Origin of the sequence: Streptomyces sp. NPDC020747, assembly GCF_044334695.1 — a bacterium.
Lineage (GTDB): Bacteria > Actinomycetota > Actinomycetes > Streptomycetales > Streptomycetaceae > Streptomyces.
This window is the reverse complement of sequence record NZ_JBIRTJ010000022.1, coordinates 1-56188: the sequence shown is the minus strand read 5'-3', so window position 1 is coordinate 56188 and position 56188 is coordinate 1. Positions and strand designations below refer to the sequence as shown.

Genomic DNA, 56188 nt, shown 5'->3' with positions numbered 1-56188 from the left:
TCACGCGGGTTCACAAACGCTCATAAGGGCTGCCTGCCCGTCGGCTTCGGGGGCCAGCGACAGACGGTCGGCCTGGTCGTGGACACAGCAGCGGGAGGCTTCCACGACGCCTCCGACGGCGGTGCCGCCGTCCGGACCGAGTCGGTCGAGGCGCAGTCCGGAGGGTGCGGGCCAGCTCCCTTCCACCCACGCGGCCCCCGCCCGCCACGCCCGATCCAGCAGCGGCGCCGCCTCGGGGAAGAGGCGAGTACTCGCTCCGTCGCGGATGTGCAGCGTCGCCCGGTCGGAGAGGTCGAGCAGGGCGTGGGCGGCCCACAGGAACCGGAAGCCCGCGTCTGTCCGTGTCCGACAGAGCCCGCCCCTCCGTCGGCCTCGCCCTGCACACACCCGCCACGCGTCGGCCTGGTCAGAGGGGCTTGAGCCGGGTGTGCAGGAGGCAGAACTCGTTGCCTTCCGGGTCGGCCAGAGTGTGCCAGTTCTCGGCGCCGGTCTGGCCGACGTCGGCCGGCCTGGCGCCGAGGGCGAGCAGCCGCTCCAACTCGGCGTCCTGGTCGCGGTCGGTGGCGTTGACGTCGATGTGCAGCGGAAGCTTCCCTCTTCGCGGATCGCTGCTCGGGCTCAGGACGATGGTGGGCTGCGGGCCGCCGAAGCCGACGTCGGGCGGCCCGATCTCGATGCTTCCGTCGTCCTCCCGGTCGAGTTCGACGTAGCCGAGGACCTCGCACCAGAACGCGGCGAGCCGCTCGGGGTCGGCACAGTCGAGAACCAGTTCACTGATACGGCATGCCATGCCGGGGAGTGTACAGAGACAGCCCGCGAGTCGACCGTCGGTCGCGGCACGAGCAATCACGAGATCGCGGCAGGGACGTACGCGCTCAGTCGCGCGCCGGGGAAGCGAGCGCCTCCGCGCGCTGGGTGAGCCGTTTAAGAGCCACTTCGCCCCAGGTCACGTTGTCCCGTTCGAGGGACAGGCCCCGCAGACAGGTGAGATAGGGCCCGATGCGCTCGGCGGTGGCGAAGTACTCGTCCTCGGTGCGTCCGGCCAACAGCCATTCCCGTACCCGCTCGTAGCGCGCGATCTTGGTCGCGGCCAGCTCCATTCGCTGGGCGACGGCGGTTCGTACGGCCTCCATGTCGCCGACGTCCACGCACTGCACCTTGACGAGCAACTCGTCCCGGATCGCGGTCGGTTTGGCGGGCGGTTCGGCGGTGTAGGCCCGTACGGCGGCAAGGCCCTCCTCGGTGAGCGAGAACAGCCGCTTGTTCGGACGGCGCTCCTGTTGAACGACGCGGGCAGCGACGAGGCCCTCGCCTTCCATACGCTCCAGCTCGCGGTAGATCTGCTGCGGTGTGGCCATCCAGAAGTTGGCGACCGACGCCTCGAACCCCTTGGCGAGGTCGTACCCCGACGCCTCACCCTCCAGAAGCGCCGCCATCACCGCATTGCGAAGAGCCATGAATCCAACCTAACAGCCTGTTGATTACTCAATGCGACGACTATGAACGGGTCTTCGCGGGCGGCCTGCGACCCTTGCCCTCGTCCTTGCCGGAAGGCGTTGTTCAGGTGAGGTCTTCGATGACCTGGGCCACCGGAAGCAGCGTGGGCCGCTTGGCCTCCCGGCCGTCACCGGACGAGCGGCCGCGCAGGCGACGGGCGAGCCAGGGTCCGAGGAAGGAGCCCGCCCACCGCAGCTCGGCCCCGACGGCTCGCAGTCCCGAACGCATGCGCGCGTCGGCAGGCAGCGGCCGGATCCAGCTGTCGTCGCTTCCCGGCACGGCGAGTGCCTCGGCGACCGCGGCGGCGATCAGTGCGTGTCCGCGCGGGCTCGCGTGCAGCCGGTCGGGGCTCCACAGGCGGAGGTCGGTGACCACCGGATGAGGCTCCGCGTCGGCCACCACTACACCGTGGCGTCGGGCCGCCTCGCGAATGCGGCTGTTCAGTGCGGTGACCCGGTGGCCGATGGGTCTGGCGGCCGGGACGATCCGCGCGAAGTCGGGGAAGGTCAGCGTCGCGACGCGGGCACCGCTCCCGGTGAGCGCGGCGAACATCGCCTCCAGGTGCTCGGCCACCTCGTCCGCGTCGAAGCGTGGACGCAGCACGTCGTTGACACCGGCGACGACCGTCGCCAGATCCGGACGCAGCGCCAGCGCGGGCTCCAACTGCCCAGAGCGCACCTCACCGGCAAGGCGCCCGCGGACGGCAAGGTTGGCGTACAGGAGCCCGGGGTCGGTCCGCGCGAGCTGCTCGGCGAGCCGGTCCGCCCATCCTCTCGGGTTCCCGGCGCCGTCGTCGTCACCGAGGCCCTCGGTCTGGCTGTCACCCAGGGCGACGTACCGCGCGTAGCCACCGTTCGCCATGATGCCCGCCGTCTCTGATCTCAGCCCCCCGCTGTCCACGGAGCGAGAGAGGATGCCAAACTAGTCTTCTATTAAGATAGTTGACTATCCCAGAACTGCACATACCCGTGCGGGAACGAGCCTCCGGATGCGTTCCAGAACTCTTGACGCCGACTACTCGTCCAACTGGCGCCGCGCCCCGCGGCCCTACTCCGCCACGGTCGACTCCCGGATCGTCAGGCTGCAGGGCATGCGATGCACGCCCGAGGCGGCCCGGCCCCCGATGGCGGCGAACAGGTGCTGGGCGGCTGTGCGGCCCAGCACCTCCAGGTTCATGTCGATGGTCGTCAGAGGCGGCCTGGTCTCGGCGGACAGAACCTCCCAGTTGTCGTATCCGACGACCGCGATGTCGTCGGGTACGCGGCGGCCGCGTTCGCGGACCGCCTCGACGAACCCCGCGGCGATCTGATCGCTCCCGCAGAACACGGCGTCGATCTCCGGGTCGGCGGTCAGTACGATCTCGGCCGCCTGCCGCCCCCATCGCCGCGACCACGCGCCGAAGAGAACCTGCCCGCCGGAGAGGCCGAGGCCCGCTTCCTCCAGGGTCTCGGTGGTTCCGGCCGCCCTGTCCTGGGCGGCCTGGTAGTGGGTGGGCCCGGTGATGTGGGCGATGCGCCGCCTGCCGACGGTCAGCAGATGCTGGACGGCGATGCGCGCCCCGCCCACGTCGTCGGGCACGAACGACACGTCCCGCGGATCGTCGGAGGGCGCGTAGGCGTAGACGACGGGCACGGGCAGATCGAGGTTGATCGACGGCCGTGGATCCGTGCTCTCACCGACCACGATGATCCCGTCGACGCGGCGAGCGAGCAGGGTGCGAAGGTAGTGCCGTTCGCGGATGGCGTCTCCGCGGGCGTCACAGAGCAGGACGGCCATCTCCCCCGTGCCGAACGCGTCCTCCGCGCCGAGCAGCACGGGGATGCCGAAACGGCCGACACTGTCGCTGGTGAGCAGCCCGACGGTACGGGTCTGGCCGGAGATCAGGCTCTGGGCGAGCGCGTTCGGCTGGTATCCCAGTTCCTCCGCAGCCCGGAGAACACGCTGGAGGGTCTCGGCGCGGACCTGGCTCCGACCGTTGAGAGCCTTGGACGCGGTCGCGATCGACACCCCCGCGTGTGTGGCCACATCGGTGATCGTGGTCGCACGTCGCCGCGTAGAGCCCATCGTCACGAAAACCTTTTCGCCTAGAGAGAACCGACACTTCAGATGCCATCCGGCCTCGCCCGGCCCGAACCTGCATCCACACGGATCCGAACCTAGACCGGTAAGCCCTTGCGACGTAAGGGATGCGTCCCACTCTCGGCTATTGACAGTGCGTCAGCCCGCCTCTACGTTGCGAAAACCTTTTAGGTCAGCCTCATTTGCGGCGCCCCACTGACCTTGCGAATGTCAGGGGCACGCCATAGCCCACGGCCCCGCCGGTCGCGCGGCTCAACGCACCATCGCGAGCAACCGCCTGCTGTCAACCGGACAGGGAGCCTCCGATGAGAAGACCGCACGCCCTACTGGTACGACGTCGGCGCACGAGATGCCTCCTCGTCGCGCTGATGCTCAGCGTCTGTTCCGTCGTCGCCGGGACCCCGGCGCACGCCGCGCAGACCATCGGTTTCCCCACCTTCAGCGGACCCGCGATACCGGCCGCGCCGGTCGGCTACACGCCGGGCGACATGATGCGGAGCATCTACGACGCGGAGAGCTCGGGAACCGACTTCTGGATGGACCGCCTCCTGGCCCGATCGGGCAACGACCCGGCGGGCTCCTGGCTCATGAGCCGTGGGCGCGCGGTCTTCATGAAGACCCACGACCCCGCGGTGCTCGGCTTCGGCGGCCATGTCGCCTACTGGGAGAGCGTCAACGACCAGAACGCCTACAGCGTCGCGATCAGCCCGGGCACCTTCACGGAGCAGGTCGCCCAGCGCCGGCAGGTGCCGAGCCACTGGAAGAGCGTGCACACCAACGGTTCGGTCACGGTCGACCAGACCAAGTTCATCACCGACAACAACGTCGCTGTGACCAACCTGTCGATCAAGAACAACGGCAGCAGCCCCACCACGCTGCAGTTACGGGCCACTTCCCCGTACGCCACCACCGGTGGCGGCAGCGAGTTGACCGGGCAGGTCAACGCCTACAACAACCTCACCACGATCCGCCCGCGGCTGACCGGCGACGGCTTCGCCGTGTCCGGCGGCGGCCTCAACCGGTCCGTGACGATCGCGGCCGGGGCCACCGTCACCACCAAGGTGGTCATGGGCTTCGTCACCGACGAGATCCCCCAGTCGCTCACCGAGTACAACGCCTACGCCGGTTACTCCAACGCCACCGCGTTCGCCACCCACGTCAGGGCCTACAACCTGTGGTGGGCGCAGAACGTGCCCTACATCGACGTGCCCGAAGGCGCGATCAAGAAGAACATCTACTACCGCTGGTGGCTGATGCGCTTCAACAGCCTCGACGCCGACATCCCCGGGCAGACCTTCCAGTTCCCGACCTCGACCGAAGGCGTCCTCGGCTACAACAACGCGATCGCGCTGACCCAGCCCATGCACATCGACGACCTGAAGTACCTGCGCAACCCGGCCTACGCGTACGGGGACTGGCTGAGCGTCGGTCAGACCTCCAAGGGTGCCCGTTTCCTCGACAACCCGGGTGACCCGGAGAACTGGTCCAACAGCTACACCCAGTACATCGCCGAGGCGGCCTGGAAGAGCTACCAGATCCACGGCGGTCAGCCGGGCATCGCCGCCAACCTGGCCCGCTACGCCGAGGGTGACGTCAAGGGCCAACTCGCCTACTACGACCACGACAACAACAAGCTCATCGAGTACGACTGGGGCGCTCTGACGGGCAACGACGCCGACGCGGTCTCCTTCCACTGGAAGCCCGGCAACATGGACCGCGCCGAGTCCGCCTACCAGTACAGCGGCGCACTGGCCGCCGCCCAGGCCTACGAGGCGACTGGCAACACGGCGAAGGCCACCGAGATGCGCACGCTGGCGACGCAGATCAAGGACGCCATCGTCAACGTGCTCTGGAACCCCAACCGGCAGTTGTTCGAGCACCGGTTGAAGTCGACCAACGAATGGGTGCCCTGGAAGGAGATCAACAACTACTACCCGTTCTCGGTCGGAGCCGTCCCCAACACAGCGGCGTACAAGCAGGCCCTGCGGCTGTACGACGACCCGGCCCAGTACCCGATCTTCCCCTTCTACACGGCCAACCAGGTCGACAAGAAGGCCGCCGCCGACGCGGGCAACCCGGGCTCGAACAACTTCTCCACCATCAACTCGACCGTCCAGTTCCGCCTGTACTCGTCGGTGCTGCGCAACTACTCCAACTCCTGGATGAGCGCGACCGATTACAAGAAGCTCCTGTACTGGAACACCTGGGCGCAGTACGTCGGGGGCAACACCCAGTGGCCGGACGCCAACGAGTTCTGGGCCGACTGGAACGGCAGCTCGGTCAACTATCGGTCCTGGATCCACCACAACATCCTGGGCAGCAGCAACTGGACCGTGATCGAGGACGTCGCCGGTCTGCGGCCCCGCAACGACGCCAAGGTCGAGCTCTCCCCCATCGACATCGGCTGGAGCCACTTCACCGTCAACAACCTCCGCTACCGGGGCGCCGATCTGTCCATCGTCTGGGACGACCCGGCCGACGGCGTGGTGCGCTACCCCGGCGTTCCGGAGGGTTACTCGATCTACGTCAATGGCAGCCGGGCCGCCACCGTCAGCTCGCTCGTACCCTTCACCTGGGACCCGGCCACCGGTGACGTCACCACGAGCGGCACGGTCACCCACCACACATCCGTCGCCGGACTGAAGGCCCCGAACCAGGTCACCCAGGACAGCCCCCAGATGGTCGACATGCTCGCCAAGGCCGGCGTCGACCTGACCGCCGACCTCACCAACCTCGCCTCAGGGGCGACCGTGTCCGCCTCCCACACCGGGTCCGGCAGCGCCGCCTCCGGCGCGGTCGACGGCGATCCCACCAACGAACCGTTCTGGGGCTCGGGCGGCTCCCCCAACAGCCAGGACTGGTACGAGCTCAACCTCGGCGCCGCCCGCACACTCAACGAGGTGCGCCTGTACTTCAAGGACAGCCGCCCGGCCAGTACCACCTACCGGGCCCCGTCCGCGTACACCATCCAGTACTACAACGGCAGTTCATGGGTGAGCGCACCCGGGCAGGCCAAGAGTCCGGCCGCGCCGCGGGCGAACTACAACGTGGTGCAGTTCCCGGCGATCAGCGCCCAGCGCATACGGGTTCTTGCCACCAACGCGTCCGGTGCGAAGACGGGCCTCACCGAGGTCAAGGTGTTCAACAGGGGCGGTGTGCAGCCACCGGCCAACCAGGCGGGGTCCGCGACGGCGTCCGCGTCGTACACCTCCTCCTGGGAGAGCGTCAACGCGATCAACGACGGGATCGATCCGCCGTCTTCCAACGACACCGGGAACCCGCGCTGGGGGACCTGGCCGGAGACCGGTCAGCAGTGGGCGGAGCTGACCTGGCCGTCCGCGAAGACCCTCGACAAGGCCGAGGTGTACTTCTTCGACGACGACCAGGGCATCGACATGCCCGCCTCATGGAAGCTGCAGTACTGGAACGGCAGCGCCTACGTCGACGTACCCGGTGCGGGCGGTTACCCGCTGGCCAAGAACCAGTACAACACCGTCACCTTCACCGCCACGAGCACGACTCGTCTGCGGGTGCAGCTCACCGGGAACGGCACCAACTCCGTGGGGCTGCTGGAGACGAAGGTGTACGGCCCCAGCGCGACCGCCAAGCGATGAAGGGTGCGCCCAAGTGACTCGTTCCAGATGCCTGTCCGTGCTAACCGCCGTGCTCGCCATGGTGGTCGCCTTCCTGGTGGCACCGCCGCACGCGGCCGCCGCCGTCACGTTCACCTCGACGGGGGTGAACCAGAACGGCGCCAACTGCCTTGACGTACCTGGTAGTTCGACGACCAGCGGAACCCAGCTCCGCGCCAACACATGCGCCTTGGGCGCGAGCCAGTCCTTCGGCTTCACCCCGGTCGCGGGGACATCCGACGTCTACACGATCAGTACGCACGCCTCCGGCCAGTGTGTCGACGTGTACGGCGCGTCCACCGCGGACAACGCCACGATCATCCAGTGGACCTGTCACAACGCCACGAACCAGCAGTGGCGGCTCGTGCCCGTGACCGTCAGTGGAACCGACAGGACGTTCAACCTCGTCTCCGTCGGCTCCGGCAAGTGCGTCGTGCCGAGCGGCGGTTCGTCGGCCTCGAACACCGGCCTGGTGCAGCTGCCGTGCGGGACCGGGAACGGCAGGGTGTGGCGCCTGCCCGGCTTCACCGGCGGCGGCACGAGCCCGGGCACGTTCACCAACCCGCTCTCCCAGCGTGGACCCGACCCCTGGCTGACGTACTACGACGGCTACTACTACCTCGCCACGACCACCTGGAACTCGACGGTCACCATGCGCAAGGCCGGCACTCTGGCGGGCCTCGCCACGGCCACCGACCAGGTGATCTTCAACCTCACCAGGCCCAATGGCGCCGGCACGATGTGGGCTCCGGAGTTCCACCTGCTCGACGGCCCCAACGGGAAGCGGTGGTACTTCTACTACACGGCCGGGCGGGAGCCGTACGACCTGGGCACCCAGCGGATCCATGTCCTGGAGAGCGCGGGACTGGACCCGATGGGCCCCTACAGCTTCAAGGCCGACCTGCTCGACCCGACCCAGGACAACACCTGGGAACTGGACCCGGGCATCCTGCAGTTGAACGGTCAGCTCTATCTGCTCGGCACGTTCTACAACGGCTCGCAGCCGATGTTCATCAGGCCGCTGTCGAACCCGTGGACCGCGAGCGGAACGCGCCGGGTGCTGTCCACTCCGACGTACAGCTGGGAGACGGTGGGCGGCGCGGTCAACGAGGGCGCCGAGGTGCTCCAGCGGGGAGGCAAGACCTTCATCGTCTACTCCGCGAGCCACTGCTCCACGCCCGACTACAAGCTGGGAATGCTGACGTACAACGGAGGTGACCCGCTCAGCTCCTCCTCCTGGGTCAAGTCACCGAACCCGGTCTTCCAGCGGTCCAACGCCAACGGTGTGTACGGCCCCGGCCACAACGGCTTCTTCAAGTCGCCGGACGGGACCGAGGACTGGATCGTCTACCACGCGAACAACTCCGCGGGCGGTGGCTGCGACATGAACCGGTCGACGCGGGCGCAGAAGTTCACCTGGAACGCCGACGGCACACCGAACTTCGGCACACCGGTGGCCCTCGGCGTCACACTGACCGCGCCGTCGGGCGAGTAACAACCGCTTCGGAATCGGTAGTTCCGCTCGCTTCGCAGACCGTCGGTTCGGGAACCGCCACTTCCCGGACCGTCGGTTTACGGATCAGGAGCAGTGCCGCGTCGTCGTGGAGCCGGCCTCCGACATGGGCCAGCAGTTCGTCGTGCAGTGCGGTGAGGGTGTGGGCCGGCTCGTCGGAGACGTGGCGTGCCAGTCCTTCGGTGAGCTGGTAGAACTCACGGCCGCGGTCGCGGGCCTCGGTGACCCCGTCGGTATAGAGGAGCAGCTGGTCCCCGTCGGCGAACGGCACGGTCTCCAGGGCGGGGGCGTGCTTCGTGAGGGCGCGCAGTCCGAGGGGCGGGGCCGGATGCGTGGGCTCCACCGGCTCGACGCCTCCGGATGGTCGTATCAGCAGCGGAGGCGCGTGTCCGCAGTTCACCACCTCCAGCTGCCCTGCCTCTGAGTAGCCGGCGACCACGGCGGTGACGAAGTCGTCGCAACCGAGATTGCGCGCCAGGCTTCGCTCGATCCGGTCGATGACGGCGAGGAGGTCGGGCTCGTCGTAGGCGGCCTCGCGGAAGACACCGAGCACCAGAGCGGCGGTCCCCACGGCCGGCAGTCCCTTGCCCCGTACATCTCCGACGATCAGTCGCACTCCGTACGGGGTCGGTATCAGTGCGTAAAGGTCCCCGCCGATACGGGCCTCGGCCGCCGCGGCGCTGTAGCGGACGGCCACCTGGAACGGGCCGACGGTCGCCGGTACGGGCTTGAGCAGAGCGTGCTGAGCGGTCTCCGCGACCGAGCGGACAGCGGCGAGCACCCGGTCACGGCGTCCGCGCAGCGCGCTGGCCAGGCCGCTCGCCACGGTGACGGCGGCCAGGGCGGACAACACGGCAGCGAGTTCGCCGCCCGGAACTCCGTCCCGGGCTCCGAGCGTCGCCCCGAGCACCGCGGCGAGGACACCGACGCACAGGACCCCGCGCGGCCCGTTCGTGGTGGCGGCCAGCGCGGGCCCGGCCGCGAGGAGGGGCAGCCAGACCATCCCGGCCCCGCCGACGAAGTCGGCGAGCACGACGACGGAGACGATCAGCACGGGCAGTACGTGCAGTACGGGCGTCCCGACGGCCAGCCGTACGGTGGCTCGGCGTCGCGGTTGGGCGGTAGCCCTGCCGTGCGCCGAAGCTCCGGGATCGGGCACCCGGTTTCTGGGTGTCCGTATGGACCAGTGGTTGCCGCCATGATCACGGGCCTGACTCATTCTTCGTCCGCTGTCCTTACCTGTGCACGGCGCACATTCCTGAAATGCCGGTTTCATCCAGGAAACGGTGTTGGCCCGGACGTCACAAGAAGCGGATTTTCAGATAGTGAGCGACAGGCCCCTGGTCACGCGGTTCGCGGTCGGAATCAGCCGCGCCCGGATGTCCTGCAGCCGGGAGAGCCGGCCCACCGGCATCGAGACGCCGAGCGAGCCGAGCGTGTCCCCGCTGTAGACGGGAACGGCGACACAGACCGTGCCGAGGGCGTACTCCTCCAGATCCGTGACGGCCGGGGCCACGGGTGAGGTGTCCAGGCGCCGGAGCAGTTCCGGCCGACTGGTGATCGTCCGTGGTGTGAGGTCGACGAGGTGGTGCCTGGAGAGGTAGTCCTTGCGGTCCTCCTCGTCCAGTTCCCTGAGTACGGCCTTGCCCAGCGCGGTGGCGTGTCCCGCGTCCTCGAACCCCACCCAGAGGTCGACGCGGGGCGCCCGGGGGCCGTCGACGATCTCCGCGACCCGGATCTCGCCCTCCTCGTAGAAGGTGAGGTATGCGGCGGTCGTGAGCTCGTCACGCAGCGCGGCGAGCGTGGGCCGGACACGGCTGAGCAGCGCCTGCCCGCGGCCCGTGCTCTGCATCACCTGAAGCTTGTCGCCCAGGACGAAGCCGCCGTCGTCCAGCTTCCGCAGGTATCCGTCGTGGACCAGGGTCCGCAGCAGGTGATAGGCGGTGGCCAGGGGCAGGCCGGTCTCCCGTGCCAGTTGCTTCGCCGGCGCCCCGTTCTGGTGCGCGCCGACGGCTTCCAGGAGGCGGAAGGCCCGCTGGACGGACGTGATGAGGGTGGGGCCGTCGTGCTCGCCCATACGACCAGCGTGCGCCGGACAGGCGTCGCGGGCAAGGCGAGCACACAGCCTTAGGCGCGAGTGACGAGGATCCCGTCGGCGTCGCTGTAGAGGTGGCAGCCGGGCGTGAAGGTCACCCCACCGAACGAGACCTCGACGTCCCTGTCCCCCGCACCGTCCTTGCGGCTCTTGCGGGGGTTCGAACCGAGAGCCTTCACGCCAAGGTTGATCTTGGACAACGCCTCGACATCACGGACGGCGCCATTGATGACGATGCCTTCCCAGCCGTTGGACGCGCCCAGGTCGGCGATGAGATCCCCCATGAGAGCGGCGGCCAGCGAGCCACCACCGTCGACGACGAGCACCCGCCCCGCACCGGGCTCACCGAGGGTGGCCTTGAGCACCACATTGTCCTCGTGGCATCTCACGGTCGTGACGGCACCCTCGAACGACGTCCGGGCACCGAAGAGCCGGAACTGGGTGGCGCACGACTGGAGGTCGTCACCGTGCTCGTCGTAGAGGTCGGCTGTGGGCTTCATCGGATTCCTCTCGTGGATACCTGGCGTGAACGACAGCCCCATCATTCCCCGGCAGTACCGCGTGTACTGCCGGAGCCCCCCGAGATCGGCAACGTCCCTGAGGTCAGAAAGAACGTGACGGCGTAGGTGAAGCGTCCGGTGTGGACCGCCTGGTCGAACTGGGCGACGAACCGGTCGGCGTCGGCAGGGTCGAGGTGCCCGCGCGCGGCAGCGGTGTGGGCCCAGCTTCGGAGTCCCATCACGTTGTCGACGGCCGTCGGGTCGCGGACGACGAGGGTTCGGGCCTCCACCCCGATGTCCTCCAGGGCGCGAGCGGCGAGCATGCCCGCATGTCGATGCGCCAGCGTGCCGTTGCGCAGGTTGACCTCGGCGCGGAAGCGCAGCACCTGGGCGGCGAGGTGCTGGTTCTCGATGTCGAGGGCCTGGGTGGCGTAGTCGGGGTCGGCCAGCACGACCCGGCCGCCCGGGCGGACCACCCGGACCATCTCGTCGACGACCCGCGCGGGGTCCTCCACGTGTTGGAGCACGCGGTCCGCGCAGGCGCCGTCGAAGGACGAGTCCCGGAACGGGAGACGGTGCCCGTCCGCCACGACGACGTGGCCGAGGCCCGCGCCCTTCATCGCGGTGGCCATCGTCAGGGAGCTGTCCGCTCCGACGACCCGCGCTCCCGATTCGGCGCTCAGAGCCAGGGCGCCGTCCCCCGCTCCGGCGCCCACATCGAGGAATCGGCCTTGGGGACGGGCGTGCAGGAGATCTCGCAGCCGCTGTTTGTAGGCCCCGTAGAACAGCTCGGCGGTCAGCCGCTTCAGGACCTCGACGAGTTCGGCCGGCCGGGATTGACTGTCGACCGCGGTGAAGGCGTGTGGCACGCTGCGGCGGCTCATGGGGGAACGCTAGCGCTGAGCGGGACAGCCGTGGCCTCAATCTTCGGGCCTCATTCTTCGGGCTTCGGGCTGGACAGATCGGTGGGCGTCGCCACCGTGCCGGTCCGCCGGTCTGCGGTCTGCGCGGGCCCCGACGGGGAGCGTTCTGGGCGCCGGGCCGACTCGCGCGCTCCCTGTGCTTCTGCTCACACCGCCATCGCCTCCTGTAATTTACTAGGACGTCCTACTATTTACATCAGTCAGCGTTCCCCTGACCTGTCTGGGAAGGCCCCCATGAGCGACCTGCACCGCCCCGTGCACCCCATCCGTCTGGTCACCGCTTCGGCGCTGTTCGACGGGCATGACGCCTCGATCAACATCATGCGGCGGATCTTCCAGTCCCAAGGGGCCGAGGTGATCCATCTCGGACACAACCGGTCGGTGCAGGAGGTCGTGGACGCGGCTCTCGAGGAGGACGCGCACGGCGTGGCGGTCTCGTCCTACCAGGGCGGGCACGTGGAGTACTTCGAGTACCTGGTCGACTCGCTGCGCCGGCAGGGAGCCGAGCACGTGCGCGTGGTGGGCGGCGGGGGCGGTGTCATCGTGCCCGAGGAGATCACCCGGCTGCGCAACAGCGGGGTGACCATCTTCTCCCCGGAGGACGGCCAGCGCATGGGCCTCGCCGGGATGGTCAACACGGTGGTGAAGGACTGCGACTTCGACCTCTGGGACGGCAAGCCGGCCGACGCGGCCGCCGTACTCGCGGGCGACCGGTTCGCGATCGCCCGCGCGATCACCGGTGCGGAGCTCGGCAAGCTGCCCCCGGAGTTCCTGGAGCAGCTGCACACCGCCGGGGCCGTACGCAGCACGCCGGTGGTCGGCATCACCGGCACCGGCGGCTCGGGCAAGTCGTCGCTGACCGACGAGCTGGTGCGCCGGTTCCGTCTCGACCAGCAGGACAAGCTGCGGATCGCGGTGATCGCGGTCGACCCGACGCGGCGCCGTGGCGGAGGCGCGCTGCTCGGTGACCGGATCCGGATGAACTCCCTCGACGGGAACCGGATCTTCTTCCGGAGCCTTGCCACCCGCGGCAGCCATGAGCTGCCCGAGCACCTGACCGAGGTGATCGACGTGGTCAAGGCCGCCGGTTTCGACCTGGTGATCGTGGAGACACCGGGTATCGGGCAGGGCGACGCGGCGATCGTGCCGTTCGTGGACACCTCGATGTACGTGATGACGCCGGAGTTCGGCGCCGCCTCGCAGTTGGAGAAGATCGACATGCTCGACTTCGCTGACGTCGTGGCGATCAACAAGTTCGAGCGGCGCGGCGCCAAGGACGCGCTGCGCGACGTGGGCCGCCAACTGGTCCGTAACCGTGAGGCGTTCGGCAAGCGGCCCGAGGACATGCCGGTCATCGGTACCTCGGCGGCCACGTTCAACGACGACGGTGTCACCGCGCTCTACCAGTACGTGAAGACGGCGCTGGCCGAGCACGGACTGCCGTTGTCCGACGGCACCTTGGCGCCGGTCGACGTGCGCCACTCCTCCGGCATCCGGCAGGTGGTTCCCGCGGACCGGGTGCGCTACCTCGCCGAGATCACCGACTCGGTCCGCGGGTACCACGCCGCCACCGAGCTGCTGGCAGAGGCCGCCCGGCGGGTGCAGCGCCTGGAGGCCGTGGAGGGCGAGCTGCTCGCGGCCGGCTCCGAGGCCGGGAACGTCCAGTCGCTGCTCGACGGCGCCCGCAAGCAGCTTCCGCAGGGCGTCGGGGAGCAGATCGCGAACTGGCCTGCCGTCGTGGCCTCGTACTCCGGCAACGAGCTGGTCGTGAAGGCGCGGGACAAGGAGATCCGCACCCAGCTGACGCGCGAGTCGCTCTCGGGCAACAAGATCCCGCGCGTGTCACTGCCCCGGTTCGGCGACCACGGGGAGCTGGTGCGGTTCTGGCGCCGGGAGAACCTGCCCGGTCACTTCCCGTTCGCCGCAGGGGTGTTCCCCTTCAAGCGCGACGGCGAGGACCCTGCGCGGATGTTCGCCGGCGAGGGAGACCCGTTCCGCACCAACCGACGCTTCAAGCTGCTGTCCGAGGGCCAGTCGGCCACCCGGCTGTCCACCGCCTTCGACTCGGTCACTCTCTACGGCCGCGACCCGGACGAGCGTCCCGACATCTACGGCAAGGTCGGCACCTCCGGCGTGTCGGTCGCGACCCTGGACGACATGAAGACGCTCTACGGCGGCTTCGACCTGATCGCGCCGACGACCTCGGTGTCGATGACGATCAACGGCCCGGCGCCCACCGTGCTCGCGTTCTTCCTCAACACCGCCATCGACCAGCAGGTCGAGAGGTTCCGTACCGCCGAGGGCCGTGACCCCTCCCCCGAGGAGACGGCTGAACTGAGTGCGCACGCACTGGCGAACGTGCGCGGCACGGTGCAGGCCGACATCCTCAAGGAGGACCAGGGGCAGAACACCTGTCTGTTCTCCACCGAGTTCAGCCTGCGGATGATGGCCGACATCCAGGAGTGGTTCATCGCCAACAAGGTCCGCAACTTCTACTCGGTGTCCATCTCCGGCTACCACATCGCCGAGGCCGGGGCGAACCCCATCAGCCAGCTCGCCTTCACCCTCGCCAACGGCTTCACCTATGTGGAGGCCTACCTCGCGCGGGGCATGCACATCGACGACTTCGCCCCCAACCTGTCGTTCTTCTTCTCTAACGGCATGGATCCGGAGTACTCGGTCCTGGGCCGGGTCGCCCGCCGGATCTGGGCCGTCGCGATGAAGGAGAAGTACGGGGCCAACGAGCGCAGCCAGAAGCTGAAGTACCACGTGCAGACCTCGGGACGCTCCCTGCACGCCCAGGAGATGGACTTCAACGACATCCGCACCACCCTGCAGGCGCTCATCGCCATCTACGACAACTGCAACAGCCTGCACACCAACGCCTACGACGAGGCCGTGACCACCCCCACCGAGGACTCCGTCCGCAGGGCCCTGGCCATCCAGTTGATCATCAACAGGGAATGGGGCCTGGCGATGAACGAGAACCCCCTCCAGGGCTCGTTCATCATCGACGAACTCACCGATCTGGTCGAAGAGTCCGTCCTCCAGGAGTTCGAGCGGATCAGCGAGCGGGGCGGCGTGCTCGGCGCCATGGAGACCGGCTACCAGCGCGGCCGCATCCAGGACGAGTCGATGCTGTACGAGCAGCGCAAGCACGACGGCACCCTGCCCCTCATCGGCGTCAACACCTTCCGCAAGCCGCACGCGGACAGCGCCGAACCCGTCGTCATCGAGCTTGCCCGCGCCACGGAGGACGAGAAGCAGTCCCAGCTGGAGCGGGTACGCGACTACCAGTCCCGCCACCGCGACCCTGCCCACGCAGCCCTGTCCGCCCTCAAGGACGCGGCTGTGAACGGCGACAACGTCTTCGCCGTCCTCATGGAGACGGCCCGCGTCTGCTCGCTCCAGCAGATCACCGACGCCTTCTTCGAAGTCGGGGGCCAGTACCGCCGCAACGTGTGATCCGGCCGGCTCGCGGCAGCCGACTTGATCGAGGCAGGGGCCGGTGGCGGGGAGGTGGCCCGACGGTTCAGGGTGACGCGGATGTCGGCGAACCGCCGACGTCGGGCGGTGGCCTCGGGCGGCCGGTAGGCCCTGGCCTCCAAGGGGCCCGGTGGCGCCCGCTGCAAACTCAGCGCCAGTCAGCTGCGGGCTCTGGAGGTGGTGCTGGAAGTCGGTCCGACCGCGTACGGCGGAGTGACCAGTGCGGGACGCCGGCGAGGATCGCCGAGATCGTACGCAGCCGGTTCGGCGCCGAGTACACCCTGGCCGGGCTCGACCTGCTGCCGCACCGGATCGGATCGGCTGGAACGTGCAGATCCCGACCCGCAAAGCCACCGAGCGGAACGAATCGAAGATCGCCGCGTGGACGGACGAGCAGCGGCCCGTCATAAAAAGAGGGCGCCGGACCTGGGGGCCCGGCTCTGCTTCGAGGACGAGGCAGGCCAGTGCCTGAGGCCGCCCAAGGGCCGAACCTGGGGCCGACGCGGCCACACCCCCAGCGTGCGGGTCACCGTGCAGGGCACCAAACGCGTCTCGATGGCCGCGCTGATCTGCACCAAGACCGGCCGCAGGCAACGGCTGGTCTACTGCATCCACCTCGACCGCGGCCCCGCCAAGGGCCGGCGCAAGGGCTTCACCGAGACCGACTACGCCCGTCTGCTGGATGCCGCCCACCAGCAACTCGGCGGACCCGTCGTCCCGGTCTGGGACAACTGTGAGACTCATGACGGCCGCAGCGTCCACCAGCCGCGGCTGCGGCCCCGCTCGGAGGCGGAGATCGCATTCGTGGGCATCGGTCCCGGAGCGGGCCGCCGGCTCAAGGCAGCCAGGCCCGCCGGCGCGGTCCGTATCCGCGCCAAGATGGCCCGCGCGGTCGAGCCGGCCACCGTCCTGGGCAACGACCGGGTCGACCAGGCCCTCGGTCTGGCGGCCACGGCCGGGCGCTTCGCCGACGACGACCTGCTCTCGATCCTGGGACACATCGCGGACAGCAAGCCCGTCGGCGAGGTCGTCCGCGCGGACGAGGCCCGCCCCGTCCAGAACGGAACCGTCGGCTGGCAGGTACTCGGTCAACCGCCGCACGTTCCCAGGGAGTTGACGGCCGGCTGACCCCGGTCAGTCCCCGACGAACCACAGATACCGGTGCACTTTCTGCTGGACGGCCTGGCACAACTCGCGGGCCTGCCCGACCCAGTCACCGCCGCAGACGGACGGGAGCCGGTCGAGTTCCGCCAGCAGCAGCGGCACCTGCCGGTGGTTGAAGACCGCGTCGCCATACGGGTCCAGGGCCCAGAGCATCGGAAACTCCGCCGGGTCCAGATCCGCGAATGCAGCCGTCGCCGCCTACGAACGCCGGTCCATCGCTGTGACCAGCAACATTCACCCTTCAGACTTCGACACGATCATGCCGAAGACTCTCGCGGGCGCGAGCACCAACCGCCTCATGCACCACGCCCGCCTCGTCACGCCGAGCAGTTCCGGACCCGTCCCACGGTCGAAGCCCGGGTCGACTCCGGGTACCAGGGGCTGGCCAAGGGGTTCCCCGACCAGGTCGGCGCACCGCCGAAGAAACCAGCGGACGAGGTGTGCGACGGCGACAACTACGCCTGGCAGGATGCCAGGCGCCGCCAGCCCTCGGCCCGGATCTGCGTCGAGCACACCAACGCCGAGCTCCGCCCGTGGGCACCCCTGCGCAGGTTCACCGGACCGCGCGACACCTGCGCCGAGACCCACCTCGCGATCGCCGGTCTCGTCTCCGACCGAGCCGCCCAGCGGGCAACCCTCCGACAGACCAGCACCGAGCTCGTCCTCGTCAGCGACACCGCCTGCTGATCACCCACCAGCCGAACCTCCAGGCCGGCACGCCCGAATCTCGGTTTACCCCGAGGTCGTCAGTCGCTGAATGCCTCGACGAGGCAACGCTGCTCAAGCTCCGTCAGGTTGGGCACCTTGACCTCTCCGGCTGGAAAGCTGTAGCCCTCGCCGTCGGCCATCGGCTCCACCTTCACGCCCGCCTTGTGCAGACAGGCGATCTGGGCCCGGAAGTCGTCCATGTAGTGCGGGTTCTTCGCACGGTCCAGCTCGGGCGGACCAACGGGCTGCTTGCCGATGCACGCTTTGGCGGCTGCGGGATATGCGCGGTGGGAATTGTCGGGGACCTTCTTGCCGTCCTTGACGATGTCTTGCATCGGTACCCCGTGCTCATGAATGCAGGACGCCCAGACGTTGAACAAACGGTCCTCCTCCTCTTGGCTTGTATCCAGGCGCAGTTGAGGGCGTCCGGCCTCGGAGGCCTTGGACTCCTTCCCTTGCGCCTTGTCGGACGAAGCGGTGCCGGTACCCGTCTCGGTGACGGATGCCACCCCCGTGTCGGAGTCGGCGTCCCCGCCGCACGCGGTGAGGGTGGCGAGCGAGAGGACCGCCGTGGCCGATACGAGGAGGGCCGGCACCCGCCGAAGCCGGAGCCGAGGCCGGCCGTCGGGCTGGAAGCGGTGATGCTGGTTCATGTCTCCTGCTTTCTCTGCGAAGGCGAAGGCGAAGGCTGGGGGTGGAGTGAGCCGGGGACCCTGTGGTGCGGGCTTCATGACGAGGCAAGTGCCTCGGTCGGGGACATGCGTGCGGCGCGCAGGGACGGGTACAGTCCGGCGATCGCTCCCACCAGGACGGTTCCGGCGGCGCCGCCGGCCACCGCGGCCAGGGGGATGACCGGCGGCCAGCCCTGGTAGGCGGTGTAGGCGAGGGTGGCCAGGACGCCGAGTACGGTGCCGGCCAGGCCGCCGAGGGTGGACAGGGCGACGGATTCGGTGAGGAACTGCAGCCGGATGTGGCCGCGAGTGGCACCGAGGGCACGGCGCAGTCCGATCTCACGTCGTCGTTCGAGCACCGAGACGACCATGGTGTTGGCCACTCCGACTCCGCCGACCACCAAAGCCACCCCTGCCAGTCCGAGGAAGAGGGCCGAGAAGGTGGTCTGGGTGTCGCGTTTCGCGGCGAGGGCGTCCGACGGGTGGCTGACCCTGATCACGCCCGGCAGGCCGGGGTTGATCGTGTCGGCAAGGACGTCCCGTACCGCTTCGATCCGGGGCTCCTCGGCCTTCACGTAGATGAGTGTGGGGCGGCCGTCGAAGTCCAGCTCCGTGCGGGCGGGTTGCCAGGGGACGAGGACGGAACGGTCGATGTCAGGGGAGAGCGGGGTCTGCTCCAGGACGCCGACGACGGTGAACCACCGGTGGTTGATGTAGATCTGTGGGGCGGGTCCACCAGGCGAGACACTTGGCAGGCCGAGCCGCGAGGCCGCCACCGAGCCGAGTACCGCGGTGGGGTACTTGTCGGACGTCCGGTCGAGGAAGTGCCCCGACTGCACGCGCGCGTTGATCAGGGGCAGCAGGTTGTTCTTGGCCGCCAGGACGGTCAGGCCCGCGTAGGTGGCCGGGTCCACCTTGTCCGAGCGGTTGACCACGGCATGGGTGTTGGCCACCGCGCTGACCCCGGTGACGGGGCCGATGCGAGCGACCATTCCCACCGACTCCTCGGACAGGAGCACCGGCGGTTTCAGGTCGGGCTGGGCCTGTGCGGTGAGCATGTTGGTGCCGAGCGCCGACAGCCGTTCCAGCAGCGCCTTCTGGCTCGACGCGGGGATGGCGGTCACGACGATCATCGTCGCGATGCCCAGCGAGATGCCGAGGGCGGACAGGGCTGCCCGTACCTTGCGGGTACGGATGCCGAGCATCCCCAGCGCGAGGACGTCGCGAGGAGGCAGGCGGACCGGTCTGATCCGCCGGGCCGCGCGACGACCCGGTCGCATGGAGGCGGTAGCGAACCCGGCCGCGGATGACGCAGGGGCGGCAGGGGTGACAGGGGTGGCAGGCGATTCAGGGGCGGTTGGGACATGGGGGCTCACGACTGGGCGTCCAGGGGTAGGAGTTGCGTGTCGTCAGGTCCAGGGCCCGTGCCGATGAGGCCGGGGCCCATGTCAGCGGATCCCGGTCCAGGCCCTGGTCCGGAGCTGGTGTCGTCGCCAGGTCCGGGGCCGGTGTCGGCCACGAGGCGGCCGTCCAGGATCTCCAGCCGTCGGGGCAGCTGGCCGGCGATGGTCCGGTCGTGGGTGATCACCGCGATGGTCGTGCCCTGGTTGTTGAGGTCCGACAGCAGCTTCAGCACCGCCTGTCCGTTGGCGGTGTCGAGGGCACCGGTCGGCTCGTCGGCCAGTACGAGCGAGGGCCGGTTGACCAACGCACGGGCGACGGCGACCCGTTGCCGTTCGCCGCCCGACAACTGGTGCGACAGGTGGTGTTCGCGGTGGGCCAGTCCGACCTGGGCCAGCGCCTCACGAGCCATCGGCCGCCGACGCCGACGCGGCACCCCGCAGTAGAGCAGGCCCGTGGCGACGTTCTCGGTCGCGCTCAATCCGTCAGTGAGGTGGAAGTGCTGGAAGACAAAGCCGAGATGGTGGCTGCGGAGGGTGGAGATCTGACGGTCGGTCAGGGTCGCCACGTCCTGGCCGGCCAGTTCGACGGTGCCGCTGGTGGCACGGTCGAGGGTACCCATGATGTTCAGCAGCGTGGACTTTCCCGATCCCGACGGGCCGAGTACGGCCACGAACTCGCCTTCACGGATGGTCAGTGACACGTCGTCGAGCGCTGTCACGCCGCCATAGGCACGGCTGACGCCGCGTACCGCCAGAACCGAAGGCGATGGCAGAGGCGAGGACGGGGACAGGGATGGGGATGGGGGAGTCATGGCGTGGTCGTCAACCGGGTACGGGGGTCTCATGACGTGGTCACGACCTTCGTTCCGGCCTTGACCGATCCGCTGATCTCGACCAGGCCCTTGGCGAACAGTCCAGTGGTGACCTTGATCAGCTTCCCGTCGCGGAGCTGTACCCCGTAACCGCCCTCGCTCAGTGCGAGCAACGCACCGACCGGCACGACCAGGACGTCCTTGGCGGTCCGGCCGGTGAACCGCACCTGTACGGGTGCCGAGTCGACACCGCGGACGGCCGCGCTCTGCTTGCCTTCGTCGAGGACGACGGTGATGGTGCGAGTGGGGTCCGAGCCCGCGTCCCCGCCCTCCTCGGAGCCGGGCCTGATCACGGTGCCGACAGCGCTGATCCTGCCGGGCACGGTCGTACCGTCGGGCAGGGTGACTTCGACGGTGTTGCCCTTCCTCACGGCCGAGGAGTCATCTTCGGAGGCCTGTACAGTGACGCGCTTGCCGGTGCCGGTGACGGACAGCAGTTCACCCGAAGCGGCGTCGCCGCTCTTCACTTTGAGCTGGTCGACCCGGACCGCGCCCGTGGTCACGATCGCATCGCCCGGTTCCAGCACCGAGGTCTCCGGCACTCGCGCGGCCCGTTGCCATCGCCCGATCGCCGCTTTCAGCCCCTGGGTCAGCACCGAGTCACCCGGCTGAACCCGCTGGGGCACGGACGACTCGGTCGCTGTCGGCGCAGTCGGCGAAGGGCTGCCGGAGGACGCCTTGGATCCCTCGGACTCCTGAGGGACGTCCGGGGTGGTGTCGGCAGCGGCCTCGTCGGAGGCGTCGGCCTGCGACAGGGTGACAAGGGTGCCCACCGGCGGCTGGGCGCCGATGTCGTACCCCAGTGCCCTGAGATTGTCCGCCACCACCCGCACGTCCGGGCCGACCATGCCCACCGTGTCCAGGCGCCGGTACAGCGGGGTGGATCCGTAGAAGACCACGGCCGGCCGGTTGTCGACCCGGTAGAGCTGGTGGCCGCGGGAGACGGTCGCTCCGACCGCGGGCAGCCAGGTCACCGTTCCGTCCGAGGTGCTGCTGATGTTACGAGGGCTGCCGTGGCCGAGCGTCCCGTCCATGGACACCGAGTCCGACAGGTCGGTGCGCTGTACCGCCACCGAACTCACCGACGGGGCCGCGGCCTTCGAGGGTGACTTCGCGGCCTGGGTCCAGTGCGGGACGAGGACGACACCGCCCGCGGCCACCGCGATGACAACACCCCCCGCGATGAACGCGGTCAGGCGGGCCGAGCGCTGCCGAGGGGTGTCAGGGTTCCCGGAGCCGAGATCCTGGCCGGGGTCGCCCGACGGGGGCGAGTCCGGTGGGGACGAGCCGCGTGGGGACGACCTGACTTTCGAGTTGTGGCGGTACATGGCTGACAGCCTGTCGACCGGATATGAAGATGTGGTCAGTACCGTATGAGCGTCCTGTCCGCAGCGCTTACAGTCCCGGCTATGGGTGCGAACGTCCTTGTCGCGGAAGACGATGTCAAGCAGGCCGAGATCATCGGCCACTACCTCGTACGGGAGGGGCATGTGGCCCGGATCGTCCACGACGGGCGCACCGCCCTGGAGGAGATCCGCCGCCGGCCCCCCGATCTGCTGGTGCTGGACGTCATGATGCCCGGCGTCGACGGCCTGGACATCTGCCGTGTGCTGCGCGCCGAACCCGCCCACGCGAGCCTTCCGGTGCTCATGCTCACCGCGCGCACCACAGAAGAGGACCTCCTGCTCGCCTTCGACCTGGGCGCGGACGAATACGTCACCAAGCCTTACAGCCCACGCGAGTTGATGGCCCGCATCCGCAACCTCCTCAGACGGGTGGAACGGCTGGCCGAGGCCGAGGCGGAACAGTCGTCCCGGTCACCGGCGGGCACGGCCGGCGAGGCCTACGGAGTCCTCACCGCGGGCGCGATCGAGGTGAACCGCAGGCGTCACACGGTCACCGTCGACGGCCGGCCGGTGGTGTGCACTGCCGGTGAGTTCGACCTGCTCGCCGCCATGGCCGCCGAGCCCGGCCAGGTCTTCACCCGGCGTCAACTGCTCGCCGTCAGCCGGGGAACCAACGCCTACATCACCGAGCGGACCGTCGACGTACACGTCCTGAACCTGCGCAAGAAGATCGAGGCCGACCCGAGTTCCCCGGTCCACCTGCAGACGGTCTACAAGGTGGGCTACAAGCTCAACGACCGCACCCCGTCGGACACATCCCTGCCCGCGGACCTGCCCTCGGAGAGCCGGTGAACACAGTCGGCGCGCCCGGGAAGAGGCTGCCGGTGCACCAGGGTCTGCTGTTCAGGATGCTGGCCTCCTCCCTACTCATCGTGGTCTGCGCGGTCGCGGCCACCGCCTGGCTGGCGGTGCGGACCACCACCGACGCCGTACGGGACCAGCAGGGTCAGGTGCTCACCGACGACACCATGATCTACCGCAGCCTCATGTCGTACGCCGTGTCCCATCCCGACTGGCGCGAGGCCGCCCCTGTGGTGCGCGACCTCGCCCGCCGGACCGGCCGGCACATCACCGTGACTCCGCAGGACACCCGGCGACCGGTGGTGAGCGGGCGGGTCCGCCCCTCCGGTACGCCTGCCAAGGCGTTCGCCGCCATCGACCCGCTGTCCACCGACCCGCTCCTGTCACCGCGGGCGGGCGGCAGCGGCATCGACCCCGCCGCACTGGGCCCGTACGCCCTGCGGCCGGCCGACCGGCAGCGTCTCGACCGCGCGGCCAACGCCGTCGCGAAGTGCCTCACGGACGCGAACGTGCCCTTCGAGCGATCGGCGTCCACCTCGGGCCGTCCGGTCATCGCGCTGCTCCACGACGTCTCGCTCCAGGAGCAGATGCAGGGTACCGAGCAGCAGCAGCAGCGTGCCAAGAGCGCCGGCGACTGCGGGCTGCTCGAACTGGACGCCCCGACCGTCGGCGAGGGGCGCGCGCTCACCGCCCTCAACAATTCTGTCAACGCGTGCCTGCGCCGCCAGAAGCTGCCCACGGTGCGACTCGGGCTGGACTTCGTGTCCGCCGCCATGATGTCCGGCACCACCACATCCGGTACCACCATGTCCGGCACCACGGCGCAGGGCACTGCCCCACGCTCCGCGCAGAACTGCGTCGACACCGGCCGCCGCGAACAACTCGCGCCCTACGTCGCTCCCTCGGCGCTGCTGTACGTCAGCGACGCCTCCGGCTCGACGGCCACGCCCTTCGACCTCTCCCCCGCCAACGCCCCGCGGACGCTCGTCGTCACCGCGGTGGTCCTGCTGCTCGCCGCGCTCGTCACCGTCTTGACCGGCGTCCACCTGGTCCGTCCGCTGCGAGCCCTGACCAGGGCCGCCCAGTACCGCGACGACCGGCTGCCCCCGGTGCCGGTGCCGGTGGCCCGGCACGACGAGATCGGCCGGCTCACGGCGGCGTTCAACGAACTCTCCGCGCACCGGGCGCGCACCGAACTCCAGCGCAAGGTCATGGTCAGCGACATCGCCCACGAGTTGCGTACCCCGCTGAGCACCATCCGCAGTGCCCTGGAAGCGACCCAGGACGGTGTCATCGAGGCGGACGAGCACCTGACGGAGTCCCTCCTGGAAGAGGTACTACTGCTTCAGCACGTCATCGACGACCTGCAGGACCTCGTCGCCGCCGACGCGGGCACCCTGCGGTTGTACGCGGAACCGGTCTGGGCCGAAGCCGTTCTGCGGCACGTGGTGGCCGCCCACGGGGTCGCGGCGGAGAAGGCGGGGGTCACGCTGCTGGTGCGCTGCGAGGGGCAGTTGGACCTGTGGGCCGATCCGCTGAGGCTGCGTCAGATCGTCGGCAACCTCGTCTCCAACGCCGTCCGCCACACCCCGCCCGGCGGCCGGGTCACCCTCCACGCGCGCCGGGAGGAGGCCACGGTCGTCATCGAGGTGACCGACACCGGCGCCGGTATCGCGGAAGAAGACCTGCCCTTCGTGTTCGACCGCTTCTGGCGGGCGGAGAAGTCCCGCAACCGAAAGACCGGCGGCAGCGGTCTGGGCTTGTCCATCGCCCGGAAACTCACCGAAGCGCACGACGGCGCCCTGTCCGCCGCCGGTGCGCCCGACCGCGGCGCCACCTTCACCATCAGACTCCCGGATCGATCCCCGTAGAACCAACCCCCGGGAAGGCTGAGGAGCAGCAATCCTCGTACTACTCCCGCTACCCGCCCGAAGTCATCACAAGGGCGAGTCGAACGGCACCTCCTCGCAGGGCTTTACCTTCCCCATGCTCAGGCCGGACGTGACTGCCTCAGGCACCGGCTCACGTCCCGATGCCGCCGCCTCGGCGTGCAGCCTTCTGGCGTCGATCGGAATCGGCCTGCCGTCCGCACCCGCGATCGGTGACAATGAGTCGGTGATCAGCCGCGATGAGATCGACGACATGGCAGCCACGCTTGGTATGCACGTCTCTTGCGGTAGAACTCTGGCGCGTAGTGCTCGGGTTTGCCCCGCTCCGACAGCGGTGGGACCATGATCGGCCGACATGGCACTTGGCGACATCGACGCGGCGGCAGGCATCGGGCCAAGGCCGTGCATGCCGAGGAGTCCCATGAACAGCCCGAAGGCAAGCAGGGCGCACAGCCGCAGCATGAGCTGCGATCGCAGAACCTGTTCGATTCCGGCCATGTCCTCATCGTATGCACGGATCCGAACGCTCGTTGCGTTCCGCGTCTCGGGAGGTGATGACATGCGCGACCGGGATCGATTCGAGGGTCCGGCCGCTGCTTCTGTCTCTTCTGCTCAGGTAGTGAGTGCTCTGCCGTCTACTATGGATCTGCGTACAACAACGGTGGAGAGGAATGGTCATGCGGCGGCTGGGAGATCTCGAGGCGGAGATCATGGACCGCCTGTGGAAGTGGAACCGTCCCGCCACGGTGCGTGAAGTCGTGAACGACATCAACAAGCGGCGGGAAGTTGCGTACACCACGGTCATGACGGTGGCCAACATCCTCTACAACAAGGGCTGGCTGCTGCGCACCAAGCAAGGCCGCGCCTGGCTGTACGCGCCGGTCCGCAGCCGCGAGGCCTACTCTGCGGCGCTCATGGAAGACGCGCTGGGTGCCAGCGAGGACCGCTCGGTGGCTCTGTCCCACTTCGTGGAGAACATGTCCGAGGACGAGATGGCCGCCCTGCGTAAGGCCCTGCGGAACGCAGGGCGTCGGGCCAAGGGCTGAGCACGTCCTTCATCGGTTAGGACCTGTCCGGGCGATCTCGCAGCTGGGCCTTGACCTCAAGTTGACTTGAGGTCTCAGAGTGATCTGCATGGATACCGAAACCGCAGATATCAAAGCCATCGAACAGGTCGTCACCACTGTCGAGCGCGCTCAGCGCGCCAAAGACGTCGAGGGGTTCCTCGCACTCTTCCACCCCAACGCCCTCTGGACGACCGGCCACGGCAAGGTCCTCATCGGCTTCGACGCGATCGCCGAGTTCACCCGCGCCGTGCTGCCCGCAGCCAGCTGGGACGGTGAGATCACCTACGAGGCAGTGCACACGCAATTCCTGCGGCCAGACGTGGCGGCCGTCAAGGTTCGGCAGGTCTACCACTCGCCAGAGGGCGACACGGAAGGCGCTCCGCTCTACGTCATGACCAAGCAGGATGACGGGAGGTGGCTGCTGCACGCATGCCAGAACACCGAAGTCCGGGTCGAATAGAACCCGAACGACCACGTGACTGGTCCATGTTCGGATCGTTGTCCTGAGCATGACGCGTGGTGATCTGACAGATGCGGAATGGGAGCGGCTGCGGCCGTTTCTGCCAGTGGGTAACGGGCGCTGTGGCCGCTGGCGGGATCACCGGCAGGTGATCGACGGGATTCTCCACCGCGTGCGGACCGGCGTGCAGTGGCGGGACCTGCCCGAGCGATTCGGCCCGTGGACGACGGCCTATGAGCGCCATCGGGTGTGGTCGGCCGACGGCACGTGGGAACGCTTGCTGCAGCAGGTCCAGGCCGCGGCCGACGCTGCTGGTGAGATCGACCGGGACATCGCGGTGGACTCCACCATCGTGCGGGCTCATCAGCATGCGGCCGGCGCTCGCCCCGATCCACCGCCGGCCCTTGCGTCAAAGGGGGCAGCAGAAGGCGAACACCAGGCCGATCCCCCACGGCAGAGCCTGCTCGTCCGCCTGGTGGCGGTGGTGCTGGAGGTGAGGGCCTGGGCCGCTCGCGCGGCGGGTTCACCAGCAAGCTGCACCTGAGCGCGGACGGCCGCTGCCGCCCGCTGTCCCTGGTTGTCACGCCGGGGCAGCGGGCGGACTGCACCCAGTTCGAGCCGGTGCTGGAGGAAATCCGCGTCCCTCGCATCGGGCCGGGCAGACCGCGCACAAAGCCCGACAGCCTCGCCGCGGACAAGGCCTACAGCAACGGCCCCTGCCGCCAGTACCTGCGCCGCCGGGGCATCCGGCACACCATCCCGGAGAAGGCCGACAGCCAGGCTGCCCGCCTGCGCAAAGGATCACACGGCGGACGGCCACCCGGCTTCGACGAGGAGCGGTACAAGAAACGCAACACCGCCGAACGGGCGATCAACAAGCTCAAGCAGTCCCGGGCCGTCGCCACTCGTTATGACAAGCGCGGCTACGTCTTCCTCGGCACCGCAACCACAGCGGCCCTGGCCATCTGGCTCCGCACTTGATCGCCCGGACAGGTCCTACGCGACGACGATCGACGGGGCTGCGCCAAATATGATGGCGCACAGCACCTGAACCGCTTTGCCCACCTGTACTCGCCTGGTGCACGTGGGCACACGTTCGACGCACCTGCTGGTCACCAATCCCTCCTGAACCGTAGCGAACGCGGGTGAACACCCCCGTTTCGGATGCTGCTTGCACTCATTCTACTAATCTACTAAGTTCTCCCTCGTTCGGGCGACGTCATCCATGCACGTCCGGCCCACGTGCAGACGAGCAGAGGAGTGCCCACGGAATGGGAACCCACCGCCGCCCGAAGCCGCCCAGTCGCACCCGGATCGCCACCCTCGGCATAGCCGCCAGTGCCGTAAGCCTCCTGCCGACGCAGAGCCAGGCGGCCCCGAAGCCGACGGTGGACGAGGTGCGCAAGCAGGTGGAGAAGCTCTACGAGGAGGCTGAGGCCCCCACCGAGGAGTACAACGCCATCCGCGAGGAGGTGAAGAAGCTCCAGCGCGAGGCCGACCGCGGGCAGGACCGCATCGCCCGCAAGCAGGAAGAGGTCAACGAACTGCGCGCGAAGATAGGCCCATTGGCCACTGCGCAGTACCGCAGCGGCGGGATCGACCCCAGCGTGCAGCTCTTCCTGTCCGGCGATCCGGACGACTACCTCGACAAGGCCCAGATGATGGGCCGTACCAGCGACCGGCAGGCCGACGCTCTGCGGGCCATGCAGAGCAAACAACGCGAGCTCGCGCAGGACCGCGCGGCCGTCACGAAACGGCTGAAGTCCCTGGAGGAGACGCGCACCAAGGCCGCCGAGACAAAAGACGAGGTCCAGGGCAAACTCGCCGAGGCCCGCAAGCTCCTGAACAGTCTGACCGTCCAGCAGCGCGCCAAGATGGAAGCCGACCAGGAGCGCGACGACGCCGCCACGGGTGTCAGCGACACGGCCGCCTCCTACAACGGCCCCGCCAGCGGCCGCGCCAAAGCCGCACTTGACTTCGCCTATGCACAGCTGGGCAAGCCCTACGAATGGGGCTCGACCGGCCCCAACTCCTTCGACTGCTCTGGGCTGACGGGTGCGTCTTGGCGCGCGGCGGGCGTCTCGCTTCCGCGCACTGTCCAGCAGCAGTACGACGCAGGCCGCAAGGTGGCCAAGTCGGCCCTGCAGCCCGGCGACATCATCTACTGGTACAACAGCACCCAGCACAACGGGATGTACGTCGGCAACGGCAAGGCCATCCACGCCCCGCGCACTGGCAAGAACGTCGAGATCGTCCCTCTCGACAGCATGCCGTTCTTCGCCGCCAGCCGACCCTGACCTACGCGGCCGGCCGGCCCTGGGCATCAACACCCCCACCGCCCGAGGAACTTCCGTGACTGCACGCCCGGCCGCTGTGCCCTCTCCTCGCCGATGCGAGCGTCACGCTCGCATCCCTGGTCCTCGCCGCTTGTGGAGGCGGTTCGTCAGACACGGACACGGGGACAGACACATCGGACTCCTCGGAGATGCTCTCGCATGTGCACGGCCTGGGTGTCGATCCGGCCGACGGACGTGCGTACGTCGCCACTCACAACGGTCTCTACAGGGTGGCCAAAGGGCAGAAGCCGAAACTCGTCGGCGACCGCAAGGACGACTTCATGGGCTTCACGGTGACCGGCAAGAACACGTTCATCGCCAGCGGTCACGGCACGCCCGGCAGCGACCGCCCCGGCAATCTCGGCGCGATCGAGACCAAGGACGCGGGCCGAACGTGGACGTCGCGGTCGCTGTCGGGAGAGGTCGACTTCCATTCGCTGAACTCGGTCAAAGACACGGTCTACGGATACGAGAGCGGACAGGTCAAGGTCAGCGGCGACCTCAAGAGCTGGGACGACAGGGCAACACTGGACGCCCTGGCCCTCACGGCGGACCCGACCGGAAACGACACTCTGTTGGCCACGACGGCCGAAGGGGTTGTCTCAAGGACCGACGGCGGGCGCACCTTCGACAAGGGGGCCGGACCAGTCCACGCCTTCCTGTCCTGGCCCGTCGAGAAGGCCCTGTTCGGCATCGAGCCGGCCGGAAAGCTGAGCCGCAGCTAGGACCGCGGCAGGACGTGGAAACAGCTGTCGGCCGTACCGGGCGGGCAGCCCCAGGCGCTGACCGCCGCGGACGCCGACCACGTCCTCACCGCGACTCAGCCTGCGAAGTACGCTGCCGAATTCGTGCGGCCCCGCCCATTCGCTTGTCGAGTGGCACGGCGTCGAAGGTCGGAAGGTCGGGGCGAAGTCGCCGGGATGAGGGCGGCTCGACTGGACGCGTTCCCGGGGACTCCTGGTCATGGCGATCAGTGGCTGCCCATACCGCCGCCGAGCGCTTGCATGAGCACGAATGCGACGAGCAGGGGCGACACCCACGGCGATTCCGAGCGTCTTCGCCCAGGGCGACATGGCGGGATGCGTCGCGACTCCGGAACCGGGTCATCCATGCGGCAACGGACGCGTTAGGATCACGACGTGGTTACGCCTTGGTCTCCCTCTGGTGCGCCGCGGACTCGCCCTTGGGCCGGTCTGCTGCATCTGTTTGGGCTGGCCACCATGCTGTTCGGCCTTGTATACGCCCATAGTGTGAGCACGGAGAGCGTCGCGAGCCACGTTGCCCCCGCCGCGGCGACGGCCACCCATAGCGGCAGCGGTCAGGCCGAGGCCGCCACCGAGGATGCGGAGCCGGTGTTCCTGCAGACACCATCCGGCTCCCACGGCGACGGCCATGAGGCCTCCCACCCCGCGCAGGAATGCGTCCCCGGTCAGCCGCAGCACGGCGTCTCACTCGACGCACCCGGCACCTCACCGCTGGACATGGCGTTCTCGGCCGCCGAAGCGACACTCGGTCAGGCCGCCCCGATCGGATCGAGATCTGCCGGGTCCGGGCTCGCGGAGTCCAGAACATCAGCTGTGATGCAGGTCTAGATTTCGGCGCGCTCCTTCACTGGCCAATACCGTTCTGAGCAACATGGACTACTTAACGTCCACTGTGTGCTGATTTGGCTGCATCTAGGCGCCCGACCTCCCGTGCGGCCTCTCGCAGGCCGCGAACGGGCCGCACGAGGGCGCTCACTCACCGCTCGCCGACGCCTCGCCACTCCCCTCTGCCCGGCAATGCCGGGGAGACGGCTGCCGCACGGAGGACCTGTGCCGATCCATCCCCTCGTACGTCTCGCCCGACCGGGCTCGCCGTCACCCCGGCGGTTACTGGCCTGGGTGCTGGGCGCGCTCCTGTTGACGGGCGTCCTCCACTGCCCTACTTCGTCTCATGACGCGGGCCACGGTCACTTGCCGCCGCTGGTCCTGGCCAGTGGCGCGTCACCCGAGGCCGAGTCACCCGACCGGGACGCGCCCGCGCATTCGCATTCCGGCACTCTCTGCACGGCCCTCGGCCTGGCCCCCCAAGCCCACAGCGGAACGAACCCACCGGCGCGTACGGCGGCACTCCTGCCTCTCGCCGGAGTCGCTGCGGCCGCAGCTACGGAACGCCTGTTGCCGACTCCGCACGGGCCTGACAGACAGATAGCCACACCCGGCCGCTCCACGCTCACGATCGTCTGTCGGTGGCGCATCTAGACCTCTCGGCCGCAGCCGTACGAACCGGCTGCCGCGCGCTGCCCACCAGGGCCGGGACACCCCCTGCCCTGATCGGGCCGCATGCGAGATGAGCGAACACCTGACGCACATCTTCGAACGAGAGCGGACCATGAATTCCCCCACAACTGATCTGACCTCTCCTGCCCGCTCAGCCCTGTCCGGGCTGGTCGGCAATACCCCTCTGCTGCACGTCTCCGAACCCCTCGCCTCGGCAGGACGTGGATTCTGGGCGAAGCTCGAGGGCTTCAACCCCGGCGGCATCAAGGACCGTCCGGGCCTGCACATGGTGGAGCGTGCACGCGCCCGCGGCGATCTGCGCCCCGGAGCCAGGATCATCGAGTCGACCAGCGGCACGCTCGGCCTGGGCCTCGCCTTGGCCGGCATGGTCTACGGCCATCCGGTCACCCTGGTGACCGATCCGGGTCTGGAGATGTCCATGACCCGGCTGCTCACCGCGTACGGAGCCCAGGTCAACCTCGTCTCCGAGCCACACCCGACCGGCGGCTGGCAGCAGGCCCGCCGCGACCGGGTCGCGCAGCTGATGGAGCAGCATCCCGGCTCGTGGTGCCCGGACCAGTACAACAACCCCGACAACACAACCGCGTACACTCCGCTCGCACTCGAACTGGCCACGGAACTCGGCCATATCGACGTGCTGGTGTGCAGCGTGGGCACCGGCGGACACTCCGCCGGAGTCTCCCGGGTCCTCCAACAGCTCTATCCCGACCTGAAGCTGGTCGGCGTCGACACCATCGGCTCGACGATCTTCGGGCAGCCCGCCCGGACCCGGCTGATGCGGGGACTCGGCTCCAGCATCTACCCGCGCAACGTCGCCTACGACAACTTCGGCGAGGTGCACTGGGTCGCCCCGGCAGAAGCGGTGTGGACCTGCCGTCAACTCGCCGCGTCCCACTACGCAACCGGCGGCTGGAGCGTCGGCGCGGTGGCGATGGTCTCCGGCTGGCTGGCACGCACCTTGCCCGCGGACACCCGGATCGCGGCGATCTTCCCCGACGGCCCGCAGCGCTATCTCGGCACGGTCTACGACGACGACTACTGCGCCGCCCACGGCCTGCTCGACGCCCCGCCCGCACTCGAACCGGAGGTGATCGGCAGCCTGGACGAGAAGGAGGTCACCCGCTGGACCAGGTGCACCACAGTGGTGGATCCACTCGCCCTGAACGGCCGAGCGCAGGACACCGACGTGGTGGACCTTGGTCCCGTCTCGGCGGCCGACTCCGAGGAGACGGCCTGATGAAGAGCACCCTCGCGCAGGTTCGTACCTACGAGCGCAGCGTTCAGCTGCTGATGGTGAATCAGTTCAGCATCAACCTCGGCTTCTACATGCTGATGCCGTACCTGGCCGCGCATCTGGCAGGCCCGCTGGGCCTGGCCGGCTGGCTGGTCGGGCTGATCCTCGGCGTACGCAACTTCAGCCAGCAGGGCATGTTCCTGGTGGGCGGCACGCTGGCCGACCGGCTCGGCTACAAGCCAATGATCATCGCCGGGCTCCTGCTGCGGATCGTCGGCTTCGCGACCCTCGGGCTGGTGGACTCTGTACCCGCCCTGCTCGCCGCTTCGGCGGCGACCGGACTGGCGGGGGCGCTGTTCAACCCGGCCGTACGGGCCTACTTGGCCGCGGACGCGGGTGAGCGACGGGTCGAGGCGTTCGCGCTGTTCAACGTCTTCTACCAGGCCGGGATACTGCTCGGCCCGCTGGTTGGCATGCTGCTGACCGGTGTGAGCTTCCGCGTCACGTGCCTTGTCGCGTCTGGGATCTTCGCTTTGCTGAGCATCGTCCAGATCCGGGCTCTGCCCGCCCGCCGGGGCGACGACGCGAAGCGCGAGCAGGACCAGGAGGGCGTGCTGTCCCAGTGGCGCGGCATCCTCGCCAACCGGCCGTTCCTGCTGTTCTCGCTGGCCATGATCGGCTCGTATGTCATGTCCTTCCAGGTCTATCTCGCGCTGCCGCTGGAGGTACGGCGGCTGGGCGGAGACGGGACCTTCGGCACAGCCGCGGTGGCGCTGCTCTTCGCGGTCTCCGGACTGAGCACGATCCTCGGGCAGACCAAGGTGACCGCATGGTGCAAGGCCCGCATGGAACCGGGCCGCGCGCTGGTGTGGGGTCTGCTGGTCATGGGAGTGGCGTTCGTGCCACTGCTGGCAGCGACCGCAATTCCCGTACCGGACGGCGGAGGGGGGCTGTGGCTGCTGGCGGCCGTGCCTCCGGCGTTCTCCGCGCTGCTGCTCGCTCTGGGCACGATGATCGCGTACCCCTTCGAGATGGACACCATCGTCCGCCTCTCCGGTGATCGCCTCGTGGCCACCCACTACGGGCTCTACAACACCATCTGCGGTATCGGCATCACCCTCGGGAACCTGCTCACCGGTGTCGCGCTCGACGCTGCCCGGGACGCCGGGATGTCCGCGTTGCCGTGGATGGCGCTGCTCATGCTCGGCCTCAGCTGCGCGGCCGCCCTGTACGGGCTGCACCGCACGGGTCGGCTCGCACCGCCGGTACGCGACACGCAATCCGGGCTCGCGACGGCCTGACACAACCGACTCGCAACGGCAACACGCAGCAGAGGGGCGGGCGGTGTCACGGAGCACCGCCCGCCCCGCCACCCTGCCGCTCCCCTCTCGAGGAGCTGAACGCCGCGCCGCCTGAGGGTGGTTCTGGCAGTGACGTATACCCCTACCTCGTGAAGGGGTCGTCGCGATCGACGAAGCGAGAGGTAGCAGAGAACGAAGGCGCACCCCGGGAGCGCACACCCTCTAACCCGATTCACAGGAGGCGGACCGGCACGCGAAGCCATCGATCGGACAAGCGACACGAGGGAGGGTCGCCTGTCCGATCAACGGTGAAATGCCATCGTGGGCTACGAATATGCTTCGTAGTAATACACGCCTCTTGAGCTTGCGGGCCACAACGCACAGCCGCGTTGACCCCGCGCGAGCCCTGTGAACCACGAGCCCCCAACCAGCGGGAACAGAACAAGGTCGACCTTAGTCTACTAAGTTACTTAGCTGTATTTGGGATGGACGACGACTGTGCAAGACAGCCGACGGTGGCACAAGGAGCACGCAGAGCAACGGCCTCGGCGCAGGCGGCTGGGTTTCGCCGCACTCGCCTTGGCCGGAATCGTGACTCTGGCCGCCTGCAGTCGTCCGACGGTGGGACCTCGAAGGAATCGCCGGCCCCGGATTCGAAGCCGGGTGCAGAAGTGGACGGGGATTCCGGCAAGAACGGGTCGGCTGCAGTCACGGTTTCTCCCGCCACGGAGACCAAGGACGTCATACCCGGCGAGCCGCTCACAGTAAAGGCGAGCGACGGGAGGCTGGCATCGGTCACGGTCACCGCCGGTGACGGCAAGGCACTCGACGGCGCGCTGTCCTCCGACGGCACCTCCTGGATCTCGTCCCATGCCACCGGGTACGGCACCACCTACACCCTCAAGGCCCAACTCGCCGCCTCCGACGGCGAGAAGAAGACCCGCACCAGCAGCTTCACAACGCTGAGCAAGGACGAGATCTTCGTCGGCACCTACAACGTCGACAAGGGCGCCACCGTCGGCGTCGCCCTTCCGGTATCGATCGTCTTCAACAAGGAGATCCACGACAAGGCGAGGGTAGAGCGCAAGCTGAAGGTGACCTCCGCCCCGGCCGTCGAGGGCGTGTGGAGCTGGATGAAGGACCGGGACGGCAAGGACCGGGTCGACTTCCGGCCCAAGGAGTACTGGAAGCCCGGCACCAAGGTGAAGCTGCGGTTGGACCTGGTCGGTGTAAAGAACGGCGAGCTGATCGGCACCCAGAAGCGCGAGGTCGACTTCACCATCGGCAAGTCGGTCGTCAGCACGGTGGACGTGGTCAAGAAGACGATGACCGTGGCCGAGAACGGCAAGGTCATCAAGACGCTCCCGGTCTCCACGGGTAAGAAGACCTTCGAGACCTGGAACGGCACCATGGTGGTACTCAGCAAGGTTCCGACGATCCGGATGAACTCCGCCACGGTCGGCATCTTCGGCCCCGAGGCGTACGACCTCGGCGCCGTCAAGTGGGACGTCCAGCTCACCCCCTCGGGCACCTACGCCCACGCCGCCCCGTGGAACGACGGCAAGTTCGGCAAGGCCAACGCCAGCCACGGCTGCATCGGCCTGAGCACCACCAACGCCAAGTGGTTCTACGACCAGGTGAACTACGGCGATCCCGTCATCGTCGTCAAGTCCACTGACACCATGAACGTGAACAACGGCTACGGCGCCTGGAACGTCGGCTGGGAGACATGGAAGAAGGGCAGCGCACTCGCCTGACGTCCGCGCACCCGAAGAGAGCTCTGTCCGCCGACCAAGTGTCGACAGGCAGAGCTTCGTCATGTGAAACACCCGCGGCCTGAACGGTCCGCAGCGACCCGACTCACTAAGGGGGTAAGTAGACATAGGGATCAGTGAAGGGACCCACCGTGATCCACCACCGTGTTGTCCTGGCCGCAGACGCAGACGTCGCCGCCGCACTCTCACTGACAGCGTGCGGCAGCTCCGAAGACAGCGCCTCCGACACGAACCACGATGCCGCAGAGGCTTCTGCCTCCGCGTCTTCCGCCCCGACCGGCAGCGGTGATGCGGACAGCATGGGCATGGCCACCACCTCGACGCTGATGACCAAGGAGGTGGAGGGCATGGGCACCTTCCTCACCGACGACAAAGGGATGACCCTCTACCGCTACGAGATGGACCAGGCGTCCCCGTCCGAGTCCATGTGCGCCGGTGACTGCACGAAGACCTGGATGCCGGTCATGGCGGAGGATTCCGTCCAGGCGATGGACGCAAAGAAGAACCTCGTCGGTTCAGTGGACCGCTCGGACGGCATGAAGCAGCTCACTCTCGTCGGCCGACCGCTGTACCGCTACATGGGCGATGCGAAGGCCGGGGAGATGAACGGCCAGGCCAACGACAGCAAGTGGTACGCGACTACGCCCGCCGGAGAGAAGGCCGCGATGTCATCTGACGGGTGCGGTTCGTCCGAAGGCATGCCGGTCCACTCCCCGCACAGCCTCCGGTACCGGCACTCGTCGGTGCGACTATCCGAAGGCATTCGGTCGTACGAGGCTGTGGTGGAGGCGGCGAGGACGCCACCCGGCTTGTCTGACCTGGTTGGGAATCACCGCACGTCCGCTCCTGGGCCACCTATCAGTACGCACTCGTGGAGATCTTCCGGAATTACGGCGGACGACGCTGCGTCCGATGGCTACCCAGCTCTGGTTGCGCAAGGCTTGCGCCAGCCGCATTCACGGAGTCGATTCGTGAGAAATGCCGCCGACCGCGACGCACTGGGGCTGGTGGAGCAAGGCCGCGATGTGGTGTCGGCGGTCGCGGAGGCGTCCCTCCGGTGCAGATACGGGCATCGCCCGCGCGGACGGTCAGGCAACCATCATCAGCATCATCGACGACATGGCTCCTCCCATGCCAATGTGTGCGGCCAAGGCCGCGTCCGGCGCAGCACCGAGCCGGCGACGCCGTCCGTGGCCGCTGTTGCCGGCGCCGCGCCCACGGGCGGTGCGGGCTTTGTCCCACACGGAGATGGTCAGGGAAGCGACGAAGACGACCACGGTGTCCGGCATCGCGAGCGCCCAGTGAACCCAGGCCCTGCGACGGCCTGCTTCCCGGCCTGCCGCGGATGCTATCCGATCGGTGCCGCGGACCCGCGCCCACACAGACGCACCGATCGACAGAAGGAAGTACACCGCGAGCGCCCCGACAACGAACCGCCATACAGAGGTGGAAGCAGGAGCATCTGGCGTGTCGCTGCCGGCAGCGGCGGCGGCCATGCCCGGCATCTCCATTCCCGCCATGCCCTCCATACCGCCTATGTGTTCCATGTCTGCCGTCGTGTTCTCCATGCCGGCCATGTGCTCCATACCCGGCATGTCCGCCATGGAGGTTCCCAGGGCGAGTACCGGCCCCGAGGAGGTGCTCGTCATGGCCAGCGTCATGATCACCATGCCGACGCTGCCGACGATGAGGTGTACCCAGTGGCGGCCGTAGCCCCAGCCGGATTCCTTCGTGTGACGTACCGCCATCACCACACCGCCCAGACCAAGAAGGGCGAACACCGCTGCCCACCACATGCCGTACCCGGCGTACCAGGCCGCGGTCGCGGGCAACGCCATAGCCGCCATACACACGCCCATCAGTAGATCGCCGCCCGCAGCGAACCTCACTCCGCCCCTGGTGGTAAGCACCCGAACCATACTGACTGCGGCTACCAGGCCGGCGATCAGCGCAACCGACCAGCTCAGAGACAGACTTCCCATCATCACCCTTCCGCATCGGCCGGCTGACGAGCGGGCTCGGCCGAACACCGACTCGCGGCACGGCAGCCTTCGAGTCCTCCGACGGTCAACTACTGATGTCCTTAGTACGTAGCCGACTTGGTGACCGTTCACGGGACCGATGGATTTCGGGTGCTCGATGTTCCGCATGCAGGCCCGCACGGCCACAGTGGGAGTGACCGTCTGCGGCCGGTCGGATACGCCGCCTGCGGTGCAGACACGCGGACGGGACTCCGGGGCGGCGTATCAGGGCGCTTCAGATCACGTCCCGATTCACTACCGCGCGCAGGGCAGGCGGGCGGGCAGCACGCAGCGGGCCACCATCGAGATGGACGGCGCGGATACCGGCGGATCTATCCGATGCTCGGAGTGCAGCCGACGAGCAAGGGGATCAGTGGCACGGTCACGGCTGCGGCCGCCATCGAGACGGACAGCAACGGATGCGGGCGCCGCGGCGGAGCGAGCACGCGCTGGAGCCGTGCCAGGGCGGCGGGGCCACCGATGGAGAAGGCGCCCCGAGGCGCCTTCGCGGCGGCCATCTCGTATAGGGCCGTGGCGAGAACCTCGCGTGGCTGGCAGCGCAGGGCACGGTCATCGGCGCTCATCTCCAGGAGCACCGCGGTCTGCTCCCGCGCGTGCCGCCCCAGCGGCAGCCACCAGAACACCCACGCGAACGCCTCCACGGTGGCCATGGCCAAGTGGTGGCGGCCCGCGATGTGAGCCCGCTCGTGTTCCAGTACGGCGTCGAGCTGGTCGTCGGAGAGCAGACGCAGGGCACCTCGGCTGACGACTACGCGGGGGTTCAGGCCGGGCAGGCAGTAGGCGGCGGGCAGGTCGTGTTCCAGGACGGTGGCGCGCAGTGAGGTCGAGCGGCGGCCGACGACGTCCAGAATGTACAGGTGGCGCGAGCGTGCCCGACGCGCGCGTACCACTTGGTAGGCGAAGGACCCAAGCAGGAGCGCCATCAGCAAGACGGGCAGGGCGATCGCCAGAGCATCCACTGTGTCCGGATTGGGTGTGCTGCCGGTGCCGAGAGCCAGTCCACAGGTGTGGAGGATGCCGACCACACCTGCGTGGAGGTGCTCCGTCGGCACGGCGAAGTGGTAGGCAGCCAGCGCAACCGCCAGGGTGAAGGACACGGTCAGCGCATGCCACGTCGCGACGGCAAGGGCAGGTGAACGGTGCGTCCACGTGCTGCGGAGAAGGAGACGCGGAGCTGCGACACCAACGGCGGCCGCGTAGCCGATGAGTGCGGGGGCTGCGGTCATGCGGCGCCGCCCCTCCCCGCGGTCCGCAAAGGACCGTGTCCGACAGCCGCGGGACAGTCCTCGCGGTTGCGGACCGGCTCGTGCAGCCAGGCTCGGCTCTGCATCTGTTCGCGCACCAGCACGCCTTTACTGTTGGGTGATTTCGCCGACGGCCATGGCCGTGGCACACGTGACCAGTCTGGTCCTGTCGAACTCGTCGCCGCTCCCCCGCGCTGCCACCGGATACCTCCGTCTGCGCAGGCTGTTCAAAAGCTCCGCTTCAACGTACCCGAGCCGCCGCCTGAGGTTTCTCCAGTCCGGCAGCAGAGGCAGTTCATCGTAGAACCGTTGCAGGCCCGAAACCCGCCGATCGGTGCCAGGCCTGCGATCGGGCACTCAGGAGATTGCCTGGAATCGGCGCAGTCTCAGCGAGTCCCCGACGACGAACACGGACGAGAAGGCCATGGCGGCGACGTTGTAGCCGAAGGCCCAGAAGAGGTTGCCCTGATGGTGGCCAGGGTGCAGCGGGAGATCCGAATGGCGTCAGCCGCGACCCGCAGATCGCCGCGCGCGAGCGTCAGGTTGCCAGCCTCGATGGCCGCGTCGGTGCCGGTGTCCATGGCCAGACCGAGGTCGACCTGGGCGAGGGCTGCGGCGTCGTTGACCCCGCCGCCCACCATCACGGCCAACCGGCCCTTCTCCTGGAGCTTCTTGACGACGTCGGCCATGTCCTCCGGCATGACCTCGGCTATCACTTGGCCGATGCCGACCTCGGCGGCCACCGCCTGCGCTACGGCCTCGTTGCCGCCGGTCAGGAGTACCGGGGTCAGACCGAGGTAGCGCAGTCGGCGGATCGCCTCGGCGCTGGTCGGCTTGACCACGTCGGCGACCTCCAGGACGGCTCGGGCCTCGCCATCCCAGGCCACGGCGATCGCCGTACGGCCCTTGGACTCGGCCGCGACCAGGCCGGAGGGCAACGCCATCGCCCAGTCGCCGAGCAACTTCTCGCGGCCGACGAGGACGGCGCGGCCATCGACAACGCCCTGGACGCCGAGGCCGGGGATGTTGGCGAAGTCTTTCGGGACGGGCCGGGTGCCCACGCGCTCGGCGGCGCCGGTGGCGACGGCCTGGGCGATGGGGTGTTCGGATGCGTCCTCCAGCGCTCCGGCGAGCCACAGCACCTCGTTCTTCTCCTGGCCGTCGGCGACGTGGACGTCGAGGAGCGTCATCTTACCGGTGGTAACAGTTCCGGTCTTGTCCAGCACGACCGTGACCTCACCGAAGAAGGCGACCTTGGCTTTCTCGGTGGCGTAGTTGACCGTGGCCTCAACGCCGTCCATGCGGTTGAGCTTCTTCTCGATGCGGGCCGCGCACGAGGAGCAGGTCATCCCGCCGATGGCCAGTTCGACCTCGGTTGCGCCACCCGTCGCGGTCGTCATGACAGCCCCCCTTGGCTCGGGTCATGCGGCGTTTATCAGATCCGCCATGAGGGCCGCCGGTTGGCGGCCCCTCGCGCCCGGTGTGCGGGGTCAGTGCGCGTGAGTCGCGGCGCCGCCGGCCACCTCGTAGCCGGCCTCGTCGACCGTCTCGCGGACGAGGGCATCGTCGAGCTCGGCGTCGGACACCACAGTGACCAGGCCGGTCTTGACGTCGACCTTCACACCAGTCACGCCGTCGAGCGCGGATATGGCCGAGCTGACGGACTGCTCGCAGTGGTCGCAGGTCATCCCGGTGACCGAGTACACGGTCGTGATCCCTCCAGCCTGCTCGCCCGCGGTCTGGTCGGTGGAGCAGTGGCCGTCAGAGCTGCAGCACGACATGGGTTCCCCCTCGGAGCCGATTGGTAGCCAGATACCCGGAGGGGGTATCACGGGGTCCTGTATACCCCCTACCCGTATCGATGGCAACTGGCCTGGGGCGCATCGCGGCTGCCTCACGGCCCAAGGCGCACCACACCGGGAAGGGACACTCAGGGACACGGCCTTCCCACGCGTCCCCCTGCGCGCCTTCATGCGCCGGCAGGGCGACTGGCTGGTGGGACCGAAGCGTGGAGACTGCCGACGCACCTCCACATACCGATGCCGTCGGCCCAAACCATCGGCGGCCGCGCACGTCCAGCCGCCTATCGCCGAGTACGTGTGCGAACCGGGGCGTCCGAGCGGGGGAGCATGGAGGGAAAAATCACTGCGGTCCCGTCGGCATCCGGAAGGCGGAGATCGAGGTCAACAAGTACCGATCCGGCGCGATCCTCCAGATCGAGCTCGGCCCCGCCAGCATGCGGTGCTGCACACAAGGTCGGGAGAGCCGTTCGCCGCTCCGATCACCCGACTGCTGCCCAGCGATCCCTCGCATCCGTTCTTCGCGGGCCTGCACGGAGTTCCGGCCGCAGGCCATCTCGAGCACCACCGTCCACCCGGCGGCGACCGACGCGACGGCGGCTGTGGGCACCGCGGCGAAGGGAGCGGTCATGGACGTCCGTGGGAGCGCAATCGACCTCTCCGACGAGGAACGAGACAGGTCCCTCGAAGCGGTCACCCGTCCAAGCACCGGCCCACCCCGGTGGCCCGGTCGGAGTCAGCGCCTACAGCGAGCACGATGGCCGCAGTGCTCCAGGGGGATCCGCCGCGCGGGACAACCCTCTTGGCTATATACCCCCTAGGGGTATATAATCTGTGGCCGTAGCTCGGGGACGGGCCACGACCAACGGGAATGGGGATGAAGATCATGGACCACGACGCTCACCAGACCAGCGGCGGGCACGACCAGGCCGCCAACGGGGGGCATGACACTCACGGCGACCATGAGATGGTCCGCAGAGGGCACGGTGGAGTGTCCTGGGCAATGGCCGCGAAGGCGACGCTGCATTGCCTGACCGGGTGCGCCATCGGCGAGATCCTCGGCATGGTCATTGGTACTGCCCTGGGCTGGGGCAATGTGCCGACCATGATCCTCGCGATCGCGCTCGCGTTCCTGTTCGGCTATTCGTTCACACTGTTCGCCGTGCGTCGGGCCGGACTGGGCTTCAAGACTGCGATCAAGGTGGCACTCGCCGCCGATACCGTTTCCATCGCCGTGATGGAGCTGGTCGACAATGCCATCATCGCCCTCACCCCGGGCGCGATGGACGCCCACCTTTCCGACGGGTTGTTCTGGTCGGCACTGCTGGGCGGGTTCGGAATCGCGTTCTTGATCACCACGCCTGTGAACAAGTGGATGATCGGCCGCGGCAAGGGCCACGCCGTCGTCCACGCTTACCACTGACCAGCGTCCTGATCAATGCCCGCCCAGGACACCCTGAAAGCAAGAGGGTGCCCTGGCGCGTCTGGACATTGCTGGGCGGGCGGCGCCAACGGGCGCAGAAAATCCGGCGACGTCTTAAGGCCGGGCATGAGGGAGAGACGACGCTCCATTTCGACGGTCCGCACGAGCCCTGACCCTGCGACGGACGGCGAGGACAAGGGCGGTAAGCCCTGCGATGACCCACATCAGAGGACATCCTTGGCGAGGCAGTCGTGGAGCCAGGCTCGGGCCGTCTTCGGGCCGTCGACGGCTGTCGTCGGACAGCCCCACACCGTTGTGCCGGACTGGATCACCTTGGAGTGCCGAGCCTGCTCCTCGGCGGACAGTACGAACGCCAGACCACGACAGCGTTCAGCCAGTCCGGGGCGCAGTTCCCGCAGAGAACGGACCTGCTGGACCGCATCCGGAGCGCCTCCACCGCGCGGAGCACCGGGCGGCATCTGCACCAGGGCGGCAAACGGTTCACCTCGCTCGAGCGCCGCACTCAGGGTGCTTACCACGAGCGAGCGGGCCTCGGCGTGCGGCAATTCGGCGACGCCGATCTCCAACAAAGGCCAGCCCGACCATTCGACGGACATGGATCTCTCCTCTGACTTGACATCAGGTTAGGCAACCCTAAATCTTGCGGACAAGCGTCCGCAAGATACTCAAGTACGGTTCTCCGCATGGGTTCTGCCTGTGACGAAGCCCCCGAAGCAGCAGGCACATCTTCAGGCCGCCGCGCCTGGGGAAGTCTGAGCCGTGCACAGATCGTGGCCGCCGCTCTGGAGATCGCGCGCAATGAAGGCATGCATGCGCTGACGATCCGGCGGCTCGCGTCCGACCTCGGTGCCTCGCGTATGGCGCTGTACCGGCACGTGCCGGACAAGAACGGGCTGATCGATCTCGTGATGAACGCCATCGCGGAACACGATGTCGTGCCGCCGGACATCGACGAAGGCCCTTGGCAGGAGCGGCTGCAGCGGCTCGCCGACGGCATGCGCCGCGAACTGGCCGCCTATCCCGGTCTCGTCGACATCCTCATGACCCGTGCCAACCACGGACCCGGCGCGCTACGGCTGATCGAGACCGTGCTGGACGTCCTCGCCGACGCCGGACTCGACGAACGCCAGGCGGCCCGCCACTACGTGCTCTTCATCGACCTGGTCCTCGGACGGCTCCACCGTGAACTGCTCGGCGATCCCATGGATCACCACCGCACCGCCAGCCTGCTGGTTCTGGCCAAGCAGGTCGGCGAGTATCCGCGCCTCCGCGCCGCCGGTCCCTATCTGCGCGAGGTCACGTCCCGGCAGGTCTTCGACGACGAGATCGCCATGCTCGTCCGGGCCATCGAGTCCTCTGCCCGTGAGGCGTAACGCGGGCCTTCCGGCCTACAACCGAGGTTCCGTCCCACGGAACAGTCGGCATCACCACCCGCCCGCCCACGCCCAGGTCGCGACCAGGGCCGACGAAGCAACCGTGGCCAGAAAGCCACCCACGGCCGCCACGGACTGTCGTCGCCCACTCGCGGGAGTTCGGTGCAATCGGCGGATACGTTCGCCGTCCCCTTCGGCGCCCGCCTGCAACGCCCCCGCGCCGAGCGGCATCGCGACCAGGACGGACAGAGCCGTGGCCACCGACTCCGTACGGCAACGTCGGGACGCATGGTCGTCCGCGGCCAGTTCGATGAGCCGGGTCATGGCAGGGCGGACCAGGCGGAACAACGGCACGTAGGGGAACGCTCGGGCGAGCGAAGCCGCCAGAGCCGCCATCAGGTGATGCCGACCACGCAGGTGCGCCTGCTCATGGGCCATGACTGCGGCCACCGTGCCGGGCGGAAGCCGTCGCAGTGCACCGGAGGTGAGTACCACGCGCCCTCCCTTGGTCGGTACGCAGTAGGCGGCCGGCACCGTGTGCTCCAGGACCACTGCGGGCAGGTCCTCCAGCGGACGGGCCAGCAGGTCAAGTGCGTCCACGTGATCGCGCCATCCCTTGCGCAGGTGCCAGAGCGAGCCCGTGCCGACGATGACCCCGCGCAGGACGACCACCGCGGCGCTCAACGCACCCGCCACGCACAGGATGACCGCCAGGTGTCCCCCCAAGGCGTCAAGGAGCCGTGTCCAGCCCCAGACGAGGTCGGCGGCGTGCCACCGCACGTGTCGCGCGGTCATCGCTCCGAATGCCACCGCTCCGGCCGAAACCGCCACCACCAAGCCCGCCCAGAGCGCTATGGCCGCACGAGGGAAACGCGAGACCCATACGGCCCGGGACAGCATCCACGGAACCCAGGTCGCGCACACCACCAAATAGCCGGCCAGCAGCGTGAGGCGGATCATGCGTCGGAGTCGTCTTCGGCGGGGAGCCGGTGCAGGGCGGAGCGGAGCGCTGTCGATCCCTCCGAGCCGAGTCCTTCGACGAAGTGGAGGAGCGCGACCTCCTGATCGGCGCTCTTTCCGAGCACCTGCGTCATGAGACGGGCGACGCAGGCGTCCCGAGCCTCGACGGGTGCGTAGAAGTACTGCTTGCCGGACTTGCTGCGCTCCAGCCAGCCCTTGCGGAACAGCTTGTACATCGTGGTCATGACCGTGGTGTACGCGAGCGGTTGTGCCCTGGCGGAGTTGATCTCCCCCGCCACGTCTCGGACCGTGACCGGTTCCTCGTTGGACCAGATCCGGTCCATCACTTCAGCCTCGAGACTTCCCAGGTTCCACATCGCCCGTCCTCCCCAGCACGCGCTGCGATCATAGCGACGGCGACGAGCCCGGTGCCCTCCCGGACTCCGGTTCTTAGTGGGGCTCGGGCTTTTTGAGCATGGCGAGCAGGGTGAGCTCCAGCGTGGATGCGGCCTCCCCGGCCTTGAGTCGCCGCGCCCCGGTCTCCCCGGCCGCGGCGTGCAGCAGACTGTAGAAGACGGTGACCAGCCAGGGACGGGGAAGGTCGGTGCGGAAGACGCCTTCCTCCTGGCCTCGGGCGATGAGCCGGTCGACCCGGTCCAGCACCTTGCGGTGCTGCCGGCGCCGGCGCGGCTCTCCGACGAGCCCTTCGGAGGCGGTCACCAGAAAGGAGTGCTGAGCCAGGATCCTCCAGCAGGAACGCACCATCCGGACCATGCTCTCGTCGGCGGGTCCGCTGTCCAGCTCTTGTGCTTCGAGGGCCTTGTCCGCCTCGCTCACCGAGTAGGCCAGGACTGCCTCGAACAGCTCCTCACGCGACGGGAAATGGGCGTACAGCGTCACCCGGCTGACTCCTGCGGCGCGAGCGACGGCTGTCATGCTGGCGTTCGGGTCCTCGCGGAAGCACTCGAGCCCGGCGGCGACGATCGAGCCGATGCTGCGCTCAGCGTCGGCGCGCCGCCGTGGCGCCCCACCGGATGCACCGGAAGCCGTCCGCGCCGCGCCGCCGTACTGCGCGTTGCGGCTGGGAGTCGTAGGCATGGGTGGAGGGTACGTCACCGGCCCTTTCTCATCCAGAACTGCTGACCTTGGCCTGACACTCCGCGGTCGCCGAATCGTGCGCCGGGACGAGATGCCGGGAGACGCTCCGGAGCTTCTCGCAGGTCTCCTCGAATTCACGCTCGGGGCGGGATTCGCCGACGATGCCGGCCCCGGCCCGAAGCCACGTACGCCCCCGGCTCCGGTACACGGTGCGCAGCACCAGGGCGGCGTCCAGATCACCCTCGCTGCTGACCATCAGGACCGCGCCGCTGTACAGACCTCGGAGTTCAGGCTCATGACGGCGGATCAGGTCGTACGCGGCCGATTTGGGCACGCCGGACGCGGTGACGGCCGGGAAGACGGCGGCCAGGGCCGGCCAGGGTCCCTCGGTGCGCTCGGCGAGGCGACCGGTGACACGCGAGGCGATGTGCTGGACACTGCCGCGCTGCTTCACGTCCATCAGCTCTTCAACCCGTACCGACCCGGGGGCGCATACCGCGGTCATCTCGTTCCAGGCCACCTGAACCGATATGGCGTGCTCGTACACCTCCTTTGCGTCTGCGAGCAGTTCGATCCGTAGTTGTGCATCCTGGGGCGCGTCCCCGGTGAGGGCGCGGGTGCCGGCGAGCGGTTGGGTGGAGACGGTTCCGTCGGCGGCGACCTCCACGACGGTTTCCGGACTGAACCCGGCGGCTTCGATGCCGCCGAGACGCAACAGGAAGGAGCGGGCCGGGTTGTTGGCCCGCCGGCCCGTCACATACGTGCCGACCAGATCTATTTCCTGCTCCACCTCGACGGTCCGGGAGAGGATGACCTTGTGCAGTTCGCCGCTGCGGATGGCCGACACCGCGGCGGACACCGCCGTCTGGTACGGCTCGCGTCCGCCGGCGGAGATGTCCGCGGAGAACGCAGGCGCGGGCACTGGGTCGGAGTCTGCGTCGGCCAGGAGGCTGCGGACCTTGTCCGCCATCGCGGGGTCGGTACATCGGATCAGTGCTTCGCCTGAGCGGAGGCGCACCTCTACCGCGGGTACCACGAGATGCAGTAAGGCATCCCCGCCCGATGGGACCTCTTCGTCTGCTCGGTCGGCGAGCGCGTATGAGAGCTCGAACGACGCCCAGCCGTATGCGCGCCAGCCGTCGAGCGGCAGGCTGCCGAGCAGCTGGTGCACTTGCCGCAGCGGTTCGTGCGCGCACGGCACGGAGGAGCGTTCCGTCCCTGCCCTGAAGTCGATGACGTCGCGGAAGACGGTGAGTTCGGCTTCAGCGCCCCCCCGCGTAGCACCAGGCGCCCTGTCGTTCGTACACCACGTACTGCTCGTACGGTCCGCGGCGGGCGAGGCGGGTGGCGTGGAGCATCGGGTCGCCCTGAACCGGCACGGTGAATTCGAAGTAGCGCTGCCGTTCGGCCATGGGTGTCCTCAAGGTTGAAGGTCATCTGGTCGGACCGGAACACTCCGACGGGCGGGTTCCCTCTGGGCCCCGTCCCGGGATCGCCGGAGCGGAGACGCATCCCAGAGGCACCGGGAACGGGGATCCGCCCTGGGGTCACCGGGCGCGGAGGTCCGCTGCCGTCGCACCGGGGTCGGGCGCGACGGACCGGGCAAGTTCGCGTTTGTCGACCTTGCCCACGCTGGTCAGAGGAAAGGAGTCGCAGATCCTCACCACGTCGGGGATCTTGTACGCCGCCAGCCCTCGGTCGTGCAGGAAGGCGGCCATGTCGGGCACGTCGTCGTATCCTTCGCGCAGGAGCAGGCAGGCACAGGTTCGCTCGCCGAGATACGAGTCGGGAACAGGCACCACGGCGGCGTCGAGGACCGCCGGGTGAGCCCGCAGATGGTTCTGCAACTCGTCCGCGGAGACCTTGTCTCCGCCTCGGTTCACGAGGTCCTTCTCCCGGCCCTCGACGACGAGTCGACCTTCCGGAGTGAGCCTCACCAGATCGCCGGTGCGGTAGAAGCCATCCGAGGTGAAGGCCCGGAGGTTGTGTGTGGGCGCACGGTAGTAGCCGCGTAGCGTGTACGGACCTCGGGTGATCAGGTTGCCGACGGCGCCGGGCGGGACGTCTCGGTCCGCCTCGTCCACGATCCGTATCTCGTCGTCGGGGCAGAGCGGGAGGCCTTGAGTTGTCGCAACGGTCTCCGCGTCGTCGCCCCGGCGGGTATAGCTGAGCAGGCCCTCCGCCATGCCGAACACTTGCTGGAGTTCGCAGCCGAGGGCCGGGCCGATGAGCCGGGCCGTGTCCGGGGAGAGCCGGGCACCGCCCACCTGGAGGAGCTCGAGGCTGGTGATGTCGGCGGTATTCCATTGGACGGCCTGGGACCACAGAGCGGCCAGGGGTGGCACGACCGCGGTGACCGTCGCCTTGAACCGTTCGATGGCGGCGAACGCGACCTCGGGGCTGGGTGACGGGCACAGGGCGACTGCGCCGCCGACGTGGAGCACCCCGAGGACGCCGGGGCAGGCGAGCGGAAAGTTGTGACCCATGGGCAGCACCGCGAGGTAGACACTGTTCTCGTCCAGCCCGCAGGCCTCGGCGCTGGCGCGGAGGTTGTAGAAGTAGTCGTCGTGGGTGCGCGGGATCAACTTGGGCAGCCCCGTGGTGCCGCCGGAGACCAGCAGCAATGCCGGGTCGCTCGCCCGGGGCGCGGGCCATGGCCGTGGGGCGGCGTCGATCTCGTGCAAGGGAGTGTGCGCCCCCGGGTCCCCGGCGACCAGCACGTGGCGCAGTGAGGGTGCCTTCGCGCGCACTTCGTCGGCGAGCCCGCGGTAGTCGAAGCCGGTGTCCGGATCCGTGTCGGGAATGATGTAGGCGACGGCATCGGTGCTCAGGCACAGGTGAACGGCTTCGCTGCTGCGGTAGGCGGACAGCCCCAGCACGGGGAGAGCGCCCAGGCGGAACAGGGCGAAGAGCAGCGGCAACATCTCGGGGACATTGGGAAGTTGGACGACCACCCGGTCCCCGGCGCGGATGCCCAGTTCGGCCAGTCCGGCGGCGAGCCGGTCGCTCCGCTCGTCGAGTTCGGCGTAGCTCCACAACAGGTCACCGCAGAGCAGCGCGGTGGCATCGGGGTGCTCTCGCGCTCCGTCGCGCAACAGGTCGCCCAGCGGTCGTCCCCTCCAGTAGCCGGCACGACGATACCGTTCGACGAATTCGGCGGGCCACGAAACCATGTCCACAGGATTAACACCCCTCAAATCGAGATTTTCAGGGATCCACGAACTCTTACTGAACCGTAAAGAATCTGTCTCCTCAAAAGAGCCAAGTCAATAAATGAATGGCAATGAATCAGTAAAGTGAAAGCCAAGTTTGGCTCCATTTTGGGCGGACTTGAGAGTATTAACCGGTCACTTACGACATACCCCTGCCGGGTACTACTCCTTCGAGTACCTCCCTTCCCCGAGACGCACATGGTGTTTTACGTTGAGTCGGCATGAGTGACTCCAAGGACAACGGCATGAATCCCATAAATTTCCCGCGCTCGCCATTAGAAAATCGCCGCTAAATCAGTGGGCGAGGTCCCGGAGAGAGGACAGCGATGACACACGCCGCACCCGCTGTGGAACGCCAGATCCGCGAGGCCGTGTCCGAAGTGCTCGGCCTGCCGCCGGACGCCGTGGCGGAGACGGACAACCTGATCTCGCACGGGCTCGACTCAATCCGCACCATGGCCCTCGTCGGGCGCTGGCGCTCGTCCGGAGCCGAGGTCGACTACGCGGAACTGGCAGTCGGGAGGTCGAGGCGGCGATCGCGGACAGCGCCGTGAAGGGGTCGAGGCCCTGCATCGCTTCGGGGACGACCGGTCCGCCGTCCGGCCGCCGGCTTTCGATGTGTACGGGCATGTGCGTGTGCTCCGGTACGAAGAGGGAGTCGAAGCCGCGCTCCTCCGCCTGGCGTCCGAGTTCTCTCGGGTCGATGGAGAAGTCGGTGATGACGGAAAGCAGTCCGAACTTCATGAACACCTCGCAGTCACGGGCGTACGGGTCGGGGCAGGTCGGAGAGAACGGCGTGCGCGTTGGTCCCGCCGATGCCGAAGGAACTGATACCGGCCACGCGTTCGCCGTCACCCGCGGGCCATTCGGTCAGCTGGGAGACCACTTCCATACCCAGGGCAGACAGTGCGATGGCGGGATTGGGCCGCGTGTAGTGGAGGGTGGGCGGAATCTGTCCGCGGTGGAGTGCCAGGACGTTCTTCACCAGACCCACGAGACCGGCGGCGGCCTCGAGATGGCCGAGGTTGGATTTGACCGATCCGATCAGCAAGGGGGCGGTTTGCGGCCGATCACGCCCCAGGACGTTTCCCAGGGCGCCGGCTTCGATGGGGTCGCCGAGGCGCGTGCCGGTGCCGTGCGCCTCCACATAGGCCACCGCGGCCGACGGGATGCCGGCACTGGCGTACACCTGAGCGAGCAAAGCTTCTTGCGCTGCGGGGCTGGGCGCTGTCAGCCCGTTCGACCGGCCGTCCTGGTTCATGGCGGTGGCGCGTACCAGGGACAGCACCCGGTCGCCGTCCCGCACCGCGTCGCCGTACCGTTTGAGTACGACACTCACGCAGCCTTCGCCGCGTACGATTCCGTCCGCGTCCGCGTCGAACGGACGGCAGCGTCCGGTGGGTGAGGACGCCGACGCCTGGTCGGCGTACACCGTTCCACCGGGCGAGAGCAGCACGTTGACGCCACCGACGATCGCGAGTTCACTCTCGCCCGTGAGCAGGCTCTGGGCCGCCAGGTGCAGAGCGACGAGCGAGGACGAGCAGGCGGTGTCCACGGTGAGGCTCGGGCCGCTCAGGTCAAGAACGTAGGACAGCCTGTTGGCGATCACGCTGAGGGTCGTGCCCGGTAGCGACCAGCCGTTGATGCCCTGAAGGTCCTCCATGCGTCGACGCGCGAAGTCGTCCCCGCTGGCGCCGACGAACACCCCCGTGCGGCTGCCCGCCAGGGTGTCCACGGGGATCCCCGCATGTTCCAGGGACTCCCAGGCGACTTCCAGAAACATCCGCTGCTGCGGGTCCATCTCGGCGGACTCCGCGGGAGAAATGCCGAAGAACTCCGCGTCGAATCCCTCGATGTCGTCGAGGAAGCCGCCGACTTGGGTAGTGCGGTCGAGTACCGTGGCGTGCGCCGGGGACGCCAGGCGGTATGCCTCCCATCGGTCCTCCGGTACCCGACGTACTGCGTCACCACCGGCTCGGAGGAACTCCCAGAGCCCGTCAGGTGTGGAGATCCCGCCCGGCAGCCGACAGCCGATACCGACCACGGCGAGAGCACGATCGACAGTCTCGCCGGGGCGGGCAGTGGTGGCTGCTTCGCCGTGCCGGAGCTTCGGCGCAGGCCGCGCGGTGCCGTCCAGGTGGTCGGTCAGCCGACGTACCGTCGGGTGTTCCCAGATGATCGTCGGGGCGACGGGCCTGCCGAGGAACTGTGCCAGTTGGCCGGACAGGGCGACAGCGTTCCTCGACGTCAGTCCGTACTCCCGAAACGGCCGGTCGACATCGATCCGGTCGGCCTTGATGGCGCACAGCCGGGCGAGCCGCTCCATCAGCCACTGGCGTAGCTCCGTCATGAAGGCGTCCGATCGGCTGCCACGATCTGTGCTGCGAGCTCCCCGCCGGTGTACATGTCCCGGCAGACACGGCGACGCAACTTGCCACTGGACGTCTTGGGAATGGTGCCGCGGGTGACGAGGGCGACGTCGTGCAGATCAATGTCGTGCGCGTCCGCCACAGCGGCGCGGATCGCGGTGCGCAGATCGTCCGGGTCGACGGTGGCATCCGGACGCAACTCGACCACCACGACGGCCAGTTCACGCTCCCCCGTCTCGACCGGGAAGGCGGCGACATGCCCCCGCCGCACCGCAGGACTGACCTGCTCGACCGTCACCTCGATGTCGATGGCGTGATGGTTGCGGCCGTCGACGATGACGATGTCCTTCGCCCGGCCGGCGATGAACAGTTCGGTGTTGTGGAAGAAGCCGAGGTCGCCTGTGCGCAGCCAGTGGGCTCCGCCGTCCAGGACGTTGCGGAACGTCTCGTCGCTGTCCGCGCGCTGCCAGTACCCATGGCACACATTGCCGCCGCGGACCAGCAGTTCGCCCACCTCGCCGACGGGTACCTCCTGCCCCGTGGCGGGATGAACGACGCGGACGTCCTGCCCCTGGAAGGCCTCGCCACATCCCACGAGAGGGCGGGCCACCGGGTCGGTGTCGGCGCACGGTTCGACGCGGCCGGCGGCCAGTGCCGTACGGTCGAAGCTGCTCACCACCGGCTCGGCCTCCGCGCTGATCCCGGTCACGATCAGAGTGGCCTCGGCCAGACCCCAGCAGGGCGAGTGGGCGGTATGCCGGAAACCGTGAGGGGCGTACGCCTCAGTGAAACGCTCCAGGGATTGCGCCCGGACAGGTTCGGAGGCATTGCCGAAATACCGTATGGACGAGAGGTCGAGGCCCGACCTGTCCTCCTCAGGGATCGCATCCACGCACACGTCCAGCCCGAAGTTGGGAATCATCGTGTGTGTCCCGCGGTACTCGCCGAAGAGCCCCAGCCAGCGCAGCGGTTGCTGGATGAAGGCGTACGGGGTCATCTGCACCGCGGGAATCCCGACGCCCAGCGGGAGGATCAACGCGAAAACGAGCCCCATGTCGTGGAAGAACGGCAGCCAGCTCACGATCGTCGAGTGCTCGTCGACGCGTTGGCGGTCGACGTGCTGGGCGACCGACACCGCGATGTTCTGATGCGTGACCTCGACGCCGCCCGGATTCCTCGTCGAGCCGGAGGTGTACTGGAGATAGGCGGTGCCGGAGAGATCCGTGTCCACGGGGATCCACGAGGCCGCGTGCGCATCGTCCACTTGGTCGGCGAGGACGATATGCGCACGGGATGTTGAGCCGCCGACCGTGGCGAGTGCCTCCGCGACCGAGTCCTGATGCCGACTGATCGTGACGACCACCGCGGGTGTGCAGTCCGCGAGGGTGGGGGCCAGCCGCTCGGTGCGGCGTTGGAGCTCGGGCGGCAGCAGGGTTACGGGCAACAGCCCGGCGTACAGGCAGCCCATGAAGGCCGCCACGTATTCGGGGCCGTTGGGGCAGAGAATGGCCACCCGGTCGCCTGGACTCGCCCGCTTCTGCAGCAGTCCGGCCATCGCGGTCGCTCTGCTGTCGAGATCGCCGCGGGTCAATCGGGTCCTCCGGCCCGCCCAGTCGGTTTCGTAGTCGAGGAAAGTCATGGCGACCGCATCGGGGCGCTTCCTGGCGAGTTCCCGCACGGCTGCGGCGAATCCGCCGTTCAGTGCGGAGAGTTCCTCCCGCAGGGCCGACGTCACGATGTCGTGCACAACGAGTCACCGTCCTTCGCAAGCCAGTCGGAGAACGCCGCCAGGTCGGGAAGGATCACCGTCGAGCACGAAAGGACGGCCACGTTGTAGCGCATCTCAGTGATCGTGACGACGGTCCGTCCCGCCTGGAAGGCGCCGTACATTTCGGCGGCGGTGCCCATGCTGGGTTCGTGTCCGGGCAGCCAGACGACGCAGATGTCGCTGGCCGAGGCGAGCTGGGCCATCTCGTGGAACACGTCGAGGAGTTCGAGCACCTCGGGATCGAGGCGCTCGCGGACGATGACAGGGGCGCCGGTGGCGGCCGCGAGTGCCCCTCGGATCTCGGCTACGCGGTCGCCGTAGCGCTGCAACACCAGTTCATGGGGGTCGTACACCACGGCGGAGGGGTGGAGCCTTTCGATCATCCTTCGCAGCAGGAGACGGTATGACTGGTCGGCGGCATCTATGTCGCGGCGGCCTCCCTGCATGACGCCGGCCAGAAAAAAGCTCGTTGTCACTCGTCCTCCGCTGAGTATTCGGGCCACTTCTGGGCGAGCGGTACGACCCGGTGGTAGATCGCCGCGGCATCCATGACGAACTCCGTGACTTCGGCAGGTGTGCCGTTCACCGCGTCGGCGATCAACTCCAGTACGCGGTCGAACTCGGGTGTCCCGGCTCTGCTCACCCGGCCCTGGTTGTCCTTGGCGATCAGGAAGGCGGGGTCCATCAGTTGGTCCCGCGGCCGTCCGCCGAACGGCAGGACGAGTTCGCCCATCCTGAGTTCCTTGCGGTGCAAGGCGCGGATAGAGAGGTTGTTCTGCATGGGCTCCAGCAGAAGTCGTCGTGCGAACCCCGCCGGCACCGGGAACGCCGGAAGTTCTGTGCCCAGATGAAAGGTGAACGCCCGATGCGTCACCATGGCGGATCGTCGGGGGCTGTATCGGGAGTACTCGAGGAGGAAGACCCCATCGCCCACCCACCACGTCGCGCTCAACCGTGACGGCGCGGGCGTCCCGTCGGCACGAACCCTGAGCGGATAGGCGTCCGTACCTGCCCGCACCGTTCCGGACACCGCGTCCGCGCGGCGCAGCCGGAGCGGTTCGAGATGGGGCAGATAGGGGTCGAGGACCGTGATCTCCCCCTCTCCGAAGTACATCGCCGGCGAGTGGCCCCCCGCGTACAGATGCGTCGGGCGAGCACCACACCGCTGCTCCACAAGTCGCGCGACCTCGAAGGTCTGCCAGCCGCAGCCGCGGCCCAGACGCCACGGCGGCGCCCCCTTCCCGTAGTACTCGTGATAGGAGGAGGCACTGCTGTACGGAACTCGGAACTGCACCTCGGCCAGCGCTTTCGAGAAGACCGACGCCCCCGTCACTGGCGGATCGCCGTTCCGGTGAAGTAGGGCCCGCTGAAGGGGGGCCTGGGCTTGATCGGCACCGGCGGATCGGAAACCTGCACCTCGAATCCCAGGGCCTGCATGCGCTCGATCGACCGCCGGTTGGGTCGGCAGCCGAACTGCACGCGCCGCAGCAGGGGGCTGGTCAGATCCTGGGTCCGGCCACGTCTGCCGACGTCACGGACATGCTCGAAGAAGGACAACCTTCCCCCAGGCTTCAGGACTCGGTGAATTTCGGTCAGCACGCCGTCGAGATCGTCCACCACGCACAGAAGGAGAAAGGAGACAGCGGCGTCGAACTCCCCGTCCTCAAAGGGGAGGCGTTCGCCCGTCGCGTCGACGACTTCTACTACGGGTGCCGCGCTTTCTATTTTTCCCATCAATTGCGTACGCATCCCGGAGGACGGTTCGACGGCAACGACGTGGTCAGCCTTGCTGTAGTACGGAAGATTACGTCCGGTGCCCGCACCTATTTCCACCACCCGACCGGTCAGATCACCCACGAGAGTGGTGCGCAGTTGGGGTCCACCGATACCTCTTTCAAGTCTTTCAGAAATGCGATCGTATTGCCGGGCGAGCACTTGAGATACGCGACCGTTTCCCATGCCTGGCGACTCTAGCCCCGAGGCCCGAACCGCCGCAATAGTCACATGAATTTCTACGAATTCGTAGAACTACAACGTCGTAGAAAATTTGAGGACCTGTTGCTTCTGTCACGCATTCATCGCTACGGTCATTTCAGGAGACGAGGAGGCGAACGTGATCCACACTGATGCTTGGGTGCTCCATGCCGGTCCGGAGACCACCGACGCGGAGACTCGACCGACCGGGACTCTACACCGCGAGTCGTTTTCCTTCGTCGAACCGAGAGACCACGAAGCATTGGTCGAGCCCCTGTACGGCTCGTGGGAAGCGAACGTTGAGCATGCGCGGTCGCGAACGCCGATCGATGTCTGCCGTCTCCGGGACGAGGAAAGGGTGGTTCTGGGAAACCTCGGCATTGTGAGGATCCTGGACCCGGGCACTTCTGCCTCTCTCAAAGAAGGAGACATCTGCATGGTGATGCCCTTCTCGAAGCGCGACCGCTACGGCTATGCAGAACTTGTCTACGCCTATGAGGCACCGCAGACCATTGGGCTCTTGGCGAAGCGCACAAAAATAGACTCCGATCTCCTCCTTCCAATTCCCGAGAACAGCAAGTATTCACTCCCGCAGTGGGCGGCATACGCGCGCTACTTCACCGCTTGGGACAACTGGCGCATCGCCCACCGCTGCTGGTCGACGCAGATGGAGGACCAGGACCCCGGCGACCACCTGGTTTTCGGGTGGGGCGGCGGCGTCGTGCTCGCCGAGCTGCAACTGGCCAAACGCGCCGGGTTCCGGGTCGCCATGACGGCCGGCAGCGATGCCCGGCTGGCCGAACTCGGCAGGCTCGGCATCATCGGAGTGGACCGGCGGCTCTTCCCTCATCTGACCAACGATCCTGACAACCCGCCGAGCGATCCCGCCTCAGTCGCGAGTTACCGAACGTCCGAGAAGGAATTTCTGAGAACGATCAACGCACTCAGCGATGGGACCGGCGCGGCCATATTCGTCGACAACATGGGAGCACCGCTTTACAAGGCAACGGTCAAGGCCATGGCTCGACAAGGAGTCATCACCACCGTCGGCTGGAAGCAGGGGATGCGAACCTACAATCTGCGGGCGAGCGAATGCATCAATCGGCACCTCCACGTGAACACACATGTCTGGCGATACGACGACTGCGCGACCAGCAGGAGCAGACGGCCTGGATTCCCTCGATCGATCCGGCCGGAATCTACGACTTCGACGACGTCGAGCGACTCGCTGAGGACTACTCAAAAGGAAGGGTCAAATCCTACTTCCCGCTCTATCGCGTGAATCAGGCCTGAGGACTCGTCGCACGATACCCGCTCGGGAAAGGAAATAACTCCATGGCGAGGCATTCACTGTACGAAACGGAGAGCCGGCCAGGGGTGGGAATCAGAGCGATCGGCCGATACCTCCCGGAGCGGGTCGTCACCAACGCCGAGCTGGCGCGGACGCTTCCGACGAACGACGAATGGATTCGCGAGCGAATAGGCATCGAGGAGCGCCGCTTCTCCGCGCCCAACGAGTGGTCGTCCGATCTGGGAGCGAAGGCCCTTGCCGACGCCTGCCACCAGATGAACATCAACGTCCGCGACGTGGACCTGGTCATCTGCAGCACCTACACGCCCGACCATATGCTGCCCAACACCGCGGCCGCGATCATACACAAGGCCGGTATGCCGCCCACTCCAGGCTTCGACGTGAACAGCGGAGGGTGTCCGGGACAGGGGCATTGCGTGATTGGGATTGGTCCGGTTCGCCGGTCTCGTGAGTGACGTGGCGTCATGTCCGTTGTGCAGCAAGGGGACCGGGAGAGCAG

The 56188-nt window shown here is 68.0% G+C and carries 51 protein-coding genes and 5 pseudogenes; 22 read left to right on the top strand and 34 right to left on the bottom strand.

What is annotated here, in order from left to right; translation table 11 throughout:
- The 5 genes from ACH4YP_RS42295 to ACH4YP_RS42275 form a co-directional block, all read right to left on the bottom strand.
- On the bottom strand, positions 1–387 hold the full coding sequence (locus tag ACH4YP_RS42295) for a hypothetical protein (RefSeq protein WP_398496501.1): 387 nt from the start codon (positions 385–387) through the stop codon (positions 1–3).
- 19 nt (positions 388–406) lie between these two features.
- Positions 407–790: a VOC family protein gene (locus ACH4YP_RS42290; protein ID WP_398496499.1), complete on the bottom strand. Its 384-nt coding sequence runs from the start codon at positions 788–790 to the stop codon at positions 407–409.
- 85 nt (positions 791–875) lie between these two features.
- On the bottom strand, positions 876–1457 hold the full coding sequence (locus ACH4YP_RS42285; RefSeq protein ID WP_398496497.1) for a PadR family transcriptional regulator: 582 nt from the start codon (positions 1455–1457) through the stop codon (positions 876–878).
- Positions 1458–1560: 103 nt separating this feature from the next.
- The gene (locus ACH4YP_RS42280; RefSeq protein WP_398496496.1) at positions 1561–2358 is read right to left on the bottom strand and encodes an SGNH/GDSL hydrolase family protein; all 798 of its coding nucleotides are present in this window, start codon (positions 2356–2358) and stop codon (positions 1561–1563) included.
- A 186-nt stretch (positions 2359–2544) separates the two neighbouring features.
- On the bottom strand, positions 2545–3561 hold the full coding sequence (locus tag ACH4YP_RS42275; protein WP_361061229.1) for a LacI family DNA-binding transcriptional regulator: 1017 nt from the start codon (positions 3559–3561) through the stop codon (positions 2545–2547).
- A 320-nt stretch (positions 3562–3881) separates the two neighbouring features.
- Here ACH4YP_RS42275 and ACH4YP_RS42270 point away from each other — a divergent pair, with 320 nt between their 5' ends.
- Positions 3882–7190, top strand: coding sequence for a discoidin domain-containing protein (locus ACH4YP_RS42270; protein ID WP_398496494.1), 3309 nt, complete (start codon positions 3882–3884; stop codon positions 7188–7190).
- A gap of 13 nt (positions 7191–7203) precedes the next feature.
- Positions 7204–8703 carry a family 43 glycosylhydrolase gene (locus tag ACH4YP_RS42265; protein WP_398496492.1) on the top strand — a complete coding sequence of 500 codons (1500 nt, stop codon included), beginning with the start codon at positions 7204–7206 and terminating at the stop codon, positions 8701–8703.
- Here the strand turns inward: ACH4YP_RS42265 and ACH4YP_RS42260 are convergent.
- The 4 genes from ACH4YP_RS42260 to ACH4YP_RS42245 all read right to left on the bottom strand — a co-directional run bounded on the left by ACH4YP_RS42260 (position 8675) and on the right by ACH4YP_RS42245 (position 12200).
- Positions 8675–9940, bottom strand: coding sequence for a PP2C family protein-serine/threonine phosphatase (locus tag ACH4YP_RS42260; protein WP_398496490.1), 1266 nt, complete (start codon positions 9938–9940; stop codon positions 8675–8677). The genes ACH4YP_RS42265 and ACH4YP_RS42260 overlap by 29 nt on opposite strands.
- 99 nt (positions 9941–10039) lie before the next feature.
- The gene (locus ACH4YP_RS42255) at positions 10040–10798 is read right to left on the bottom strand and encodes an IclR family transcriptional regulator (RefSeq protein ID WP_398496488.1); all 759 of its coding nucleotides are present in this window, start codon (positions 10796–10798) and stop codon (positions 10040–10042) included.
- A gap of 50 nt (positions 10799–10848) precedes the next feature.
- A complete protein-coding gene (rraA, locus tag ACH4YP_RS42250) occupies positions 10849–11316 on the bottom strand; it encodes a ribonuclease E activity regulator RraA (protein WP_398496487.1) in 468 nt (155 codons plus the stop codon).
- Positions 11317–11357: 41 nt separating this feature from the next.
- On the bottom strand, positions 11358–12200 hold the full coding sequence (locus ACH4YP_RS42245; protein WP_398496485.1) for a methyltransferase domain-containing protein: 843 nt from the start codon (positions 12198–12200) through the stop codon (positions 11358–11360).
- Positions 12201–12473: 273 nt separating this feature from the next.
- Between ACH4YP_RS42245 and icmF the strand changes: the two genes are divergently transcribed.
- On the top strand, positions 12474–15704 hold the full coding sequence (icmF, locus tag ACH4YP_RS42240) for a fused isobutyryl-CoA mutase/GTPase IcmF (RefSeq protein WP_398496483.1): 3231 nt from the start codon (positions 12474–12476) through the stop codon (positions 15702–15704).
- 402 nt (positions 15705–16106) lie between these two features.
- On the top strand, positions 16107–16853 hold the full coding sequence (locus ACH4YP_RS42235) for a hypothetical protein (protein ID WP_361070170.1): 747 nt from the start codon (positions 16107–16109) through the stop codon (positions 16851–16853).
- Positions 16854–16859: 6 nt separating this feature from the next.
- On the opposite strand, the gene ACH4YP_RS42230 is transcribed toward ACH4YP_RS42235, so the two are convergent.
- Entirely contained in the window at positions 16860–17042 is a 183-nt protein-coding gene (locus tag ACH4YP_RS42230; RefSeq protein ID WP_361070167.1) for a hypothetical protein, read from the bottom strand.
- A 285-nt stretch (positions 17043–17327) separates the two neighbouring features.
- Between ACH4YP_RS42230 and ACH4YP_RS42225 the strand changes: the two genes are divergently transcribed.
- Positions 17328–17576 (top strand): hypothetical protein, encoded by a 249-nt coding sequence (locus tag ACH4YP_RS42225; RefSeq protein ID WP_361070175.1) that lies wholly within the window; start codon positions 17328–17330, stop codon positions 17574–17576.
- A gap of 59 nt (positions 17577–17635) precedes the next feature.
- Here ACH4YP_RS42225 and ACH4YP_RS42220 read toward each other — a convergent pair whose 3' ends face one another.
- The 4 genes from ACH4YP_RS42220 to ACH4YP_RS42205 form a co-directional block, all read right to left on the bottom strand.
- Complete coding sequence (locus ACH4YP_RS42220) at positions 17636–18250, bottom strand: hypothetical protein (protein WP_361070164.1); 615 nt, start codon at positions 18248–18250, stop codon at positions 17636–17638.
- A 74-nt stretch (positions 18251–18324) separates the two neighbouring features.
- Positions 18325–19548: an ABC transporter permease gene (locus ACH4YP_RS42215; RefSeq protein ID WP_398496480.1), complete on the bottom strand. Its 1224-nt coding sequence runs from the start codon at positions 19546–19548 to the stop codon at positions 18325–18327.
- Between the two features lie 92 nt (positions 19549–19640).
- Entirely contained in the window at positions 19641–20483 is an 843-nt protein-coding gene (locus tag ACH4YP_RS42210) for an ABC transporter ATP-binding protein (protein ID WP_361070159.1), read from the bottom strand.
- Between the two features lie 29 nt (positions 20484–20512).
- Positions 20513–21871: a peptidoglycan-binding protein gene (locus tag ACH4YP_RS42205; RefSeq protein WP_398496478.1), complete on the bottom strand. Its 1359-nt coding sequence runs from the start codon at positions 21869–21871 to the stop codon at positions 20513–20515.
- 81 nt (positions 21872–21952) lie between these two features.
- Here ACH4YP_RS42205 and ACH4YP_RS42200 point away from each other — a divergent pair, with 81 nt between their 5' ends.
- Positions 21953–22741: a response regulator transcription factor gene (locus ACH4YP_RS42200; protein ID WP_398496477.1), complete on the top strand. Its 789-nt coding sequence runs from the start codon at positions 21953–21955 to the stop codon at positions 22739–22741.
- Positions 22738–24621 (top strand): HAMP domain-containing sensor histidine kinase, encoded by a 1884-nt coding sequence (locus tag ACH4YP_RS42195; protein ID WP_361070150.1) that lies wholly within the window; start codon positions 22738–22740, stop codon positions 24619–24621. The genes ACH4YP_RS42200 and ACH4YP_RS42195 overlap by 4 nt, the downstream gene beginning before the upstream one ends.
- Positions 24622–24687: 66 nt before the next feature.
- Here the strand turns inward: ACH4YP_RS42195 and ACH4YP_RS42190 are convergent, their stop codons facing one another.
- Entirely contained in the window at positions 24688–25137 is a 450-nt protein-coding gene (locus tag ACH4YP_RS42190) for a hypothetical protein (RefSeq protein WP_398496475.1), read from the bottom strand.
- Positions 25138–25316: 179 nt separating this feature from the next.
- On the opposite strand from ACH4YP_RS42190, the gene ACH4YP_RS42185 reads away from it, so the two are divergent.
- From ACH4YP_RS42185 to ACH4YP_RS42140, 10 genes and pseudogenes are all read left to right on the top strand, one after another.
- Positions 25317–25685 (top strand): BlaI/MecI/CopY family transcriptional regulator, encoded by a 369-nt coding sequence (locus ACH4YP_RS42185; protein WP_398496473.1) that lies wholly within the window; start codon positions 25317–25319, stop codon positions 25683–25685.
- Between the two features lie 88 nt (positions 25686–25773).
- Positions 25774–26166, top strand: coding sequence for an SgcJ/EcaC family oxidoreductase (locus ACH4YP_RS42180; protein ID WP_361070140.1), 393 nt, complete (start codon positions 25774–25776; stop codon positions 26164–26166).
- Between the two features lie 49 nt (positions 26167–26215).
- Positions 26216–27147, top strand: a pseudogene (locus ACH4YP_RS42175) (IS5 family transposase).
- A gap of 290 nt (positions 27148–27437) precedes the next feature.
- Entirely contained in the window at positions 27438–28463 is a 1026-nt protein-coding gene (locus ACH4YP_RS42170; protein ID WP_361070137.1) for an NlpC/P60 family protein, read from the top strand.
- Positions 28464–28651: 188 nt separating this feature from the next.
- Positions 28652–29227: a F510_1955 family glycosylhydrolase gene (locus ACH4YP_RS42165; protein WP_361070134.1), complete on the top strand. Its 576-nt coding sequence runs from the start codon at positions 28652–28654 to the stop codon at positions 29225–29227.
- A 525-nt stretch (positions 29228–29752) separates the two neighbouring features.
- Complete coding sequence (locus ACH4YP_RS42160) at positions 29753–30094, top strand: hypothetical protein (protein WP_361070132.1); 342 nt, start codon at positions 29753–29755, stop codon at positions 30092–30094.
- 781 nt (positions 30095–30875) lie between these two features.
- A complete protein-coding gene (locus tag ACH4YP_RS42155; protein WP_361070129.1) occupies positions 30876–32021 on the top strand; it encodes a PLP-dependent cysteine synthase family protein in 1146 nt (381 codons plus the stop codon).
- Complete coding sequence (locus ACH4YP_RS42150) at positions 32021–33319, top strand: MFS transporter (RefSeq protein ID WP_361070126.1); 1299 nt, start codon at positions 32021–32023, stop codon at positions 33317–33319. The genes ACH4YP_RS42155 and ACH4YP_RS42150 overlap by 1 nt, the downstream gene beginning before the upstream one ends.
- Before the next feature lie 671 nt (positions 33320–33990).
- A complete protein-coding gene (locus ACH4YP_RS42145; protein WP_361072016.1) occupies positions 33991–35076 on the top strand; it encodes an Ig-like domain-containing protein in 1086 nt (361 codons plus the stop codon).
- 317 nt (positions 35077–35393) lie between these two features.
- Positions 35394–35675: pseudogene (locus ACH4YP_RS42140) on the top strand (hypothetical protein); the annotation flags it as partial.
- A 507-nt stretch (positions 35676–36182) separates the two neighbouring features.
- On the opposite strand, the gene ACH4YP_RS42135 reads toward ACH4YP_RS42140, so the two are convergent.
- From ACH4YP_RS42135 to ACH4YP_RS42110, 6 genes and pseudogenes are all read right to left on the bottom strand, one after another.
- On the bottom strand, positions 36183–37079 hold the full coding sequence (locus ACH4YP_RS42135) for a DUF5134 domain-containing protein (RefSeq protein WP_398496469.1): 897 nt from the start codon (positions 37077–37079) through the stop codon (positions 36183–36185).
- A 368-nt stretch (positions 37080–37447) separates the two neighbouring features.
- Entirely contained in the window at positions 37448–38362 is a 915-nt protein-coding gene (locus ACH4YP_RS42130; protein ID WP_361072010.1) for a M56 family metallopeptidase, read from the bottom strand.
- A 375-nt stretch (positions 38363–38737) separates the two neighbouring features.
- A pseudogene (locus ACH4YP_RS42125) lies at positions 38738–39612 on the bottom strand (HAD-IC family P-type ATPase); the annotation flags it as partial.
- Positions 39613–39636: 24 nt separating this feature from the next.
- Positions 39637–39780, bottom strand: a pseudogene (locus ACH4YP_RS42120) (cation transporter); the annotation flags it as partial.
- 90 nt (positions 39781–39870) lie between these two features.
- The gene (locus tag ACH4YP_RS42115; protein WP_361072007.1) at positions 39871–40161 is read right to left on the bottom strand and encodes a cation transporter; all 291 of its coding nucleotides are present in this window, start codon (positions 40159–40161) and stop codon (positions 39871–39873) included.
- A gap of 361 nt (positions 40162–40522) precedes the next feature.
- Positions 40523–40810, bottom strand: a complete 288-nt coding sequence (locus ACH4YP_RS42110; protein WP_398496467.1) for a hypothetical protein — start codon at positions 40808–40810, stop codon at positions 40523–40525.
- A 246-nt stretch (positions 40811–41056) separates the two neighbouring features.
- Here ACH4YP_RS42110 and ACH4YP_RS42105 point away from each other — a divergent pair, with 246 nt between their 5' ends.
- On the top strand, positions 41057–41602 hold the full coding sequence (locus ACH4YP_RS42105) for a DUF4396 domain-containing protein (RefSeq protein ID WP_398496465.1): 546 nt from the start codon (positions 41057–41059) through the stop codon (positions 41600–41602).
- Between the two features lie 224 nt (positions 41603–41826).
- Here the strand turns inward: ACH4YP_RS42105 and ACH4YP_RS42100 are convergent, their stop codons facing one another.
- The gene (locus ACH4YP_RS42100; RefSeq protein ID WP_361072004.1) at positions 41827–42219 is read right to left on the bottom strand and encodes a hypothetical protein; all 393 of its coding nucleotides are present in this window, start codon (positions 42217–42219) and stop codon (positions 41827–41829) included.
- An 87-nt stretch (positions 42220–42306) separates the two neighbouring features.
- On the opposite strand from ACH4YP_RS42100, the gene ACH4YP_RS42095 reads away from it, so the two are divergent.
- Positions 42307–42996 (top strand): TetR/AcrR family transcriptional regulator, encoded by a 690-nt coding sequence (locus ACH4YP_RS42095; protein WP_361072001.1) that lies wholly within the window; start codon positions 42307–42309, stop codon positions 42994–42996.
- Positions 42997–43047: 51 nt separating this feature from the next.
- On the opposite strand, the gene ACH4YP_RS42090 is transcribed toward ACH4YP_RS42095, so the two are convergent.
- The 6 genes from ACH4YP_RS42090 to ACH4YP_RS42065 all read right to left on the bottom strand — a co-directional run bounded on the left by ACH4YP_RS42090 (position 43048) and on the right by ACH4YP_RS42065 (position 48227).
- Positions 43048–43956 carry a M56 family metallopeptidase gene (locus ACH4YP_RS42090; protein ID WP_398496463.1) on the bottom strand — a complete coding sequence of 303 codons (909 nt, stop codon included), beginning with the start codon at positions 43954–43956 and terminating at the stop codon, positions 43048–43050.
- Positions 43953–44333 (bottom strand): BlaI/MecI/CopY family transcriptional regulator, encoded by a 381-nt coding sequence (locus ACH4YP_RS42085; protein ID WP_361071995.1) that lies wholly within the window; start codon positions 44331–44333, stop codon positions 43953–43955. Before ACH4YP_RS42085 ends, ACH4YP_RS42090 begins: the two co-directional genes overlap by 4 nt.
- A gap of 73 nt (positions 44334–44406) precedes the next feature.
- On the bottom strand, positions 44407–45054 hold the full coding sequence (locus ACH4YP_RS42080) for a TetR/AcrR family transcriptional regulator (RefSeq protein ID WP_361066308.1): 648 nt from the start codon (positions 45052–45054) through the stop codon (positions 44407–44409).
- 28 nt (positions 45055–45082) lie between these two features.
- Complete coding sequence (locus ACH4YP_RS42075; RefSeq protein WP_398496460.1) at positions 45083–46225, bottom strand: salicylate synthase; 1143 nt, start codon at positions 46223–46225, stop codon at positions 45083–45085.
- Between the two features lie 91 nt (positions 46226–46316).
- Positions 46317–46466 (bottom strand): hypothetical protein, encoded by a 150-nt coding sequence (locus ACH4YP_RS42070; RefSeq protein ID WP_398496458.1) that lies wholly within the window; start codon positions 46464–46466, stop codon positions 46317–46319.
- A 135-nt stretch (positions 46467–46601) separates the two neighbouring features.
- Positions 46602–48227 carry an AMP-binding protein gene (locus tag ACH4YP_RS42065; RefSeq protein ID WP_361066313.1) on the bottom strand — a complete coding sequence of 542 codons (1626 nt, stop codon included), beginning with the start codon at positions 48225–48227 and terminating at the stop codon, positions 46602–46604.
- 365 nt (positions 48228–48592) lie between these two features.
- On the opposite strand from ACH4YP_RS42065, the gene ACH4YP_RS42060 reads away from it, so the two are divergent.
- On the top strand, positions 48593–48820 hold the full coding sequence (locus ACH4YP_RS42060) for a phosphopantetheine-binding protein (RefSeq protein ID WP_361066316.1): 228 nt from the start codon (positions 48593–48595) through the stop codon (positions 48818–48820).
- 19 nt (positions 48821–48839) lie between these two features.
- Here the strand turns inward: ACH4YP_RS42060 and ACH4YP_RS42055 are convergent.
- From ACH4YP_RS42055 to ACH4YP_RS42030, 6 genes and pseudogenes are all read right to left on the bottom strand, one after another.
- A pseudogene (locus ACH4YP_RS42055) lies at positions 48840–49010 on the bottom strand (hypothetical protein); the annotation flags it as partial.
- A gap of 13 nt (positions 49011–49023) precedes the next feature.
- On the bottom strand, positions 49024–50616 hold the full coding sequence (locus ACH4YP_RS42050; protein WP_398496456.1) for a type I polyketide synthase: 1593 nt from the start codon (positions 50614–50616) through the stop codon (positions 49024–49026).
- Complete coding sequence (locus ACH4YP_RS42045) at positions 50613–52382, bottom strand: fatty acyl-AMP ligase (protein ID WP_398496455.1); 1770 nt, start codon at positions 52380–52382, stop codon at positions 50613–50615. The genes ACH4YP_RS42050 and ACH4YP_RS42045 overlap by 4 nt, the downstream gene beginning before the upstream one ends.
- Positions 52367–52786: a hypothetical protein gene (locus tag ACH4YP_RS42040; RefSeq protein ID WP_398496453.1), complete on the bottom strand. Its 420-nt coding sequence runs from the start codon at positions 52784–52786 to the stop codon at positions 52367–52369. Before ACH4YP_RS42040 ends, ACH4YP_RS42045 begins: the two co-directional genes overlap by 16 nt.
- A gap of 89 nt (positions 52787–52875) precedes the next feature.
- Entirely contained in the window at positions 52876–53736 is an 861-nt protein-coding gene (locus ACH4YP_RS42035; RefSeq protein WP_361066327.1) for a hypothetical protein, read from the bottom strand.
- Positions 53733–54362 carry a class I SAM-dependent methyltransferase gene (locus ACH4YP_RS42030; protein ID WP_398496451.1) on the bottom strand — a complete coding sequence of 210 codons (630 nt, stop codon included), beginning with the start codon at positions 54360–54362 and terminating at the stop codon, positions 53733–53735. Before ACH4YP_RS42030 ends, ACH4YP_RS42035 begins: the two co-directional genes overlap by 4 nt.
- A gap of 154 nt (positions 54363–54516) precedes the next feature.
- Here ACH4YP_RS42030 and ACH4YP_RS42025 point away from each other — a divergent pair, with 154 nt between their 5' ends.
- Complete coding sequence (locus ACH4YP_RS42025; protein WP_398496449.1) at positions 54517–55659, top strand: zinc-binding alcohol dehydrogenase family protein; 1143 nt, start codon at positions 54517–54519, stop codon at positions 55657–55659.
- Between the two features lie 53 nt (positions 55660–55712).
- Positions 55713–56144: a 3-oxoacyl-ACP synthase III family protein gene (locus ACH4YP_RS42020; RefSeq protein WP_398496448.1), complete on the top strand. Its 432-nt coding sequence runs from the start codon at positions 55713–55715 to the stop codon at positions 56142–56144.
- Positions 56145–56188 lie beyond the last annotated feature (44 nt).

Excerpts from the sequence above, each read along its gene's own strand:
- ACH4YP_RS42290 (WP_398496499.1), bottom strand. The coding sequence starts at position 790 with ATGGCATGCCGTATCAGTGAACTGGTTCTCGACTGTGCCGACCCCGAG.
- ACH4YP_RS42285 (WP_398496497.1), bottom strand. The coding sequence starts at position 1,457 with ATGGCTCTTCGCAATGCGGTGATGGCGGCGCTTCTGGAGGGTGAGGCG.
- ACH4YP_RS42280 (WP_398496496.1), bottom strand. The coding sequence starts at position 2,358 with ATGGCGAACGGTGGCTACGCGCGGTACGTCGCCCTGGGTGACAGCCAG.
- ACH4YP_RS42275 (WP_361061229.1), bottom strand. The coding sequence starts at position 3,561 with ATGGGCTCTACGCGGCGACGTGCGACCACGATCACCGATGTGGCCACA.
- ACH4YP_RS42270 (WP_398496494.1), top strand. The coding sequence starts at position 3,882 with ATGAGAAGACCGCACGCCCTACTGGTACGACGTCGGCGCACGAGATGC.
- ACH4YP_RS42260 (WP_398496490.1), bottom strand. The coding sequence starts at position 9,940 with ATGAGTCAGGCCCGTGATCATGGCGGCAACCACTGGTCCATACGGACA.
- ACH4YP_RS42255 (WP_398496488.1), bottom strand. The coding sequence starts at position 10,798 with ATGGGCGAGCACGACGGCCCCACCCTCATCACGTCCGTCCAGCGGGCC.
- rraA (WP_398496487.1), bottom strand. The coding sequence starts at position 11,316 with ATGAAGCCCACAGCCGACCTCTACGACGAGCACGGTGACGACCTCCAG.
- ACH4YP_RS42245 (WP_398496485.1), bottom strand. The coding sequence starts at position 12,200 with ATGAGCCGCCGCAGCGTGCCACACGCCTTCACCGCGGTCGACAGTCAA.
- icmF (WP_398496483.1), top strand. The coding sequence starts at position 12,474 with ATGAGCGACCTGCACCGCCCCGTGCACCCCATCCGTCTGGTCACCGCT.
- ACH4YP_RS42230 (WP_361070167.1), bottom strand. The coding sequence starts at position 17,042 with ATGCTCTGGGCCCTGGACCCGTATGGCGACGCGGTCTTCAACCACCGG.
- ACH4YP_RS42220 (WP_361070164.1), bottom strand. The coding sequence starts at position 18,250 with ATGAACCAGCATCACCGCTTCCAGCCCGACGGCCGGCCTCGGCTCCGG.
- ACH4YP_RS42215 (WP_398496480.1), bottom strand. The coding sequence starts at position 19,548 with ATGCGACCGGGTCGTCGCGCGGCCCGGCGGATCAGACCGGTCCGCCTG.
- ACH4YP_RS42210 (WP_361070159.1), bottom strand. The coding sequence starts at position 20,483 with ATGACTCCCCCATCCCCATCCCTGTCCCCGTCCTCGCCTCTGCCATCG.
- ACH4YP_RS42205 (WP_398496478.1), bottom strand. The coding sequence starts at position 21,871 with ATGTACCGCCACAACTCGAAAGTCAGGTCGTCCCCACGCGGCTCGTCC.
- ACH4YP_RS42200 (WP_398496477.1), top strand. The coding sequence starts at position 21,953 with ATGGGTGCGAACGTCCTTGTCGCGGAAGACGATGTCAAGCAGGCCGAG.
- ACH4YP_RS42190 (WP_398496475.1), bottom strand. The coding sequence starts at position 25,137 with ATGGCCGGAATCGAACAGGTTCTGCGATCGCAGCTCATGCTGCGGCTG.
- ACH4YP_RS42185 (WP_398496473.1), top strand. The coding sequence starts at position 25,317 with ATGCGGCGGCTGGGAGATCTCGAGGCGGAGATCATGGACCGCCTGTGG.
- ACH4YP_RS42180 (WP_361070140.1), top strand. The coding sequence starts at position 25,774 with ATGGATACCGAAACCGCAGATATCAAAGCCATCGAACAGGTCGTCACC.
- ACH4YP_RS42170 (WP_361070137.1), top strand. The coding sequence starts at position 27,438 with ATGGGAACCCACCGCCGCCCGAAGCCGCCCAGTCGCACCCGGATCGCC.
- ACH4YP_RS42165 (WP_361070134.1), top strand. The coding sequence starts at position 28,652 with ATGCTCTCGCATGTGCACGGCCTGGGTGTCGATCCGGCCGACGGACGT.
- ACH4YP_RS42155 (WP_361070129.1), top strand. The coding sequence starts at position 30,876 with ATGAATTCCCCCACAACTGATCTGACCTCTCCTGCCCGCTCAGCCCTG.
- ACH4YP_RS42150 (WP_361070126.1), top strand. The coding sequence starts at position 32,021 with ATGAAGAGCACCCTCGCGCAGGTTCGTACCTACGAGCGCAGCGTTCAG.
- ACH4YP_RS42135 (WP_398496469.1), bottom strand. The coding sequence starts at position 37,079 with ATGATGGGAAGTCTGTCTCTGAGCTGGTCGGTTGCGCTGATCGCCGGC.
- ACH4YP_RS42130 (WP_361072010.1), bottom strand. The coding sequence starts at position 38,362 with ATGACCGCAGCCCCCGCACTCATCGGCTACGCGGCCGCCGTTGGTGTC.
- ACH4YP_RS42115 (WP_361072007.1), bottom strand. The coding sequence starts at position 40,161 with ATGTCGTGCTGCAGCTCTGACGGCCACTGCTCCACCGACCAGACCGCG.
- ACH4YP_RS42110 (WP_398496467.1), bottom strand. The coding sequence starts at position 40,810 with ATGACCGCTCCCTTCGCCGCGGTGCCCACAGCCGCCGTCGCGTCGGTC.
- ACH4YP_RS42105 (WP_398496465.1), top strand. The coding sequence starts at position 41,057 with ATGAAGATCATGGACCACGACGCTCACCAGACCAGCGGCGGGCACGAC.
- ACH4YP_RS42100 (WP_361072004.1), bottom strand. The coding sequence starts at position 42,219 with ATGTCCGTCGAATGGTCGGGCTGGCCTTTGTTGGAGATCGGCGTCGCC.
- ACH4YP_RS42095 (WP_361072001.1), top strand. The coding sequence starts at position 42,307 with ATGGGTTCTGCCTGTGACGAAGCCCCCGAAGCAGCAGGCACATCTTCA.
- ACH4YP_RS42090 (WP_398496463.1), bottom strand. The coding sequence starts at position 43,956 with ATGATCCGCCTCACGCTGCTGGCCGGCTATTTGGTGGTGTGCGCGACC.
- ACH4YP_RS42085 (WP_361071995.1), bottom strand. The coding sequence starts at position 44,333 with ATGTGGAACCTGGGAAGTCTCGAGGCTGAAGTGATGGACCGGATCTGG.
- ACH4YP_RS42080 (WP_361066308.1), bottom strand. The coding sequence starts at position 45,054 with ATGCCTACGACTCCCAGCCGCAACGCGCAGTACGGCGGCGCGGCGCGG.
- ACH4YP_RS42070 (WP_398496458.1), bottom strand. The coding sequence starts at position 46,466 with ATGGCCGAACGGCAGCGCTACTTCGAATTCACCGTGCCGGTTCAGGGC.
- ACH4YP_RS42065 (WP_361066313.1), bottom strand. The coding sequence starts at position 48,227 with ATGGTTTCGTGGCCCGCCGAATTCGTCGAACGGTATCGTCGTGCCGGC.
- ACH4YP_RS42060 (WP_361066316.1), top strand. The coding sequence starts at position 48,593 with ATGACACACGCCGCACCCGCTGTGGAACGCCAGATCCGCGAGGCCGTG.
- ACH4YP_RS42050 (WP_398496456.1), bottom strand. The coding sequence starts at position 50,616 with ATGACGGAGCTACGCCAGTGGCTGATGGAGCGGCTCGCCCGGCTGTGC.
- ACH4YP_RS42040 (WP_398496453.1), bottom strand. The coding sequence starts at position 52,786 with ATGATCGAAAGGCTCCACCCCTCCGCCGTGGTGTACGACCCCCATGAA.
- ACH4YP_RS42030 (WP_398496451.1), bottom strand. The coding sequence starts at position 54,362 with ATGGGAAACGGTCGCGTATCTCAAGTGCTCGCCCGGCAATACGATCGC.
- ACH4YP_RS42020 (WP_398496448.1), top strand. The coding sequence starts at position 55,713 with ATGGCGAGGCATTCACTGTACGAAACGGAGAGCCGGCCAGGGGTGGGA.